The organism is Paenibacillus wenxiniae (genome assembly GCF_039822605.1).
In the GTDB taxonomy this organism is placed as follows: Bacteria; Bacillota; Bacilli; order Paenibacillales; family Paenibacillaceae; genus Saccharibacillus; species Saccharibacillus wenxiniae.
This window is the reverse complement of sequence record NZ_JBCGUH010000010.1, coordinates 57,672-115,342: the sequence shown is the minus strand read 5'-3', so window position 1 is coordinate 115,342 and position 57,671 is coordinate 57,672. Positions and strand designations below refer to the sequence as shown.

Genomic DNA, 57,671 nt, shown 5'->3' with positions numbered 1-57,671 from the left:
TCGTGAATGCGAACGATTATGGCGCGATTGCAGCCGGCATCAAAACCGCGCTGGATATGCCTGATCATGAAAAGATTGAGCGTAACAAAATGCTGCATCGCCGCATCTCCCGCTATAACGTCAAATTCTGGGCAGATGAGTTCCTCGAAGCGCTGAAAAATACAGCCGAATCCCATGTGGAAACGAAAGATCTGGTCGATATCAAATCTGAACCGTCCACCGTCGAAACGGCTTATATGAAAGGCAAAGACCGTGTATTGTTCCTCGATTATGATGGAACACTCGTAGGGTTCAAGCCAACACCGGATCAAGCGCGTCCAGATGAAGAATTGCGCGGCATCCTGCGCGAACTGTGCGCCGATCCACATAACACTGTCGTCATCATTACCGGTCGCGACCGCGATGTAATAGAGAACTGGTTAGGCGATCTTGATCTGTACATTATCGCATCTCACGGTCTATGGCTGCGTCAGCCACAGGGCGAGTGGAAGATGACGATGAGTGTCGATAACGACTGGAAAGATTCCGTGCGCCACGTACTGGAAATGTACACCGACCGTACACCAGGTTCATTGATCGAGGAAAAAGAATACTCGCTCGCATGGCATTACCGGCAATGCGAACCCGAAATCGGCGTGCAAAAGCGTAATGAACTGCGCGAAGCACTCATTTCGATCACCCAATCGATGAGTCTCGGTATTCTGGAAGGTAACAAAGTACTGGAAATCAAAGACACACGGATGAACAAAGGCCACGGCGCCCATCAAATGCTGCAAACGAAAGAGTTTGACTTCATTTTCGGCGTCGGCGACGATCATACCGATGAAGACCTGTTTATGGAGTTGCCAGACGATGCTTTCTCGATCAAAGTAGGCGCAGGCAATACCAACGCCAACTACCGTCTCAAATCGTTCCGCAACATCCGCCAACTGCTCAAACGTTTTATCGAGTTGAGCCGTAAAGAAGTAGGAGAAGCGAAAGAGGCAGAAGCGGGTAAATGATTGGTCGTTATGCTCGCACACTTATGTGGTGAGGCATACCGCACTTTATAAAGTGTATAATTAGGAAGAGCAGACAATATGGTTATGCATTTAATCATATTGTCTGCTCTTTGTTATTTAAAGATTCATCATGTCAGTTGAAATGAAAATGGATTTTTGCGAAGCAAAATATCTTACAGCTTTGGAGGGGCGAGAATGTACAACTCACTCCTAATCCGTAGATTCCCACGGCTCCACCGGAGTCCGTCCCCTTATTCCTTGCCGGAGTGGTGTACCTCCAAATCTCCAAATATCTCAATGACGATACACCTATGGAAACTCCCAACATCGTCAAACCTTCACATCCTACCCAAAATGTTCGCATTTTACCCTTTTCCAATCATGCTACTTACAGGTATGATAGAATAGAGAAATGCAGCTTAATATCGATTAAAGCGTATACATAGACGCTGGCAGGAGGAAAAGGATGAGTATAGTAACGACGCAAGCGACAGATTATTTGCAGCGTACCGAGGTACAGCAGCTTTTGGAGCGTTTATATGGAACAGAAGAGCTAACCGAACAGACAGCTCGATACGAGCAATTGATCTCGCAGTTTGGCAAGCATTTTGGCGAACCGGAAGTTCAGTTGTTTAGCGCATCCGGACGTGTAGAGATCGGTGGTAACCATACCGATCATAATCGGGGGAAAGTGCTCGCTGGCAGTATCCATCTGGATACGATTGCAGCTGCGGCACCGGTAGCGCAGCCGGAGATTGTGTTTTTCTCAGAAGGCTATGAAGGGGAGTTCCGCGTACAGTTGGACGATCTGTCTGCTGGCGAAAATGAAAACGCTACAGTATTGCTCGTTAAAGGGATCGTTGCTGGTTTACGTGAGCAGGGTTACCAGGCAGGTGGCTTCCATGCCTACCTTAGCACGAATGTGCTATCTGCATCAGGCCTTAGCTCATCCGCTTCGTTTGAAATGCTGATCGGCGCGATTTTGAATACGTTTTATAATGAAAGTAAGCTGGATGCGGTCACGCTCTCCAAAATTGGTCGTTTTGCAGAAAACCGTTATTGGAACAAGCCATCCGGTCTGCTCGATCAGATGTCGTGTGCATATGGCGGACTGGTCGCGATTGATTTTGCCGATCCACAGCAGCCCCAGATCGAAGCGGTATCGTATGATTTTTATGCAAAAGGCTATTCGCTACTCATTGTAAGCACAGGTGGTAACCATGCTGATCTGACAGACGATTATGCGAGCGTGCCGAATGAAATGTTTGCAGTTGCGAAGCAGCTTGGCGGCGAAGTATGCCGTGATATTACGCTGGAGCAGATGTATGCTAATCTGCCTGCATTGCGTGAACAAGCAGGCGATCGCGCAGTTCTGCGTGCGATGCATTTCTTGCAAGAGAATGATCGGGTCGATCAACAGGTGGCGGCATTGCGTGCAGACGATATGAACAGTTTCCTCGGTCTGTTGACCGCTTCCGGTAATTCGTCGTGGAAATGGTTGCAAAACTGCTACCGTGACTCCGATCATCATGATCAGAGTGTAGCGGTCGCACTGGCAATTACTGAAGTATTCCTGCAAAGCATTGGCGCTGGGGCATGCCGTTTGCATGGCGGCGGCTTCGCTGGTGTTATTCTCGCCGCTGTACCGAATGAGCACGCAGCAGCTTATGAGCAGCTTATAGCAGATACACTCGGCACCTCCGTATTCCGTGTACGTATTCGCGAACATGGCGCATTTTGCCTGAACGAACTGCTGTAGAACAAGCCAGCAGCCGTGTAAAAGCATATGAAAATAAGCCACCAAGAATGTCCTATATGCAGACATTCTTGGTGGCTTATTTCGTCATATACACCGGTTCATTCGTATAGAGCAAATCGACGAATCATAGACCAACCCACACCCTAATCATCAGGTGAGGATTCGCTATCATGTATAGGCGATCTTCAATCGACTATAGGATATCTTCAATCGACGATTTCGCCTGTTCCAGTTGCTGCTCATACAATGCCAGATTATCACCATCAAAGCAAACAAACCGAATTTGCTCCAGCGATCCATTACCGGTCTCGGCATATTGCTGAACGACGCTTACAGCAATTTCCGCAGCTTCTGGCTTAGGATAACCGTAAATCCCCGTACTAATATTTGGAAACGAAATGCTCGTCAACTTATGCTCATCGGCTAACTGTAAACAATGAATATAACAATGACGTAGCAAATCCGGTTCCAGTTGATCGCCGCCATTCCATACTGGCCCAACGGTATGAATTACATGCCGTGCTGGCAAATTACCAGCGGTCGTTATGACCGCTTCTCCGGTCGGACAGCCCCCCTGACGCTCCCGAATCCGATAACAATCTTCCAAAATAGCGGGGCCACCTGCACGATGAATCGCTCCATCCACACCACCACCGCCGAGTAGACTGGAATTGGCAGCATTCACGATAGCATCCACCTGCTCACGCGTAATATCTGCTTGAACTGCTTCAATAGTGACACCGTTGATCACAATCTTCATGACTGACACTCCTTTCTATATGAAGGACAGATCGATGATGGAAAATAGGACAGTGGAAGCTGATAAGTTAGGCGATAAAGTAGACTGACAACAAGTATATCTATATCGACTAGATACACAGTCTGTCTACTTTTTTAACCCGTGTTTCGTACATACCCCTGTAAATGAATATCGTAACAGTCATGTATATTTTATAGTTGGTAGCTATATGTTGGGTAGCTATATGTTGAATGTTGTAGAGGCAATGAGTGCTTTGATAAGCGAAGAGTAGAAGAAAGTACAAGCAACAAAGGCACATTGTACTACCAAAGTGAGGAAAAAGAGCAAGCAACAGGAGGATAGGTGTGCTATTCTCAAAACGATGAGTGGAAATAAGAGGAAAATGTAAAAGATGTTCGCAGAACGAAGAGGAAAAAAGAAAGTGATTCATGTCTGCAATATCCACATAACGGAAGGAAATAAGGGGAAAAGACGACTTTTGAGCACGGGAATCTACATGATGATCCTACTTCATAGATTCCTGTGCGAGACCGGAGTCTGTCCCCTTATTCCTTCCAGCAGTGGATGAGGCATCACCGTATCATGGTTGCTACATAGTTCCAAGCAAATAAATTAAATATTTTACCATATCAATGATACGCCGTCCTTAATACATCCTCACCAGTCCATCTGTACTAAGTTAATCTTGTGCTACCATTATCACTCAGCGCATTGGCGCAAAATCGCTAATTTTCTCCATCATACGATCTATTTGCCCCAGCGTTTCTTCACTCAATGTCATATTTACCGCTTCTACATTCTCATGAATCTGCTGCGGTTTGCTCGCTCCAATGATGGCAGAACTGACTCCCGGTTGACGCAATACCCATGCCAGTGCCAGCTGGGACAACGTCATATCCATACTTGCCGCCAGATCGTTCAATTCAGCGACAACGCCAAGCACATCATCACGGAAATAGCTGCGGATCACCTGATTTACCGAATCGTTCGCTGCACGTGTATCGGATGCTGGAGCCTGACCTGGCTTGTATTTGCCAGTCAATACGCCCTGAGCGAGTGGAGAGAAGACAACCTGACCGAGTCCGTATTGCTGTGATACCGGCAATACCTCTTGCTCGATGTAACGCTCAAATAGATTATAGATCGGCTGATTCGCTGCTAGTGGACGCAGACGCAGGCGTTCACCAATCGCCGCAGCTTCCGTAATTTGGGCAGCCGACCATTCGCTGACCGCAGCGTACAAAATTTTACCCTGTGCGGTCAGATCATCGAGTGCGCGTAGTGTTTCTTCGGTTGGGGTGTCTGTATCGAAGCGATGACAGAAATAAATATCGATATAATCGGTGCCCAGACGCTTCAAACTTGCTTCGCATTGCTCCATAATATGCTTGCGTGACAGACCGCGATCATTCGGTCCATCGCCCATCGGGAAAAATACTTTCGTGCTCAGCACATAACTGGAACGATCGTAGCTAGCGAGTGCAGCACCAATCGCTTTTTCACCTTCACCGCGATTGTAAGCGTTTGCGGTATCGAAAAAATTAATCCCTGTCTCAAAAGCAGTACGGATGCACAGATCGGCTGCCTGTTGCTCAGCGGCTGTTCCATAGGTGAGCCAGCTTCCAAGTGAAATTTCACTAACTTTGAGACCGGTGTTGCCCAGATTGCGGTATTTCATAAACACTCACACTCCTTCATATGTAGATCGATAAGGCAGTTCACGGTATATGAACCGCCTTAGTCATCATCCGCCAAAATGATCCATCCGTCAACTACTACGAGTTCTAATACGTTTTAGTACGTTCTAATTGGACATCCACAGGGTAGCAGGCAATACGGGATGTATCTTTCATAGGCAATATAGAATATGTGTTTCATAGGCGTGTCAGGTAGTAAAGCAGTTCGTAACGACAGCTGCTATACATTCTCATCGGCTTGCGCTTCGATGTTAAAATACGCACCCGTCTGCAATTGATCGACGAAATGCTGTAGCCATACATAATATTGCTGCGCATGCTGAAGCTTATGTAAATCACGCAGACAGCTTTCTCGTTCTTCGGTAGTCGTATCCTGCGCCAGAATCATCTCTGACAGCTGCGGTATCACCTGTTCCAGACTGGACGTCATCACATCAATCTCACGCTGTAATCGACTACCGAAGAAATTTTGGAAGGTTTTAAAATAGTCCGTTTCCGCCTGATACTGATCACGCCGATCACGCTTCTGTTCCAGCTTCGTAATCATACGAGATTGCACGAGTGAACGAACGGCATAGCTCATATTGCTTTTGCTCATATTCATGCTGTCTTTCATTTCTTCCAGTGTCATCGGTCGGTCTTCGAAATACATCACACCATACAATTCGCCAAATGAATGATTCACTCCATACAAATCCATCGTCCGTGCAATCGCGTCGATCACTTCTGCTCGGAGCTGTTGCTGTTCCCGTGCACGATCAGGTACATTTTTTTCCTTTTCCACCATAACACCTCGTATAGGATCTGAATATGTCAGAAATTCAATGCAAAATTTACACGATTCACCGATAGTTTAACACTGTCTTGACTCAAAGTTCTACAAACGAGTGTACAATAATTTTTGTACGGAAGGCTGAAATGAATACTGAACATGCCAAACGTAAAATGATTCAATTAAATTTGAACACAGGAGTGAACGAAGTGAAATTGAAATGGATGCGGGAGGGCGAGGCATTAGCGTTCACCTTGCCAGCGGTTATTCCGCTGTTGCTCTTCTGGCTTGGACCACTCGTCTACATAGTTTACCTGAGCTTCACCGATTGGGATTTTATGAGTCCGGAAAAGGAATTTGTCGGCTGGGGCAATTATACGTATTTGCTCGGCAATCCTGACTTTTATCAAGCGCTGCGTGTGACATTGCTGTTTGGGATCGGAAGTGTCATTCCAATTATGGTCGGTGGACTGCTGCTTGCCTTACTCCTAAATAGCAAGCTACGCGGATCAAGCATCTATCGCGCATTGATCTTCTCACCGTGGATCACACCGACTGTTGCTGTATCGATCGTCTGGTCGTGGATTTTCCAACCGGATGTAGGGTATGCAAACTACGTGTTGAAGCTGATCGGCATTACAGGTATCGGCTGGCTGCAAGATTCGCAATGGGCACTAGTCGCTGTATTGATCGTCACGTTATGGAAATCGATCGGTTGGGCGATGATCTTTTATCTGGTCGCGCTACGGAATCTACCGAGCGATCTGCTGGAAGCGGCTTCGATTGATGGGGCAGGTGCATGGAATAAATTCCGCCACATTACGATTCCGCTCATCTCGCCAACGACATTTTTCCTGGCTGTCATTTTAACGATTCAATCACTGCAAGCGTATGATCAGATTAATGTGATGACGCAAGGTGGTCCGGCAGGCTCCACGCGTACATTGCTGTACATGTATTATCAGGCGGCATTTGAAGCGTTTGATGTAGGTCAAGCGTCAGCGGTGGCTGTACTGTTGATCCTCCTCTGTGTACTACTATCCGCAGGCTCATTCTGGCTTGGAAGAAAGATGGTGCATTATTGATATGCGTACAATGAACAACAATAGCGTACCACAGCAAGAAAGTACGGCTTCGTCTACGATGGTGTATAGCTCCATACAGGGCCAATCTGCACCAGCGACAGGTAGAAGTGGCGGTAATGGCATGCTGTCAGCAAGACAGCGCTCCAACAGTCAACCTCATAAACGAAAGCAGCTTGGACCTGTCGCGCTCACAACGAATATGATTCGTTACGCTGTATTAACGCTGATCGCGCTGGTGATGGCATTTCCATTTTACTGGATGATTACGAGTGGATTGAAGACGAATGATGAAATCTTCCGTATGCCGCCAACCTTATGGCCGGAACATCTATTATGGAACAATTATGTGGATGCGTGGCATGCTGCACCATTTGCCCGCTATATGCTGAACAGTATGTTTGTCGGCGCGGCGATTGCGCTATTGCAGGTAATCAATTCTTCGATGATGGCGTATGCGCTCACCCATATGCAATTCCGCTTAAAAGGATTGTTTACCGGAGTCGTATTGCTCGGTTATATGATTCCGAGTACGGCTGTCTATTTGCCGAGCTATCTGGTGCTGAGCAAGCTGCATTTGCTTGATTCGTACAGCGGATTAATTTTGTCCAACTGTGTGAGTGTATTCTCGATTTTCTTAATTCGGCAGGCCTTTCTGCAAATTTCGCATGAGCTGGTGGAAGCAGGACAGCTTGACGGCGCATCTCATTTCCGCATTTTGTGGACGATGCTCGTACCGCTCGCCAGACCGACCTTTGCAGTGATGATACTCATTACCTTTATTGAGCAGTATAACAATTATTTCTGGCCGATGCTCATTACGAAAAGTCCGGATCTGCAACTTGTGTCCGCAGGCTTACGCAGCTTTTTCGTGGAAGGAGGAGCGTATGGACTGAAATGGCCGCAAATTATGGCGGCTAGCGCCTTTACGATTGCACCACTGCTCGTGTTGTTCTTATTCACCCAGAAGACGATTATGCAAAGTGTGAACATGTCTGCTGGCATCAGTAAATGAGCGCGTAGCGCACCCATACAGGCGTAAGTGATACGTGAGTACATGATGATGAGCTATTCCAATAGCGATCATTTGGCAGACTGTAAAGTCTGACCTATATCCCTTTATACAGGAGAGGATCAATCGTATGAATCTGTTCAGTATGTGGAAAAATAAAATCTCAAAACAACCAGTTAACACTTTAAATGGACTGGACGAACAACCAGTATTAACACGGAAGACTCGTACATTCGGCTGGAAATCCGGACTGTCGCTCATGATCATGTCCACATTCCTACTCACAACCGCATGTGGCTCACCATCTAGCGGCAGTACGCCTGCTGCGGCAAGCAGTTCTACAGCAACAGAAACAAGCACATCCAGCGGCCCAGTTGAAATCGAATTCTGGTACGGGCTGGGCGGCAAGCTGGGCGATAATATGAAAAAGATGATCGACAACTTCAACGCTTCACAGAAAGAGGTTATCGTCAAAGGTGTCGTACAGGCAGATTACGACGAAACGACACAAAAGCTGCAAGCCGCGATTGCCGCAGGTCAGGTTCCAGCCGCCGTACTCAGTTCTAATGTAGAATGGGCGAAAAAAGGCTATTACGCACCGATGGATCCATTCATTAGCGCCGATCCTGATTTTAAAAAGGATGATTTTGTCCAAACGTTTTTGCAGCAAGGACAGGTTGATGGAAAGCAATACTTCCTGCCGATGTACGGAACGACACAGATTATGTACTATCGCAAAGATGCACTCAAAGCAGCCGGTATCGACCCTTCCAGCCTGACGACATGGGAAGCACTGTCCGCAGCCGCCGCGAAAATGACCAAAAAATCCGGCGACAAAACAACGTTCTATGGCTGGGAACCGATGTGGGGCGCGGACAATATGATCGATGCTGTGCTGAGTAAAGGCGGAAACATCCTCAGTGCAGACGGCAAAACCGTAACGATTGATACACCGGAATGGACAAGCACATGGGAATCATTCCGCAAATGGATTCATGATGATGGCATTATGACGATTCATTCTGGCGGTCAGGGCTGGGAATACTGGTACAAAACGATCGATGATGTGATGAAGAACAAAGCAGCAGGGTATACCGGTTCGAGTGGTGACCAGGGCGATCTGGACTTCAACATCGTCGGCGCGATGGAGCAACCGGGCTGGCAAGGTGTAGGTCAGGGTAAACCTGTAGCGAGTGCGATTATGGCAGGTATTCCGGCACAGGCCAGTCCAGAGCAGCAACAAGCCGCATTCAAATGGCTGACATACTTCTCCAAAGCTTCCAATACAGCACAATGGTCGATGAATACAGGTTATATCGCTGTCCGTCAATCGGCATTGCAGGATGAGAAATTCAAAGCGTTCAGTGCGAAACATCCACAGATTGAAGTACCGCTTAAACAAGCATCTCATGCTTCACCTCCGTTCCAGGACCCAACGGGCGGTAAAATTACGGATGCACTGAAAGTAGCAGCAGATCAGGTTCAAATCAATAACGTACCGGCAGCGCAGGCACTGGCTGAAGCACAGAAAAAAGCACAGCAAGAACTGGATCGCGCGAATCGCTAAGCGTTATATAGGATCAACTGTGATGGAGTGATATGATGAAGTGTTCGTATATGTGTGCACCTACGTGTAGGCAGCAGTGGCATCTGCTCCAGCCAAATCGTTTGCCTACCTGCTCTAGTTTACAGTCGAAGAGCTTATCGTTCTCCTAAGTATAAACTAGGTATATAGCCGAAACGACAGTATGATTGATGATTGCATAAGGGCAAATGGTAGCCTGCCAATGACATGAGAATGCACAGCGCAGCAGTAGGCGCTGTGCATTCCTTTTTATCGATGAAAGAAAGGAAGTATAAAGATGACAGAGACTGTACACACAAGCAAAACATCGCCTATCCAGCATGAGATTTCAACGGATCATGCTGATCATGCCGATCACGCTATGACGACAGAGGAACAGCAGACCGAGATCGCACGCCGACAGGTTGAACAACAGCAACAACAAGTCGAGCAGCAACGACAGCAAATCGAACAGAAACAGATGGATAATCTGCAACCGCTAGACCGAATGGAACTGATGCGCTGTCTGCTTCGTCAGCCGAATGCAATACGGCGAATTGATGCGGTGCTGTTTGATAAGGATGGCACACTGCTTGATTTTATACACATGTGGGGCTACTGGGCAGATGAACTGTTACGCAGCTTCCGTGAAGCGCTGGAAGCGGATGGATTGCTATGGCCAGAGCAGGATCGCGCAGACATCTGGGGCACCATTCATGACCATACAGGACGTATTATCGATTATGATGTGAACGGTCCGCTTGCTATGGGCACGATGCATGATGTGTATGCCGTACTCGCCTGGCAAGGGTATCGCGCAGGCTGGTCATGGGGATATGCCAGTCGGATCGTTCGTGAACTGGCGGATGCTGCCGAGGAGCGATTAGAGCAAGTTCGTCCGGTACAGGAAGTGAAAGGGGCGACTGCTTTTATCGAGCAGTGTCAGCGTCATGGGCTGAAACTTGGCGTCGTTACCGCTGATGATACAGCCAATGCACATAAACATCTATCGTGGATGGGACTCGATTCGATGTTCGATATTATTATTGGCAGTGATCGGGTAGAGCGTGGCAAGCCATTTCCCGATATGGTACAGCTGGCATGTGAACAACTTGGGGTAGAGCCGCGACATACGATCGTGATCGGTGATACCAATGGCGATATGATGATGGCGCATGCTGCTGGTTGCGAGCTGGCGATTGGGATCGGACAACCGGAGGTGTTTGCCCTTTGCTCTATGACGATCACATCGTTTACCGAGCTGTGCAGGGAAGAGGAGGACACGCCATGAGTATGTATGCAGGCTGGTTATTGTTGAGCGGTGCGATCGTGCTGGAGCTTAGTGGAACGGTATTGATGAAAATATCAGATGGCTTCTCTCGTCCGCTTCCTTCGCTGTTCATGTTTATTTGTTATGCAGCAAGCTTCACCTTATTAAACTATGCGGTGCGTTATATGCCGATCAGCCTGGCGTATGCGATCTGGTCTGGCGTAGGGATTACGCTTATTAGCATAGCAGGTTATTATTTATTTGGAGAGCGGCTGCGTATGACTTCAGTATGCTGGTTAGCCGTCATTATCGTTGGCATTATTGGACTGAAATGGAGTGACGCAAGATGACAAAGCCTTTTTATTATCCTATAGCTACTGATCCCGAATTATCCGTACCATCGTTTAGGCCGGATCAGCATCAGCGCATCGCTTCTTTTCAGGTGATTACCGATACGCATCTAACGGCTGATCCGAATCATCTGTACAATCAGCATATGGAGCTGGCATGTACCGATATGAGCAAGCATGCTGTGGACAGTCTCGGCATGATGCATGTGGGCGATGTGACTGATCATGGCCTGCCTGCCGAATATGCAGAACTGCACCGTATTCAGTCTCAATATGGCGAGCATCTTCCACCGATGTATAGCACATCAGGTAATCATGATGTGGGTGATCTCGGTTGGAAAGAGGAGGTAGAGCAACTGGATGGACTCTTCTCTGTTCAAGGCCAGCCATTGCCGGAATTATGGGCACATTATCGCCAGACAGCGGCAGGTCTATATACAATTCCACCTGTAGCTGATGTCCCTGAAGCGGTTCATGAACTGTGGTTACATCGTCTGGGCAGTTTTAATGAAGCGACAGCAACAGAAGGAGCTTACTATCAGAAGCGTCTGGGCGGGTATGTGTTTATTTTCCTCGGTACAGAGCGTCCGCTCGCCAAAGATTGTCATCTGTCAACGATGCAGCTGGAATGGCTGCAAGAGCGGCTTCATGCGGCGGCAAGCGCATCGCCTGGGAAACCGATCTTTGTCTTTTTGCATCAGCCGCTGTTGAACACGGTAGCAGGTTCGCTGGAGCAGCAGGGATGGTACGGAGTGGAACAAGACGATGAATTAAAACAACTATTATTGCAATACCCGCAGGTGATGTTGTTTAGCGGACATACACACTGGCAGTTAAGTTCGCCACATACGATGTATTCGGCGGCTGGTGGCCCGGTCATGTTTAATGCGGCTTCGGTTGCGTATTTATGGACAGATGCAGATGAATATTTGGAAGGCAGTCAGGGGTATTATGTCGATATTTATGCTACTCATATCGTTATACGTGGTCGTGATTTTGCCGCTGGACGCTGGCTCAAGGAAGCAAGCTGGACGTTTGCGTATGGCAACGCAGAGTGAGCATCTGCGTGCCAAATATGGTATCCTTACTTCTGGTTCGTTACAATATCGAACATGAACGGTTTGCTTGTCATTTTTCGTTACCGATAAGCAAGCGACTGATCAGCAAGTGACAGACAGAAGTGGAGAGATGAACGATGAAGATGGTGGCACCGGAATCATTTACGTACACAGCAGGCAGGCGCGCTGTATTGCTGCTGCATGGTTATACAGGCAGTACGGTACATGTACGCCGTTTGGGCAAATATTTATATGAAAAGGGTTATACCTGTCATGCCCCTTTATATGCAGGACATGGCGATGTGCCAGAGCTATTGCTGCACACACGCCCATCTGCCTGGTGGCAAAGTGTAGTGGGCGGCTATGATTGGCTTCAGCAGCAAGGTTATGAGGAAATCGCTGTGGCTGGCGTATCGCTGGGCGGGGTGTTCACATTACGTATGGGCACTTTGTTTCCGGTAAAGGCGGTCGTTTCCATGAGCGCGCCTGTGCAGGAGAAACATACAACCGATATTTTGCAGCGTGTACTTGATTATGCGCGCTGGTATGTATCGTTACAAACGAAAGATCCGGCTATTATGGCTGAGCGATTGAATCACTTAGCGAACGAGCCGCTGCATGAGCTGGAACAGCTTCGTCAGCTCATTAGCTCTACCGCTAGCAGACTTAGCCGAATTACAGCGCCTGCATTGATCATGCAAGGTCAACAGGATGATCAATTGTACCAGGATAGCGCAAGGACGATCTATGAGCAGATTGGCTCTCCACATAAGGAGTTAAAATGGTATCCAAACTCCGGTCATATTTTGCCTATGGACACGGAGCAGACACAGGTATTTGCAGATATTTACCATTTTCTTGAGCAATTGGACTGGAAGGCGTAATGCGACATTACGCCTTTTTAGGTTGTTTTAACTGCATTTAACAACGAAATAGTTTATATATTTTCACAGTTACTTAAGTTATTTATTTAAATATTTTTGTCTAAACTATACCTTTTGACCTAGATCATCGTTTATAATAGGAGTGTAAGATCATCAGAAACAGGAGTGGTTCGGATGAACAAAGAGTTTCTGCTAGAACTTCGTAGCCTCGGATATGGGGATGAAGAGCGCTACAAGCTAATGATGAAGGGGATTCGTCATACATTAGCAACCCGCAAGTCGTATAGTGCATTACGGCGCTATCTACGCAGCACGAAAAGACCTACCGCATCGAGCTGGCATTAATGCCAGCTTCCCTGCGGTAGGTTTTTTCATAGGCGGCAACTATATGCCATCTCACGATAGGATCATCATAAGGTGTAGGTAGCATTAACTGATTCGTTTAAAGGCAGGCAAGTTCGGTAGAAAATGATGTCCGGCAAAATAGCCGATTGAAATGAACACAACCGTCCATAGTAGCGCAGCACTAATACAGATCATTAAGTACGGTCGCAATGACATATTGCTAATACCGGAAACATAACCTGCCATATGACGAACACCAGGAATAAAATAAGAGAAAAAGATCGTCCAGCGTCCATAACGATGGAACCATGACTGGATTTTTTCATATTTCTCCATAGACAGTCCGACCCATTTGCCATAGCGGACGATGAGCGTTGTACCGACTGACCGTCCAATCCAATAGCTGATCGTCATGCCGCATAGTGAACCGATATAGCTAAATAGCCACACCAGCGGCAAATGCAGTACATGTTTGGAAGAGAGATAGCCAACTAAAATCATTAACATCTCGTCCGGAACAGGTAGTCCAATAATACCAAATGCCAGCAAACCGGAAATCGCTACATAACCGTAACGACTAATATAGAGCAGAACAAGATCCATCCTCCATCACTTCCTGACCATTTTATTTTTAAAGGAAGGAAATGGAATGCGGCTGATCATTAAAAAGGACAGTAACGTAATAAATGCAATCAACAGCGTGGGCGGGATGGAGCTGACAAGCAGCGAAGAGAGCGCAAGCAATGTGCCCGCAGCTGTAATCGGCATGCCGGTAAATCCTACGCTCGTACCACTGACATTAAAACGTGCCAGCCGTAGCGCTCCACAGATGACAAATAACACCGCCGCGACCGGACCTGGCCCACCGGATGGGTCGAGTTTGTCAAACAGAACTAGAAATACAGGTGCCGCGCCAAACGAAATCAGGTCAGCAAGTGAATCGAGCTGCTTGCCAAATTCGCTTGGACAATGCAGCAGCCGTGCCAGTAAGCCATCCAATACATCGAATAAGGCGGCAAACAAAATCATTAACGCTGCCAGCCGGTAATGCTCATGCATCGTGAGTAATAACGACACGGTTCCAGCTGCCAGATTAAGTACAGTACATAATGAGGGGACAAAGCTCCATTTCATCACTATTCATTCCTTCCAGGCATCATCGTGCCAGATGTTGCATCCATTACGGCTCAAACTGATAACCGACACCGATCACGGTGCGGATATGTCCCGATTCAGGACCCAGCTTAGCGCGGAGCTTCTTAATATGAGAATCCACAACCCTTGATTCCCCTTCAAATTCAATACCCCAGATGCGACTAAGTAAAGTATCGCGTGGGATGACGCGATTTTTATTACGAACGAGTAATAGCAGCAGCTCATACTCTTTCGGTGTCAACTCCACAGGTTTACCATCTAGCTCCATGCGGCGTGTTAATGTATTCAGTACCACACTGCCGAAGCTGATACGATGCCCCTGTGGCTCATAATTTTCCGTCACTCGTTTCATAAGCGAATTCGCTCGAGCAAGCAGCACGCGCGGACTAAATGGTTTGGTCACATAATCATCAGCGCCAAGCTCAAACCCGAGCACTTTGTCACTATCCGCAGACTTGGCTGTGAGCAAAATAATCGGCACGCCAGAATGCTTGCGAATATGGCGGCATACATCCAGACCATCCATATGCGGCATCATAATATCAAGGATGATCAGGTCGGGATAATGAAGCTCAAACTGCTCCAGCGCCTGTTCACCATCTTCTGCCTCGACAATGATCCAGCCATCACTTTGAAAATAATCAGCGATCACTTCACGAATACGCTGTTCATCCTCGACTAGCAAAACTTTTCCAGCCATCCCTATACTCCTTCCCGAACTCCATCCGGGCGTACATGATCATCAAATCCAATCGAAAAGCGTACGCCATCTGTTAAATTGTGCACTGAGTAGCTACACCCGTGTAAATCCAAAATCTGGCTAGCAATCGGTAATCCAAGTCCGGTACCACCCGTCTGCCGGCTGCGGGAAGGTTCTGCACGGTAAAATCGCTCCCAAATATGTTCCAGATGCTCATCAGCAATCGGTTTGCCTTTATTATCGATATGCAGTGCTGTCATAAACGCGGTGCTTTCGATCACAATGCGTATATCACTGCCTGTCTCCGCATGTCGGATCGCATTGACGATCAAATTACGCAGTACCTGCTCGATCCAGTCGGGATCAGCGAATACAGTACGCTCATTGATCGGGGAGATCACGATCTGTAGCTGTCTCGGCTGTAGTGAATAGATCAGTTTATCGGCTACCTTTTCAGATAGTTCGCTTAACATAAAGGGACGCGGCTGTAAATGAATAGTACCTGATTCGAGCCGTGCCAGATCAAGCATATCTTTGATTAACATTTCCATCTTGTCCGCTTCTTCAATAATGACGCTCACATAATGACCGCTCTTATCTACATTCACACCGTCCTGCAAGCCTTCCGCAAAGCTTTTGACGATGCTAAGCGGCGTTTTCAGCTCATGCGAGGCATTGGTGAAAAAGCTTTGCTGGATTTGCTCCATCCGTTGCTTCTGCTCCATATCTTGCTGTAGCTGCGTATTCGCTTCCTGTAGCTCGCGTAGAGCGGTGTCCAGCTTGCGCGCCAGTGTATCCATGCTGCGTGCTAGCCCGCCCAGCTCATCTTGCTGCCGTAATGGTGGAGTGGTGCTGCTGAAGTCAAGCCGTACCATACGCTTCGCCATGCGATTTAGCGCAATGAGTGGCTTCGTGACCATACGTGAGAAGAAGAGGGACAGAATTAGAATAAGTGCAAAGCCACCAATACCGAGATAGACATAAAACCAGCGTAAGGCGGCATTCGTATCACTAATCTCCTGAATGGATGTAATGACAAATAATAATTGCTGCTGTCCATTTTTTTGCAGCGGATATAAGGTGATCAAATTGTTCGAGCCACTCCAGGAATCCGTCCAGCCATACTGGATCGGGTTCCTATTTTTAAGGTCGGTTTGCTGCTCCGTCGTAAGCGGAAATTGCTCGTATAACGCTTGTAGCAGCAAACCCTGGCTGATTTTCCAGTTGGACAGATCGGGTAAAACAAGTTCGCTTACGGTGCCTGTTAATTTGGCAGCATTCGGCTCGTAGCTGTCACCTACGGTTTTGATGCCATTTTTGCTAATCTGCTGTGGATCAAGCACGGTATACGGCTGTTTGCCGCTTGGTGCTCGTGTAGTGCCATAGATCGTTAATGTATCGCCCAGCTTAATTCGTGCTTTGCGAAACGGATCACCGTATTCACTGAGCATCAGCGCCAGCGGTACGAATATTTGCTTGCCATCAGGCTGCTTTAACAGCAAATGGTACGTTTCGTTCAGACTCAGCTGATACATATCGTTCAGCATCACTTCTCCTTGCGGATTAATGACCGCCAGCTGACTTTTATTCGTTTCCATGAATCGTATCGCCTGTCGGGATAATGTATTGCTATCCTCGGATTCAGTCACATAGCTATGCGCCAATTGCTCCAGATTATGCTCGACCTGACGCATTTTATACGTTTCATAAAATTGATTAAAAAAAAGCAATTGCGATAAGATGACCATCGCATAAAAGCAGGCAAAAACGATAACCGTAATAATAAACAATTTAAAAGTAATACTGCGGTTTTTCATAGGCACTCCTTTTGAACAACTGACCGAAATATACAGGATAACTACTGCATCATATCATATTCATCCCGGTGACGGATTGTCGCTTACTCGCTTTATCGACAAACGCACAAAATATTGTATAGGCTCGGTACATTTAGTATATGGAAACGATTTGTCCTCTATGTGTCCATATACCTATTTGAAACTGTGAACGATGGATAGGAGAGAGAAAAGGTGAGAAATGCGTTGATAGGTGATGGTGGGATGGTGAAGGGGAGGAGGTAAAAGAGGAGTAGATAAATAAGAGCAGAGGAGAAATTATACCTGATATACGATGTACGAAAATTGAAAAAAGCGATACAGAATGAACAAAATAGGTTCCATATCCTCGCTAAAACAACCCAGAATCTTCGTCGATCGTCGTTGGGCTAATTTTGATTCAAAGATTCCTTAACATCGCGATTAATTCACGGCGGCTTGACGTATCGGTTTTGGCGAAAATCGATTTGAGATGATCCTGCACGGTAAAAGTGGAAATATGCAGGGCAGCTGCAATCTGGCGTGTCGACTGACCTTTCATCACCTGCCGAATCAGCTGCTGTTCACGCGCCGTTAATGCAAATTGTTCGCATTGCAAACGAAATAGCTGCTCCGGTGGAGCGGATTGTAGCTCGATCATCACCTGTCGATTTCCATCATTTGTATATACTAGATTTGCACGCATCCATACATAGTAACCATGAGCTGGAATATAGCTTTGCACGCTTTCCTCATAGCCTGTTATGTTAGCAGACTGGTGTAATAGTTTGAGCGCAGCAGTATGAATAGGACGCGGCCATAACGCAACCGATTCATTTTCATGTTGCCGTAATCGGTCCAGCCATAATGTAGCAGCACGATTGGCAGACAATAATTCCAATTGCGCGGATAGAAGAACAATCCCTTTTTCCGCGGATGGGGAAGGGTCAGGCATGGAAACGAAGGAATCGTCGCGATGAATTTCCAGATTGCTACTTTCGCGGTGTATTTGTTGCAAAGCACTCAGGCTAAATATACGCAACTGTGCAGCCATCTCAGGTAATAATTGCGTTATCCATTGCTGTTCATCCGGGCTAAATAGCAGTTGATCATCAAGACGATACAGGGTGAGAAATCCCCAGCAGCGTTTATTGTATATCATCGCTACGCGAAGCTCGTCGCCAAAGCCAGCCGGTCGTAGTACCTCACGATAGCGTGGATGTGCGGATAACAGTTGACGCTGGTGCTGACTTAATACCGCGATAGGCGGCTCGCGCTGAACAAGATGAGGATACGCATCTGCCGCTTCGGGATAAGCGTGCTCGTAAGCAAGCAGTTCCGCATGAATACGTTCTAACTGCTGTTCCACCACTGCACCGACCGACAATAGGCTGTCTGGATCGACTAGTGTGCAGCAGGCTCCGTCAAACGGAACATATTGATTTAGCCACTGGAGTAACCGGACACGATACTGTACAGAAGCATGATCATTGTCATAATCGGCGGTTGCTTCTAGCAGGCGAGGGAGCTTATTGGGGAATGCATGTGTAGGATCCATAAAACAAAACCTCTTTTCCTTATTCAATCGGTAACTATGATAATAAATCCCAGCTTTGTGGGATAGGAGAAATGTAGTTTCTATTACATAATGAGTAGCAGCACGGAAGTGGAGTACGTGTGATCTGCTGACAGTATATGAACGCGAGATAAACAGGTCGAAGTTAGTATAGTCATAGTAATAATACAGGCAGTTTAATTTCAGACTGAATCTACAGTGTGTAGTCTACAAGGATTAATTGAGAATCATTCTTAATTGATTCGAAGTATATCAAAGCGCCCTACGTTATACAATAGATCCCATTCATGTCTAAGCATCATCCTCGTCATTTTATGTAAAGACCAGGACAGGCAGTCCATTTCTAAACAATAAATATAACCGTTTCATATTGAATAGGCATATTTACTTTAACAAGCATCTATTCATCAATCTATTTATCAGCCGTTACGAATAAAGGAGGTTATATCCATGCAGCAACTAGACAATGAAACATACCCGCAGCAGTCTATTTCTAATGATACGATTCAAGCTTCACATTCCATCTCAAACGAATCGGAAACGATAGGCTCATCAGCAGATGAACGATCCAATCGTGCTACTAATCCGTTAATGAGCTGGCATAGTGAGTCAGCCAGCGCCTATCATCAGACTATCGGTCACAAAATTCCTGCCTATCCTGTATTGTATGAGCTAAGTGGAATGATTCTGGAAACAGGGATGAATCGTCAACCTGCTCATCTCGCGAATACGGCAACTGAGCATAATACAAACCAGCCAACCCGTGGCAATCGCAATGCTTCTATGGACGAGTCTATAAACAGCTCCATCCATAGTGCAAAAAGTGAAGCAAATTCGCTCTTGGCTCATAAGCAGGCGGCATTACCTGCACCGTTTCAACCGTTAAGACATGTGGCAGTGATCGGCGCTGGTGGTGGACAGGAGCTGGTAGCCTGGTTGCCGCATTATCCACACTGGCTAGTGACAGGTGTAGATCCATCCGTACAGATGCTTAATCTAGCAAAACAGCGTACAGAGCAAGCTGATCTTGCTACACGTTGTCGTTTGCATATCGGAACGATCGATCAGTTGCCGGAACGAGTGGATCCTACCTGGGAAGGAGATGGGCTGTCCTTTGAAGCTACGCCTACAGCAGCTATTCCACCATGTAACTCCAAGTCTGATTCCAACTATGATCTACCTAATTCCCAATTCGCTGTAAAGTCTCAGAAGAACGCTGCGCCATTACGCTATGATGCAGCAGCCTGCTTGCTGGTGCTACACTTTCTACCCTATGAACAGCAACAAGATTTGCTAAACCAGCTTGTGGCAACAGTTGAACTTGGCGCGCCAGTCATTGTTGCCAGTTTATCGGCTACAACACACAGTTCGGTCAATGATTGGCAGATGCAGGCATGGCATAAACATATGCGGCAAAATGGAATTGCGGAGACGGATTGGCAACGCTTTGCCGATTCGTTTGGTGTGACTTCACATCCGCCACATGTAGAAAAGATGGAAGCGATGCTAGCTCAAGCTGGCTTGGTAGAGATAGGCACTTATTTTCAAACATTATCGATTCGTGCCTGGTGCGGAAGAAGAGCGATGGAAGGGGACAACATAGAGTGATACGCAATCAGATCATTATTGTTGGTGGGTATGGTACGGTAGGACAGCGTATTTGTCGACGTTTACTGCAATCAGATATAGACATGTCGTATGAAATTGTTATAGCCGGGCGCAATGAAGCGGCTGCACACGCATGTCGTGCATCAATGGAAGGGAGAGTACAATCATTACAATGGGATGTGATGACATCTTCTGAACAATGGCCGGATGTATCGGCTGCTCGTCTCATTATCATGTGTCTTGATCTGACAGAGACGACGCTCATTGCATATTGTTTGGAGCAAGGGATCGACTATATCGATATCACTGCAAACGGTGAATTTTTGCAGCGGCTTGAGCAGTTGAAAAGAGATGTTCTTGTTCCGTCTTCAACTGTACAGCATACTCCGACTATTTTACTTAGCGTTGGACTGGCCCCCGGTTTAACTAATCTACTCGCAGCCGAGCTGTGTCGACGGTTGGATGATACGGAGCAGTTAGATATTTCCATTATGCTCGGTCTGGGTGAACGACATGGACAAGCTGCGATTCGCTGGACCGTAGATCAACTGGCAATGAAGTTTACTATTATGGAAAAAGGCAAGTTGGTTGATGTGTATAGTTTGACCGATGGGCGATTAGTATCCATGCAGTGTGATGATCACAGCGAGCGAGCTACCGAATCCCGAAGAAAAAGTAGCAGCAAAACTCGTAGCAGAACACACAAGCATGTCTATCGCTTTCCTTTTTCAGATCAGCAAACACTCGCTCATACGCTGGCTGTACCGTCGGTATCGACTCGCCTCGGTTTCGATTCGGTAGCACTTACACGACTGCTGGCGATGATGCAGCGTCTAGGAATATTTCGTCTTATGCATCTTTCATTTGTCAAAAAAGCGATTATTGCATTATTTGGCAGCATTCATGCTGGAAGTGACCAGTATGCCATTCGGATCGATGCATCTGGAGTGCGTCGTGACGAGCCTGCTCAATTATATTGTGTACTCAATGGACATAGTCAATCCACTGCTACAGCTGAAATTGCAGCCTTATCAGCAGAGCGTTTATTACAACATAGCTCCGATGCGCCACATGGTATTTTGCATATTGAGGAATGGCTGGGCTGGGATACCGTTAAAGCGGATTTGAAAGAACGATTAGCATTTCAAATGAGTGGGCTGGACGGATAAAATTACGTATCATTTTACATATACGATTGCCAACGCTCACGATCTGGCTTACAATCACTATAATATTTAATTAACCTATGGTCAGTAGTGAGGCAGAGGAGAGATTATTGTGGATGATATGACATTAATGATGAAACAACTTACCGAAACAGATGGTGTATCTGGATTTGAACGTTCGGTACGCGATAAAATGGCTGATTATTTAAGTCCACTGTCCGACGAATTGATGAAAGATCGTCTGGGCAGCATTATCGGTAAAAAGGTCGGTCAGGAACAGGGACCACGTGTATTGATCGCAGGTCATCTGGACGAAATCGGCTTTCTCGTTACCAGCATTACGCCTAAAGGATTTCTCCGTTTTGAACAACTGGGTGGCTGGTGGCCACATTCCGTCATGTCCCAGCGTGTACGCGTAAAAACACGTAAAGGTGATTATGTCGGCATTGTCGGCTCCAAACCGCCGCACGGCATGGAAGCAGCTGAACGCGAAAAAGTCGTGAAGCTCAAACAAATGTACATCGATATCGGTGCACGCGATGCGGAAGATGCTAAAGCGATGGGCGTCCGTCCGGGCGACTGGATCGTACCGATCTCTGAGTTTACGACGATGCGCGATGATGAGTTATGGGTAGGAAAAGCGCTGGATAACCGTGCTGGCTGTGCACTTGCGGTTGAAGTATTGAAACGTCTGCAAGCAGAACAGCATCCGAATGTGCTATATGCAGGAGCAACAGTACAGGAAGAAGTCGGTCTACGTGGTGCGACAACCGTATCCAATCTCGTCCAACCGGATATCGCATTCGCACTGGACGTAGGGATCGCGACGGATATACCAGGCATCGAATCCGAATTTGTTTCCAATGTAGGTGGTGGACCGCTATTGCTGCTGCTCGATGCAACGATGATTCCACACACAGGTCTGCGCGATCTAGTGATGGATACAGCAGAAGAACTGGGCATGGACGTGCAGGTCGCTACGGTTATGGGCGGCGGTACCGACGCTGGTAAATTCCATTTGCATGGTATAGGTTGTCCAACGCTGTCGATGGGATTTGCCACACGTTATATTCATACTCATAATGCAATTATGGCGAAAAAGGATTTTGATGAAGCCGCTACATTGCTAGTGAATGTGATTAAGAAGTTGGATCAGGATAAAGTGAATGAACTGTTTGGTTAAGCAGATCAATGCGTATCTGTGTGATCCGCCAGAATGTGCAGGGTTAAAGAAAAATTATTAAGCTGTACATGCATCATTCGACAAGCAACATGACTTCAACAGTATAAAAATACTAAAATAATAAGCCCTCACTTTCCTGTCGATCATAACGTTCAGCAATACGCTGGATAGATCAACAAGTGAAGAGAGGGCTTATTTGCTACATTCACAGATAGGAGTATAGCGTATAGGATTATGCCTACTTACAAGACATTGAAATGATTTTTAGTGGTGCTTATTGATCTACTAGCATGTTTACGAAAATGAGTATGGACGCAACAAGCACTTTACTGCGGGAAGGAAATAAGGGAAAAAGGCGACTTGAAATGGTAGTGTTTTGCTAACACGCGGTTCAATAGAAATTGATGTTCATGAAAGCAAATATCTTATCCCTTCCACGCACAGGAATCCACATTTCACTCCCAGTTCGCAGATTCCTGTGCGAGACAGGAATTCGTCCCCTTATGCTTTGCCGAAGTGCTGTAATTCCAAACGCACCTATACGTAACTCCAAGCACAGACATACAATTACATACACGTAATGACTTACTTGTAGCTACTCGCAACCTCAACCGAATTGCTTCATAAACTCACCCATACGCTCCAATGCGACTTCCAGCTTAGCAGGAGAAGTGGCATAAGAACAACGGATAAATCCTTCACCACCCCGGCCAAAAGCAGTACCAGGTACGGTCAGAACACTCGTTTCTTCCAGCAGACGCTCAGCAAATTGCTCGGAACTCAGTCCAGTATGTGCGATAGAAGGGAATGCATAAAATGCCCCCTTTGGTTCGTGACAGGGCAACCCTACCTGGCATAAACCGTTGACAAACATCTGTCTGCGCGAATTGTACGAGTCCATCATCATATCTTTTGCTTCGATGCCATGCGGTTTGAGCGATTCTATTGCAGCGATCTGTCCGAGAATCGGTGCACACATAATCGTGTATTGATGGATTTTGAGCATCGGTGCGATCACTTCCTGCGGACCACATGCATAGCCGATACGCCAGCCTGTCATCGCAAATGCTTTAGAAAATCCACTGATTAGCAGTGTACGCTCTTTCATGCCGGGCATTGCCGCAAAGCTCACATGTTTACTACCATAGGTCAGTTCGCCATAAATTTCGTCAGACAGCACGAACAAATTATGCTTTTCTACCACTTTCGCGATCGGCAGCCAGTCCTCATACGTCATCACTGCGCCAGTCGGATTGCTTGGATAGTTCAAAATAAGCAGCTTGGAGCGTGGTGTAATGCTAGCTTCCAATTGTTCTGCTGTCAGCTTAAAGCTGTTTGCTGCGGTCGTCTCCACTTCAACCGTTGTACCTGTGCATAGTCCGGTGATTGGTGAATAGGATACATAACATGGAGCAGGCACGAGAATTTCATCGCCTTCTTCGATCAGTACACGCAGTGCCAGATCAAGTGCTTCGCTACTACCGATCGTGACCATCATTTCATGTACAGGATCGTAATTGATACGGAAATTGCCATCCAAATAAGTCGCGATACTTTCGCGTAGCTCCAGCAAGCCAGCATTCGGAGTGTACTCGGTACGACCTTGTTCCAGTGCACGGATACAAGCCTCTCGTACCGCACGCGGCGTTGTAAAGTCCGGCTCTCCGATTCCAAGCGAGATCACATCTTCACGTCCAGAAATATAATCAAAAAATTTGCGAATACCGGATTGTGGCATACTTTGTGCAAGGGGTGTAACCAGACTGCGCTTTGTCATTGAACTCATCATTGTTCCTCCTTAGGCTGTAGAACATTTGGTTATCGTGTATGGGATGTAGTTATCGTTAATTTGAGCGTGAGCTGCACGCTTTTGGGTACAAAAAAAGACCCGTCCCTGTAAAAGGGACGAGCCTCTGCCCGTGTTACCACCCTGGTTCCGCCTCCAATGGAAGCGGCACTCTGCAACGTATCTAGCAATACGTGTTCCCGTTAACGCTGGAAATGCGGCAGCACCTACTGTTAGTTCAGCCTGCTTCTCGGGGATGGCTTCGGTTATGTTCTGAACGTTGGCTTTCACCTGACCCAACTCTCTGAAGAACAGAATCGTAACGTACTCTTTCCCGTCATCGAATATAGTTATCATTGCCGTCATCACGGCTTGCTTTGCTTGACCATTACACATGGGTCCACATGATTGAATCAACTGGAACCATGTCGTTTGTTTTGAATTGTCATGACGATTCGTTTGACCGGTCAAATCGTAGGCTCATTGTAATACAGGAATTTGGGGATTGCAAGAGGGAGTTTTAAAAAAGATCGGCAGCTGATCAGCAAGTACATACGTTAACATAAATGTAGTTACAACAGAAATACAGCTTATATAAACGAATGTAAAATAACACGTATTTAAGTTTTTTTCAAGGGTGTTATGCTGGCATACTAAAGTAAGTTTTTAAGCGCTATGCTTTAACGTAGTGCACTTTTTATATTTATTTTCTGCCGTAGAAGTATTCGTTTACTAGATTTTGTCTAATTTTCTCCGCAACTTGGTATTCATGACTTTTAAGTGACTCATCCATTTCTTTTATAAGTGCATTGTTTGTAGGAGATAGTTCCAATTCACTACACATATCATCCCATGATTTACCAGAATCTTTATCAGCGTTGTTTGAATATTTTATTCTTAAGTTAGTATCTGAATATAAATTTTCATGCAAAATAATATTATGATACTCTAAAATTTTTATGTTTGTATTTGCTCCATTGGCTTGATTTTTTGAAATGTCTTGCTTAAAATGTCCTATTTCATGAAGTAAATCTCGATTATATTTGTTTTGGCTAAGCGGATCATCTTGTCTTTGCGTAATAGCAACTACCTTGTATAAGTAACTGTATGCTGCGTTTCCATGTAAAGATAAATGCAAAGAAAATGGTGAGTTCAGCCAATCTTTCGCTTCATTTTTTAATTCTTGTTGCTTCATTACTTTCTCTTTATTTTCCTCAGTGACGATATTGGGTATTTCCATATTTGCTTCGCTTTTAGACTTCTCATAAAGTTCACCGAACAAAATTTTTCCTATTTCTTCGTCTTCTAACCCTTCCATATTTAGTCTATGCTCTGCAGGTACCTTTTCAACTTTGTCTGTGATTTTTAAGTTGGAATCTAATGGACATTCAAGAATTTTTATCTTTTCGCCTATAGGAATGCCTAATTTTTGTTTGTGTTGATTAACTAAATCTGGATTAATTGCTCTTTGAATCACTGGTGGAGAAATATTTGGCTTTTTGGACAGCATAAACTGGGTTGTTGCTCTATTACCAAATGTATGCTGTAAATCCAAAACCATATTGTTCGGTTGCGAAAAACTCCGTTGTGTTTGTATAGGTTGATAGTTATGTAGATGAGTTTGTTTAGCGGAATACGATTTCATTATCATTCACCTTCTTTCAGAGAGTAAAATTCGCGTACACACATGAAATAAAATACGAATTGAAAGATTGTGTTTTTGTAACTAGGTACACATAATATACCACATATTTCTATCTGCATCTGCAATTACTCGTTTTATGAAGTCTTCCTAAATACACATACGTAATTAAAAATATATCCGTCGAAATTGCCGAAATTCCTCCTCATTCCTACATCGAAAGCGAATAATTCAAGTGAATCCTCATTTTGTTCAAGCGGATTGCATTTCAGCTACCGAGCAACCTTTTCATCTTCTGTATAAATTTCAATTAATTCTGTGATTTCTTCAATTTGTAAGCGCTATCTTTCGCCTATGATGAAAAGGCATCAACGGCTTTATCGTCTAGGAAGTTCCACCAATTTGCCTGTGAAAAGGAGAGGAAGCGATGAACAGACAAGCCAGAACGATGTGGCGCATGGTAGGCGTTCAGGTGATGACGCTTGCACTGATGCTACCTGCGTTTACGTGGGGGAGTGCGGATACGAATCGCGCGGAAGCGGCAACCGTATCACGGACGATCTCAGTGGATACGAGTCAGGTAGTGCAATCCGATTTTCTGGGGGTCGGTGTTAACATTATTCCGACCAATTTGATGCCGCTAGGTACACGCTATGGATACAACGATGCGTACTGGGCGATGGATGCGAATCGGATTGAGAAAATTCAGCCCAAAGTCGCTCGCGTCTGGTTCCAGATCGACTGGATGGAGCCGCAGAAAGGTACGTATACATTTAACAGCGACAAGATGAAAGCATTTTATAAATACATGGATGCCTTAAAAACAGCAGGTACGGAAGTGGAACTGAATTTTGGCTGGAAAGTCGGCAGTACGGTACAGAGCTGGTTTAACATTCCTGGCTTAAAAGATCCCTATGTGAGCGCTCCGGCTGATCTCGATGCGTATGCTGTATCAGCTTCTGCTGCACTGAATGAACTACTGAACCAGCGCGGATACAACAATATCAAATACTTAACGTTCTACAACGAGCCAAACGGAAGCTGGGACTTTGAAGGACCAGCCGATCAAAAGGCTTATTATGCGCAAATGGTACAGAAGGTACACAATCGCTTAACCGCTGACGGATTGCGGGATCGGATTGAAATCTGGGGACCAGAGGAAACAGGCGCTCTGGACTGGATGCAGTATATGAAAAACAATGCGGACAGCGCATTTGATGCGTACACCTTTCATGTGTATGGCACCAGCTACGACGGTTTGGGCAGTGTAATCTCCGATCGCCATGCAGCGGCAGGCTCCAAGCCCGTCGTAATGACCGAATTTGGCTGGGCAGATGATGATGCAAGCAACTGGAATGCCGGCTTTGCCAACTCGGTCATTCGTGCCGCCAATGATGGTTTGCGCGGTGCGCTAATGTGGCAGATGAACGGCGCATGGTCGAGTGATCCAGATGGCGATACGAACGGCACGTACACGATGTGGCATTCGTTGCCATTGGATCGTGATCCACGTAAAACGTACTACTCGGCTGGCTTCCTGAATCGCTATATTCCAGAGCACAGTCAGGTGCTTAAAACCAGCGCCGGCGGCGCAAGTGATGTGCGTGCATCGGCATTCCGTGGCGCGGATGGTAACTATACCGTACTGGTCGAGTCGAAGGGCGATAGTGCTCAGCAGCTTACGATCGACTTTGGTGGTACCAACGTGAACAAAACTTTTTACAAAATGACGTACCGGGATAGCGTACAGCCGAATGCACAGGCAACGTTGCCTGTAGTCGAAAACACATTCGCGGCACAAAAATCATTTACGGACAATAGCACCGATACCGGATATCATTTTTCCATTTATACGACAGCCAAGCCACAAACACAGGTTGAAGTGACACCAATCGAGAAAACCGTAACGGGTGGTCAGACGTTACAGCTGCAAGCGAATACGATTGATGCCACTTATGGAAACGCAAGTGTGGCGACGGTAACGGAAGATACGTATGGCACAGAGCCAGCATCGGATTCAGCAACTGGTGAGTCGAGCAAATCGTCGACAGACCAGGGCAATACGAGCAATAACGATGAACAGGCAGTAGCCGCTTCATCGGCAAACGGACAGGCGAAAAGTAATGCAGCAACATCGTCAGCTAGCCAGTCGGATGACTCTGCTTCACACGTAGTTACTGCTTCGACGGAGACAACAGCTACAGAGCAGGGATCGACAAAGCAAGCGTCAGTAAAGGCTCCAGCAACGGATGAATCCACTTCTGCGTCTGCTGCTAAAGCGGATACGAACAAAGATACAGAAGCAGCAACAGCAGATGAACCATCGACTACAGAGCCATCTGCTAATAGCGATGAAGCCTCTGCGACCGAAGCAGAAAGCGTGACTGAATCCACATATACACTGACTGCAACGAATGTAACGTGGACGGTACTTGGCAGCAACAACGGTACGATCACAAGCAATGGCTTGTATACTGCACCAGATGTATCGACCGAGCGCGTGGTCGCGATTCGTGCGGCAAGTGGAACAGACACCGGAGCGTATGGCATTGCGCTGATCAAAGTCATTCCACGCCATGTGGATACCCGCGTTGATGCACCAACGTTTAGCCTGACACCAGGCATTTACAACTCTGCCGAAGCGGTATTTATCGAAAGTGGAACGACTGGTGCGCAAATTCGCTATACGCTTGATGGTAGCACACCGACAGCATCTTCAACGCTGTACAGCAATTCAGTCATTTTACCGAATGGCGGTACACGCATGCTGAAGGCGATTGCGATCAAGTCAGGACTGACTAACTCTGGCGTCACTTCCGGTCTGTACAAAACGCTGGATCAATCGATTGGACCGGATGGCTATCAGTTCTGTGCGTATGAGAGCAAAACATGTGCCTTTAACGGACAGGCGATGGTCGCCTACGGGGCAGATGGCATTTTCAAATACAAAAAGTTAACCGACGGCACACTTTGTACGGATGACGTATTCGGCGGTGATCCTGCGCCAAATGTAGCGAAACGTTGCTTCTATACGACGACAATTCCGAATGAAGTACCAGTCGTGACGATCTTTAATACTGATTTTGAAAAGCCGGAGACGAGTTCGATCAAGCCAGGACCATTTACGAATGGCTGGGTGTTTGACTCCCGTTCCGGTGTTCAGCGCAACGGAAGTGCATTTGGAGCAGCTAATGCACCTTCCGGACAGCAAACCGCTTATTTAAAAACCGATGGTGGTATTAATGGCACGATTTCACAACAGCTAAACTTCCCAGCAGGTACGTACAAGCTGAGCTTCCAGGGCGCTACACGTAGCGGTTATGGCATTCAAACATTTGACGTATACGTGGATAGCCAGAAAGTAGGCAGTTTTGCACCACAGTCCAGCTCGTACACCACGCTGACAACGAATGCGTTTACGGTAACGGCAGGCAAGCATAACGTCAAATTCGTAGCGACTTCGAATACGGGTGACCATACCGCATTTTTGGATGGTATGATCATTCGCGAAGCATCCAGTACGCCTGATCCAGAACCTCCAGTGACAGGCGAGTTGAAAAATGGTGGCTTTGAAACGCCAGCAATCGCCTCCAGCAGCTCTACGAAAACACGAGTTGGCCCGTTCACAAGTGACTGGGTATTCGATAACCGCGCCGGTATTCAGGGCAATGGTAGCGTATTGGCTCCAGCAGCCAATGCACCGGAAGGAACGCAAACCGCTTATTTGAAAACAGATAATGGTGTGAATGGTACGATCCAGCAGCAGCTTACGATGGCGGCAGGCACGTATAAGCTGAGTTTTAAAGCAGCTAAACGTACCAATCTGGGTGGTACGCAAACATTCGATGTGTATGTAGACAGCAACAAGGTGGGCACATTTGCTCCGAATACAGGCACTTACACTAGCTATACAACGAGTGCGTTTACCGTAACGGCAGGTCAGCATACGATCCGCTTTGCAGCGACTTCAACGACAGGTGATAATACCGCCTTTATCGATGATGTGAAGCTGACTGCTCAATGAAGGAACGGTATTTTTCCTCTAGCTTGAATCATGTTTGATTGATGTGAAATGCAGCGATAGATTGCGATCGGTCATTTCGCATTGCTTCATAAACGTTGAGTATGAAGCGCAGACGATTCACATGATGGAGCGCCTATATTAATACGTTAACCGATCCAAATTCAAATGCTGATGTATTGTAGCTCGTGGAGGTCTTATCTGTATTACAACATCAACTGATCTCTGTTGTGCAACATCGTACGTTACAGTTAGTACAGTCTATAGTCTACCGTAGCCAACCAAGCATAGCATCAAGCTTGACTGAGTCATGTCACAACAGCAATACAAGCACATCGACACGTACAAATGATGCGCAGCATGAATAACAATAGGTACAGCATCAATAGGGATGGGCCAGGAGCAGACCGATACGACCAGCGTCGTGGAAAGTCATTCTGCTTCTGGCCTTCACCCATGAGGGAGGGGAAAGAGATGAACCGATACGTAGATCATCATGTATCAAGTAAAGACGACCAGGATCGGCAAGATTTTGCTCCACAGTTTACGCCATGGGAGCATGCAGTTACATCTGTAAATACGTGTAGTTTAAAAACAGGAGAAGTACAGCAGCAGCGCGAAAAACTGAACAGTACGAACGATTCCGCCTTACGGATGGAACTCGATGGCGTATGGCAGCTTGCAGAAGAAGGAAATGACGAGGACCGTTTGCAAGGCGAATGGCAGGACGCAATCGCTGCACAGGTGCCGGGCAGTATTCACCAGGCGCTGGTTGCCGCTGGCAAGCTGTCTGATCCATCATTTGGCAAAAATGCTGTACTGGCTAAGGAATATAGTCACCGCATCTGGTGGCATAAATATACATTTACACTGGATCATCCAGAGGCATGGACACGCAGTCGTCTTCTGTTTGACGGTGTATCGCCAAGCTGTGAAGTATGGCTGAACGGACAGAAGCTGGGCACGCATGAAGGTTCGTTTGGCGGTCCCGAATATGAGGTGGCAGCACAATTACAGCAGCATAATACATTGATTGTGAAAGTTCATCCTGCACCGCTCGGCAATGAATGGAATGTGTGGCATTCGGCGGTTGTGTTCAATTGCAACTATGGTTGGCACTATGTAAATCTGCCTGCGGTAGGCATCTGGCAAAGTGTGCGATTGGAAGCTTTACCAGAGCAACATGTACTGCATCCGTTCGTAGCTGTACATAGCGTAGAGGATGCACATGCAGGACAAGTTGAATTGACGTTTGAACTAGCTGAAGCGCCTATTATCGGCGATCGGGTATATGGCTGGATTGAACTGGAGCAGGGGGATAGTGTTGGCGATACGGAATCACAAGCAAGTGGGATGAAGACCAATAAGGGAGCAACAGAAGAAAAAGAACAACAAAAAGAAAATAGTGCTTCAAGAGATAATAGAGCAGGAAATGATGCAGAAGATGATTCTGTACATTCGCAAGCTATGAAAACACAGGCTCTCTTTTTTGAATGGAAGTTTACGGATGAGAGCGATGAAATGCAACATGGGAATACTGATCATGTTGCTATCAGTACAGCTGCTTCATATCATCGTTCAGACACAGACACAGACACAGACACAGACACAGACACAGACACAGACACAGACACAGACACAGACACGACAAAACAACTTAACAGCATTAGCAGTACAAGTAGCAGTGCAAGTCGTTTGACCGACAGCAGTAAATACACCGTAAGGCTAAAACTAAATATACCGCAACCACAGTTATGGTGGCCGCTTGATATGGGGGAGCAGTCATTATACCGCCTGACGCTCGTTTGTGTACGTGGTAATGAAAACAGCTCATCAGATATAGTACAGACGCGCATAGCAGATACTGTCAGTCGCACCGAAACGACGTTTGGTATTCGACATATTGAGATGCAGCCTTTTACAGGTGGGGCTAATCCTGAGGAATATAAATGGATATTTGCTATTAATGGTGTACCTGTGTTTGCGAAAGGAACAGGCTGGTGCACGCTTGATGCATTGATGGATTTTCGGCGTGAGCGGTATGAACATTTTCTTGGCCTTGCTGCCGAGCAGCACGTGAATTTTATGCGTGCCTGGGGTGGAGGGATTCCCGAGACGGATGATTTCTATGATCGATGTGATCGGCTCGGCATTATGATTATGCAAGAATGGCCAACTTGCTGGGGAAGTCATGCGAACCAGCCCCGTGCAGCATTAGAGGAGACAGTTCGACGTAATACGCTGCGTCTGCGCAATCGTCCATCGCTGGTGATGTGGTGTGGAGGGAATGAGACGAGCAGCGAATTGGATCATGAAGCGATGCGCATGATGGGTAGACTGGCGATTGAGCTGGATGATACACGTCCATTTCACCGTACTGATCCGCTTGGCGGCAGTACACATGATCATATCGTGTGGAATGGTTGGACACCGGCATATAGTTTTGACTATTATGCGGGCTTGGAAGATCGGCTGCTCAGTGAATTTGGTTTGGCTTCAGCGCCGGTGATGGAGTCGATGCAGCGATATATGCCAGCCGATGAGCAATCGATCTGGCCGCCGCCGGTAGATGAAAGCTTTTATGCGCATTTGCCCGCATTTGATACACGCGATGAAATGCGTATATTGTCTGAATTTGCCGATTCGTTTATACCTTGTGATTCGTTGGAAAGCTTCGCGATTGGCACACAGCTGGCGCAGGTCGTATCGCTACGGCATAAAATGGAGAGCGCACGTTGTCATTGGCCTCATCAGACAGGGGTAGTCACGTACAAGCTAAATGATGTGTATCCGGGGGTGTCATGGTCGACGATTGACTGGTATGGTGTGCCCAAGCCATCACATTATTTTACTGCTGATGCGTATGCTCCGCTGGCAGTGTATGTGCTATTCAAACAGCTCAATAGCCCCGAGCAGGCACAGCAGCTGCCTGTATATATCGTTGATGAGCAAAAAGCATTGAATGGAAAAGCATGGAAAGCGACTGTGCGTGTATATGATGCTGGACTACAGGAGATGATGCGCCGTGATTGGGACGGAGCGTCTGACCGAACTACGAATGATTCTATTGCGGCGCAAGCAGCTGCTCCACCTCGTAAGCTTGGTGAACTGGAGCTGATCGGTTACGAGCTGCATGATGCTCCTTTACTCATCGTATCTGAGTTATATCGCGAAAATGAGCTAATATATCGTACATTTTACTGGCTAAACTTTGATGCTCGTCCAGGTGTGTTGTTCAACTTGCCACCTACAGAGCTGCAATGGACACCGCTGACGGATGATCGTTCATCTATAGCTAGCGATAACGAGGGCATCGATACTAATGATGTCTATCCAACAACAAAGGATGTTGATCCAGCCGTTAACAATTCGGCGGCTGCACGTTATCCATATCATGTACGTGTATCCAATGTAGGCAGTCAGCCTGCTGTAGCGGTAGAGTTAGTACAAACTAGTAGTTCAACACAAAACTACGCTCTGGCAAAACAGCAATATTTCTGGCTGGATGCTGGCGAAGAACGGATTGTACCTGTGCGTTCTCTGGACCATTTGCATGTGCGTGCATGGAATGCAGAGTTATCCGCAACGTCTAATCAGGATAAACGAAGTAATAGTAAACAAAATAACACTAAACGAAATGATAATGAATGGAATCATAGTGAACGAAATAGTAGTGAACAGGATGCCAGTAATGAAATGACGAAACAGCAACCTGCTATAGCGCTACAAACAGATACTCATCAGCTGCATCATCAGAAGGAGGAGTAAAGATGGAACGCCGAACGACAACAGGCAATCTGCACATAGACCAAGTGCAATCGCTGAATCCTATTCATGACCGCGACACAGCTTCATTTACTGTCCATTCAGCCACTTCATCTGTTGATTATCTACAACCGCAGCAACGTCAACGTAGACTGGATACGGATCGTTTATATGCAGCAGAGCTATATGACCACTTACTCGACCCACCTGCTGAATATCGTGCGATTCCGTTCTGGTCGTGGAATGATCGGATGGAGCCAGAGGAGATCCGGCGACAGGTACGTGAGATGAAGCAGGCAGGGCTTGGCGGTTATATTATTCATGCTCGTGCCGGTCTGGAAACGCCCTATATGGGCGATGAATGGATGGAATGTATCGCTGCGGGCATTGATGAAGGGCATAAGCTGGGCATGAGAGTATGGTGCTATGACGAAAATGGCTGGCCGAGCGGATTTGCCGATGGTGTTGTACCTGCACTCGGACTGGATTATCAGCAGAAATGGCTCAAATTGGAACAGCTGCATAGAGAGCAATCCGATCACGAAAGTATAGATCCAAGCTCTACCGAGCATATAAACTACAATCCGGTTGAACATACACGTTCACACGAAAATGAACATACCCGGACAATTGCCTGGTATCGCTGGGAAGATGGACAATATGTTCAACTTGTAAATGAACAACGGCATTTAGCCGATCTGCGTCTGTATTATGATATCAATCCATACTATATCGATACACTGGATGCAAGCGTGGTGCGTGCTTTTATCGAATCGACGTATGAGCGTTATGCCGAGCGATTTGCCGAGCATTTCGGACAGGCCGTAGCCGGTATATTTACAGATGAGCCGCAATATGGACGCAATCAGGTGCCGTGGTCGTTTACATTACAGGAGCGCTATAAGGAAGCGTACAGTCGCGATTTGTTGCAGGATTTACCGTTATTGTTCCTAGAAGGGGCAGGGCATGAAGGGGTACGCTATCGGTTCTGGCAGTTAGCGACACGACTATTCTCGCAGTCGTTTATGGAGCAGATCGGTGACTGGTGCGAGCAGCACAATATTCGTCTGACCGGGCATGTTGTGTGTGAAGATCATCTGACAGCGCAGACAGGTGCGGTTGGGGATGCGATGGCTTCCTATGAATATATGCAGGTGCCCGGTATCGATTGGTTAGGACGGTTTATCGATAACCCGATCACACCAAAACAGGTTAGTTCGGTTGCCCATCAGCTAGGGCAAAAGTTCGTCTTATCCGAGACATTTGGCTGTAGTGGCTGGAATGTATCGTTTGCCGATCTAAAATGGATTGCCGAATGGCAGTATGTGCATGGCATTAATTTGATGTGTCAGCATTTGCAAGGTTATAGCTTGCGTGGCATTCGCAAACGGGATTATCCGCCTTCACTATATTATCAACAGCCGTGGTGGAGCGAATATCATCGTTTCAATGATTATTTTGGTCGATTATCGATGTTGCTGGCGGAAAGCACGGTAGAAGCGGACATTTTACTATTGCATCCGATTCGTTCGTCCTGGCTCGTGTACACTCATCCGGTACATGGTGCAGATGAGGCGACGAAGCAAGGGACAAAGCTTGGTGTAGAGCGTGGAGAGCGAATTAATGCGGATTTTGTGCAGGTGAGTGAATGGCTTGGTGCGCTTCATTATGGGCATGACTATGGCTCGGAAAGTATTATCGAGCATCATGGACGTATCGAAGGCAAGCAGCTTGTGATCGGACAGGCAGCGTATGGAACGATCATTTTGCCACCGATGTTAACGATCGGCTCGGCGACACTGGAATTGCTGCTGCGTTTTAGCGAGCAAGGAGGACGCATTCTTGCACTTGGTGCATTGCCGGATACAGTAGATGGCAAACATGATGAACGACTGAATGAGCTTGAGCTGCGAACGCCATGTTTGCCGCTGGAATTGTCTGCGTTACAGCACTATTTACAACAACATGTGCCTTCTGCTATTACATTACGTCAATTGGAGTGTAAGCCAGCAAAATTAAGTGTTGAGCAAGTCGAAGCAGAAGTAGCGGTAACAATGGATACTGTGACTGAATCGCCGCTACTGAGTCGTATTCATCTCGTTCAGTCTGCTCTGCTTGAAACAGCAGAATCAAAAGAGCAAACAGAACAACCACAACCTATAAAACAAGCAAAACAAGCAAAACAAACGGAACAACAACAAGCAATGCCCATAGATATCCGTTCTGCCGATGTCGAACAAGCCGATCATAATGGTGCATCCATGCACACAGCACGAATACGATCTGTAGAAACAGAAGAAGCACAAGAAGCACAAGAAACATGGAACACAGAGCCAGATCGATTGATCTATATTGTAAACACCGATCGAGAGCATAGATATCAGGCACAATTTGAACTTTCCTCCTTCGGATACGGTGAGTTGCTTCAAATTGATTATGTGAATTTGGAAAATGGCAGCATTCAGCCGTTGCATGCAGATACAACTGAGCAAGGGCGACTGAGCATCACACTGGATTTTGCACCAGCTCAATCGTATATGCTCCGCGTGCGTACAGCAGCTTCCGTTATGGCAACCGAAGCGGATGGTGCAACTATACTGACAAGCGGATGGAGACCCGAGCAGGCACCAGAACAGACAATAGCAAACACAACAGCGAACACAACCGAAACCAATGAAAACAGCATAACTGAAAATAAAATAACGGAAAGTAGCGTAACAGCAGTCACGATGCCTGCCCAACATTGGCGTGTTGAACTGAGCGATCTCAACAGCATCACACTGGATCGTTGTCGCTGGCGTATTGCAGGTGGAGACTGGTCAGAGCCGGAGCCAGTCATTTTTGTACAGCAGCATCTGATCAAACTGGGACATGCGGTAGAGGTTGAACTTGAGTTTACAGTGACTGCCGCTGCCGGCGAATATTTGCAGACAGCGATGTACCTTGCGCTGGAGGAGCCACAGCGGTATCGTATATCGATCAATGGGCATGCGCTGGAGCAGCAGGAGCAGGGTTGGTGGCGTGATATTGCTTTTCGAAAGCTGGACATTCGCGGTTTGCTGCATGCCGGTGACAATCGTATCGTACTGGCTGGACCGTTTGCTAATTCGGAAGAAACGTATGAGGCTGCGGCAAGAGCGGCGGCATTTGAATCGGAAGGTAACAAGCTATTTTATGATACAGAGCTGGAAAGCATTTATATTCTCGGTCACTTTGGCGTTCAGAGTAGAGCGGAATATACGTATGACGGTTATGATGCGATCTATACAGAGGGACCATTCCAGCTAATTGAGCCGCAGCATACGGCACGTACAGGAGATTTGACGACAGAAGGATTACTGTTTTATGCAGGTAATGTACGCTTGTTGCGTTCGCTGCTCGTAACGGAGCTGGTACCTGAGGAACGGGTGTGGATCGTATGTGAGCGTCCCCATGCTGTGCTGTCACGTCTATTCATTAATGGTCAAGAATGTTCCACATGGATGTGGGCACCTTATGAAGCCGATATAACGGACTTGCTGCAAAGTGGCGAAAATGAGCTTACGATCGAGCTGCTATCCAGCTGTCGTAATTTGCTAGGACCACATCATCATGTACGCGGTGAACTCGATATGGTCGGCCCGGATAGTTTTACCGATCAACCGAGCTGGACAGATGGTCATTTTGACGGTGATTCGATCTATGTGGATCGATATTGTATGGTTCGATTCGGCCTGGCAAGTGAGCCGCAACTGATCGTTCGTTCACGTTAACGCTTCATGTAAAATGTGGACGATCGCATTGGTAAATTTTTTTATATATTGGATAAAATTGTAAATTGATTGTATTAGAACGGCTTAACATCGTAACATGTACAGGTTGATTGGGACGCTTGGAAAGCTACAGTTTGAAGTTTCCGTGTTAGCATCTACCCTATAACGTCTGCATTTGAATGTAGCTGGATAGAAATGTATCTGGATAGAAAAAGACGTATAGATAAAAAAGAAACTCACATGCCGAACACTGTACGCTGGTGTTCGGCTAATGCCAAATATAGAGGGGCGATCCATCATGTTATCGCGATCAGCAAACACAACATTACTGCCGCTACAACTTCATGCCAGCGGGCGGCATCTGGCGACTGCGGATGGACAGCCTTTTTTCTGGCTCGCGGATACCGCATGGGAGCTATTGCATCGGCTGAATATGCAGGAAACGGAGCATTACTTACGTGTACGTGCAGAGCAAGGCTTCAATGTGATCCAGACGGTACTGCTTGCTGAACAAGACGGATTGTTCACACCAGCAGCGAATGGACGTCTGCCATTGCGACTCGATCAACCAGGACAGCCTGATCTGCTTCAGCCGGATCAGGCTGGTGCCGATTCATACTGGCATCATGTCGATCATGTACTGGAGCTAGCACAATCACTCGGGTTGTATATCGCTTTACTTCCAGCCTGGGGAGACAAATTCAATCTATCCGGCGGCATCGGCCCCCAGATACTGGAACCGGCAAATGCGTATGGCTATGGACATTGGCTGGCAGAGCGCTTTAGTCATCATCCCCACCTGATCTGGGTACTTGGCGGTGATCGTGCACTCGAAACCGAACGACATACTGCGATTATTCGTCAGCTGGCGGCAGGCATTACCGAAGGTAGCAGTGAGCAACGCTTGATGACGTTTCATCCCAAAGGCGGTGTTTCATCATCCCGATATGTACATGCGGAAACATGGCTTGATTTGCACATGATTCAGTCCAGTCATGGTGCTGGAGTACGAGATAATTATCGTCTCGTGGAACACGATTATGCGTTGGAACCTGTACGACCGACGCTGGATGCAGAGCCATGTTATGAAGATATTCCGATTGATTTTAATCCCTTTAATGGATACTTTGATGAAGCGGATGTGCGGCAAGCTGCCTATTATGCGGTATTTAGTGGAGCCTGTGGACATACATATGGACATCATTCGATCTGGTCGATGTATACGGGCAGAGACGATGCAGCCTGGGCAGATACAGCAGCTGGATATTTTATTATGTCTTGGCAACAGGCACTGAGGCGTCCGGGTGCAGAACAAATGCAGCATTTGCGTGCGTTAATGGAAAGTGTTCCATTTACGGAAGCCAAACCAGCACGTCATTTACTGGAACAGCCACTGGATGGAGCGAACACACCGGTAGCCTGTTATGGGAAAAGCTTCATGTTTATCTATTGTCCAACAGGACTGTATGTTACAGTAAGATTAGGACAAATCGAAGGCGTCACATTGGAAGCGGTATGGTACTGTCCGCGTACAGGACAATATCACGATGCTGGCACGGTCAGCAACACAGGTAGGCATGAATGGGAAGCGCCTTCAAGCGGAAGAGGACAGGATTGGGTGTTGTGTCTGTTCAGCGATGAAGAGTATCCACAGCAAGCGGATCGTGTTTCTCCTGTGTGACGGTGTGAGCACCCGCCATTATGTTTGCTGAAAGTGACTGGATGAGACTCCGGCAGATCCTGCCATGAACCTGAATCGAGGAGTGAGCGGAATGTACAATGTTATGATTGTCGAGGATGAGATGCTTGTGCGCATCGGCTTGAAAAACTCGGTCGATTGGAGCCGATTTGGCATGCAGGTGATTGCTGATATGCCAGATGGTCAGAGTGCACTGGAAACATACATGAAGGACAAGCCTGATGTGGTCATCACCGATATTCGTATGCCGCGTATGGATGGAATGGAACTCATCTCCCGCATTCGTGAGCAGGATCGGCAGACACGCATTGTCGTGCTGTCCTGTCTGGAAGAATTCGAACTCGCTCGGCGTGCGATGTCACTCGGCGTGTCTGGTTATATCCTCAAGCTCACCATGACCGAAGAGGAAATTGCGTCCACGCTGAGCAGCGTTCGTCACGAACTGGATGAACAGCGGCAGGATCGTCCAGCACGGGTGACTACGGATACGACCACTGTTCCGGCAGCCGGTTTAGAGCTAGTAAAGGAAAAGGTGCTGAAAGACTTCTTATTGTATGGCATCTATTCAGCAGGTGAATTTGAGCAATTTGTTCGTCAAAGCGGGATGCGTCTTGCCCCCGCCAGACTGGCAGTGTGTGTAGTCGAACTGGATCAGTATGCCCGGTTGCGCAACAAATTTCGTGATGAACATGGACATTTGATCAAAATGACGATCCTTAATATGCTGGACGAGATTACAACGACCTTCGAACGTGGAGAAGGCTTTTATATTGATCGGACCCATTATTTGCTGCTGCTCAGCTTTGAAGATATGCATTCCGAGCAACAGATTCGGCAACAGCTTCGCCTGATTGCGCGTCAAGTACAATCGGCGGTATACGGCTGCTTTGGCAGCTCCGTATCGGTTGGTATTAGCAAAATTGATAACGCATACAAAAATCTATCTTCCCTCTATCAAGAAGCACAGCAGATGCTGCGTCATAAACTGCTGACAGGCGGTGGTTTGCTGCACGAGCCAGATGAACAGCTCGATCTGGCACCGCTGGAACAGGGATTACAGCAGCTTCGTGATCATTCTCCGGTCAAAGGATTATTGTCGCCGCTCAAACAGGAGCGCTATGGCGACTATATTCGCCTATTAACAGAGCGTTTGCATGAAGATCCGGCGACGATGCAGCCGCTGCTGTTCCAATTTGTACAGTGGATCAGTACGAATCTATATGAGCAGCATCAGAATGAGAAACTGCTGCTGCTCGATATTACGACCGAGCTGGAACAATGTGATACATTGCCGGATATGCTGGAGCAGGTTAGTGAATATTTTGTCCGTGTGGCGGAATATGCCCATAGCTTGCTGCATATGAGTCATGAGATTGCGCGCGCAATCCAGTATATTAAGCAAAACTATGCGCAGAACATTAGTCTACAGCAGGTCGCCGAACATGTATCACTCAGCTTCGGCTATTTGAGCAATCTGTTCAAAAAAGAGCTGCAAATTACATTTGTCGATTACTTGAATCGCTACCGAATTGAACGGGCGAAAGAGCTATTGATCGGTACGAATATGAAATCATATGATATTGCGGTACAGGTGGGCTTTTCGCCTGAATATACGTATTTTAGTAAAGTGTTCAAAAAAGTAACCGGACTCAATCCGAACGAATATCGCCGTCAATCGCTCAAAGGTGGGGCAGCCTTTGACATTACGGGGGCGAAACGCGAATGAAGCGATGGATACGATCTGGCAAAAGCGGCAATATTCAGCATCTAGGTACTCAGCTAATTGTCTATTTTATGGCGGTCAGCATCATCGTGTTTTCACTGGCGACGTATTTTTTGTATACCTTCATGCTGGGGCTGATCAAGGAGCAAAATGAAAAATTACTCTACCAGCAATTCCAGCAAAATGATCATAATATCCATAGTCTGATCAGTGACGTGGATCGCTTGTCCAAGCTATTTTTGCTGGATGGCAATGTACAGAGCTATCTACAAAGCGGTGATCATCGTACCGAGCTTGAAAATATTGATTTGAAAAAAGACATCTACGCACGTATCGCTAACTTTATTAGCAACTACAACTATATCCATTCCATTTATATGATTACCGACGATAACGGTGCTCTTGGTGGGGACGCGACGCGTACGCTTGTGCATGAAGAAGCGGCATGGACGGCTAACTTTTTCCGCTCACAAGGTTATGAGCAGGCGAAGCAAAATTTTCCTAATCTGACCGTGACGGGCGGAATGACCGAATCGTATTATAATCCATACGTTAGCGGCGACAAAGATGATCGGCTCATTAGCCTCATTCGCGGCGTGCGACCATTTTATGAGCCAGATACGAATGCTACCGTTATTTTCAATCTGGATGAGCATTATTTAGCCTCCACCTACTCAGCCTCGCTCGATATGGCTGAAGGCAATGCCTATATTGTCAATGGGCAAGGGACGATTATCTCGGGCAGCAGCATCGATGAAGTGGGGAAACAGAGTCCATATTTGCCGCCAGCCGGTAGCAATGCAAGCTTTGGCAGCTATGATACGGTCAAAAACGGTGATCCGATTCAAATTGTGTATTATAAGCTGCAAGATGGAGACTGGTATATGCTGCGTGAAGTACCGCTTGGACTCTTTTCACAGCAGATCTTTTCTGTCCAGCGGATTATGGTGATCGTCTTTTGTGTGAGCATTTTGCTGATATTTGGCATATCGTACTTTTTCCTGAAACGAATGATCCGGCCACTCAAGCTGCTGGCGCATAAGTTACGCGATATGAGTCAGGGGGAGTTGGGAGTGACGTTTACCGATATTCCGAACAATGAGTTTGGGACCGTAATGAGGCGCTTCAATGAAATGTCGCTGAGTATCGTTCAGCTATTACGGCGCAATAACGAGATTCAAGAGCAGCGGCGAGAGCTGGAAATTGAGGCGCTGCAATACCAGATCAATCCGCATTTTCTGTACAATACACTTAATATGATTCGCTGGATGGCGACGATGATCAAGGCGGAACAGATTGTGACCAGTGTAGTGGCACTCGGCAATATGCTTAGACCGATCTTCGCCAGCAAAGATAGTATGTGTACATTGCGTGATGAACTGAGCTATCTGGAAAACTATATCAAAATTATTAGTTTACGCTTCAATAGTTCGATCGAATTTACTTTCGACATTGAGCCAGAATTATTAGACTGTCGCATCCCGCGCTTTATTTTACAGCCACTTGTGGAAAATTCAATTCAATCCGGTCGTCAGGATGGCGAAGGTATTGAGATTAGCATCGAAGCGTATGAGGATGGGCGAGATCTGTGGTTATCTGTCGTCGATTCAGGCAATGGGTTTACGAATGAATTGCGTGAACAATTGAATCGGCAGCTTGCGGTAGGAGGTAAAGCAGACCGTCATTCCAGCGTACAAGCAGGAGAGACAGACGGAAGTCAACAACGTTTTGATGCTGCACCCCATTCAGTACCAGCGGATGATGATTTTACTCGCCCTATGTCCAGTGCCAGTCAGTCTACTGGAACGACTGAACATGCAAGTAGCAGCGGTGGTAGCGGGGTCGGGTTGTACAATATTAATAAGCGCATTCAACTGTATTTTGGTGAACCTTATGGTGTGACGATTCCGCAGGTGCCCTATGGTGCAGAGGTGACGATCCGTTTGCCAAGATTGGTGGATGAAACGACAGCTTCATTCCGTAAAACTGGCGGTGTAAGCTAATAGGTGTACGCAAACTTGTATACGTGTAAGCATTGCGTAAAGGAAATAAGGGAGAGAATGACTTCCAGTGTTAGCGACCTTCTAACACGAGGTACAATGAAAAAGTGATTTTTGTGATAGCAAAATATCTTACTGCTTCCAGTGTTAGCGACCTTCTAACACGAGGTACAATGAAAAATAATTTTCGCGAAAGCAAAATAGTTTACTTTTTTCAGTATTAGCGATCTCCTCCTACTCCGTAGATTCCGATGAAAGATCAAGTTGCGTCCCTTATTCCGTGCCAGAATGATGTCTGCCCTTGTAAAACCGTTTGCTTAAACATCCGAGCAGGTTGACGTTAATCCATTGAAGTTTTGCTGAGCAAACACAGCGGATTTCAGTTATAGCATGATCTGTTCTATCTCCGAACGTCCTGTACATTTTCGGAACCGCCCTGGCGTGTTACAATGCAACCATGCAATAAGCTGGACAGATGGCTTTAACTAATCTGTCTGCCTACTACGACAAATGGGGGTCATTTCTATGCTACTGTGGAACGGAAAGCTGGTCGAAGAAGAACAGGTACGTGTCTCGTATCGAGATCGGGGCTATTATTTTGGCGATGGCATCTATGAAGTGTTCCGTTTGTACCAGGGGAATTTGTTTGAAAAAGAAGCCCATCTGGATCGTCTGTATAACAGTTTGCGCGAGATTAAGATCGAGCTAAAGTGGAACCGTGAGCAGCTTAGCGAGATGTTGGATGAGCTGGCGGCTACATTAGGTCAACAGGATGGGATGCTGTATATCCAGTTCACCCGTGGTGAGGCGAAGCGCGCGCACATTTTCCCAGAAGTATGTGAAGCTGTGATGCTCGGTTATTGCGAGCCGCTAGCACGTCCTGCTGATTTGATCGAAAATGGGATTGAAGCGATTACGCTGGAAGATATTCGCTGGTTACGTTGCCACATCAAGTCGCTTAATTTACTGGCGAATACGCTTGCCAAGCAGGAAGCGGTAGAAGCAGGAGCGAAAGAAGCGATTCTGATTCGTAGTGATGATACGGTGACCGAATGTACCGCATCGAATCTATTGATCGTGAAGGACGGTGTGATCTACACGCATCCGAACGGGAATTTGATACTGGATGGCATTACGAAGCAGGTGGTGAAGCGTCTGGCTGGTGAGCTGGACATTCCGTATGTAGAGCAAGCCTTTGGTAAGCAACAGTTGGTAGATGCGGACGAGGTGTTCCTGACGAATACAACGATGGAAGCTACACCAATTATCGCCATCGATGGTCGTCCAGTAGGTACGGGTACGCCAGGTGCGGTGACGCGGCGTTTGCAGGTGGCGTATGTGGAGATGGTGGAGCAGGTAGTACAGAAGGGAAGTTCATCAGTTATTTAGAATTGAGATAGAACAAGGATCATTCATTATCGAATGATCCTTTTTTTGTGGCGTCAGCTTATTAAGTGGCATCAGTTTATCAAAAAGGCAGAGTTATACCGAGAATTGAGCGGAATTGCTATTCAAATGATGAAATAGTTGGCTATTGTTAGTTGTACTATTTTTACTATTTAAACGGCACAAAGTTGTTTTTTCTACATCGTCTTTAGTTTTGTTCAACCTCATCTGTAGATCGTTCAACTCTCCCACCCATTTTTCCGTCCTCACCACAGCATCTGTAGATTGTTCAGCTTTTTTGGAAGATCGTTCATTCAGTACAGATCGACAGCATATTACACTAAATACAAGCTTAAACGACAAGCAACAAGCAATATCTCGCATCATCACTTCAAGCGTAAGCATTACCACTCACGTAGGAAGTAACAGGGAACTGCACCACTAGGCAAAATATTAACTCTCTCCAATGATGATTGCTCGATTACCGCTTCGTTGTCCAACATCAACAGGTCAAAGTACCCTGTATATTCAAAGGAGGTTCCGCTGTGGAGATCACGTACAAGAAAGGGGAAGTTGCCCGAACCCGTAAGCGCAAGCTGAATGCAGACGGAATCAAGCTGCTGCTGATGACGTTACCCTTTGTTATTTTTGTAATCGCTTTCAGTTATGTGCCGCTATTCGGCTGGGTCTATGCTTTCTTTGATTATCGTCCTGGTATTCCGCTCAGTCAGACGGCATTTGTAGGGATGGAGCATTTCAGAGAAATGATGCATGACCGCGATATGCTTCGTGTCATGATCAATACACTGGCGCTCAGCGTGCTCTCCATTGTGGCAGCACCGCTACCTTTGCTGCTGGCGATTATGATCTCAGAAGTGCGCAGTGGATTTTTCAAACGACTCATTCAAACGACGACCACATTGCCTAACTACATTAGCTGGATTATCGTATTCTCACTTGCATTCAGTATGTTTAGCTCAGAAGGAGCGATCAATACGATTATTGCCCGTCTCGGACTAAGCGATACGCCGCTTAACGTACTCGGCAATGCAGATCATGTATGGCTTGTGCAAACCCTTTTACTAATCTGGAAAACGATCGGTTGGAACGCGATCATCTATCTGGCTGCGATCGTTGGCATTGATGGAGAACAATATGATGCTGCCAAAATCGACGGAGCAGGTCGGATTCGCAGCATCTGGTATATTACGATTCCGAATATTATGCCTACGTTTATCGTCTTATTGCTGCTTGCTGTAAGTAATTTGCTGTCAGCAGGTTTTGAGCAATATCTCGTCTTCAACAACATTATGGTTGCTGACAAGATTGAAGTGCTTGATCTGTACGTATATCGTCTCGGTCTCGTTACGAATGACTATCCGTATTCCACCGCAGTCGGTATGTTCAAATCGGTCATTAGTATCGCACTGTTGTTTATGATTAATAGCCTGTCCAAGAAAGTACGCGGCGAGAGCATCATCTAATGGATGCTCTGCCAGATAAGGAGGAAGAATGCTATGGGCAAAGCACTAAGCATGCAAGGAGAACGTACACGCAAGCCGATTCTATGGTCAGATGTGTTGTTTAACATCGTGAACTATACATTACTGTCATTATTGCTCGTGGTGACGATCTATCCGTTTTACTACATTTTCATCTATTCCATCAGTGATTCATTCCGCGCACAAAGTGGCGTATTTCTGTGGCCGGCAGGGTTCTCACTGGAAAGTTATCGAGCAACGTTACAGCTAAATGGACTACAGGAAGCCGCCATTGTCTCGGTGCTGCGGACGGTTGTTGGTACGCTATTAACGGTGCTATGCTGCTCATTTTTTGCCTATCTGATTACAAAAAGAGAAATGCCGATGCGGCGCCTTATTTATCGCTTTGTGCTCGTCACGATGTACTTCAATGCTGGATTCATTCCGTGGTACTTAACGATGAAAGCATACGGGCTGCAAAATAATTTTCTACTCTATGTATTGCCAACCGCGCTCAGTGGCTTTAACATCATTTTGATTAAGACGTTTATCGAGCAGCTGCCGCCAGCATTGGAAGAATCGGCGCGGATCGATGGCGCGGGCTACTGGACGACCTTTACACGGATTATCTTCCCATTGTCCACGCCGATCATTGCGACCATTGCGGTCTTCTCCGCAGTTGGACAGTGGAACACCTGGTTCGATAACTTCTTCCTCGTCGAGAATCCGAATCTGCAAACGTTACAACTTGTGCTGTACAATTTCTTAAATCAGTCCAATAGCATCTCCAGTATGAGTGCAGCAGAGATGACCAATTCTGCTGAAGTGCGCACAATGACACCACAATCGATCCAGATGACGATCACGATGCTCGTGACGCTACCGATCGTCGTTGTTTATCCGATGTTACAGCGCTTCTTTGTTAAAGGGATTATGATGGGTGCAGTCAAAGGATAAACGATGTTGGAAAAAGTATACGTGGATCATTATTTCATAGCGTACTTCTAATATCCCTGTACATCGTATTTGTTCCAACGTTCAAATAGGGTGAGGATCAACAACGGTAGTACAGTCACGCGCAGCTACATCTCATGTCCATTACTATTTATATCCAGGGAGGTTATTCTATGCAAAAACGAAGCAAAGCCCGTGTCGCAGCCGGACTCCTGCTCTCATTTATGATAACGCTTACAGCTTGTTCTGGTGGTGCAACAGGTACAGATAGTGGAACAAGTCAGGCAGGAACGAAAGATGCGAACGGTATCGTGACGCTGCGTGTACTTGTAAATGAAACCGGAACAAGCTGGAATACGTACCCGGATAGCAAAATCGCCAAAGCGATTGAAGACAAAATCGGCGTCAAAATCGAATACGTAGAAGCCGATGCGAACAAAATGAACGTATTGCTCGCCGGTGGCGACCTGCCGGATATCGTGCGCGCCGATCCGACGCAATACGGCAAACAGTTAATCGACGGTAAGCTGATTATTCCGATGGACGACATGATGGACAAGTACGGTAAAGATGTTGAGAAGACGATCCCGACCGTCGTGGAGTATAGCCGTAAAAACTGGAGCGAAGGCCAGAATAAGCTGTATTTCCTGCCACCACAGGTGCAGGCTGATCCAAGCCCGGTTTATCCGAATCTGACGATTGGTCCAACGATCCGTTGGGATTACTACAAAGAAATTGGCACACCGCCGATCCAAAATCCGGACGATCTGCTGAACGTATTGCAACAGATTAGCGCCAAACACCCAACGACCGAAGAAGGCAAAAAAATATACGGCGTATCGATGTGGCAGGATTGGGGTCTATGGCCATACATCATTCCGTTCACCTGGGCGACCGGACAGACCGCGAGCGGAAGCTCTGACCTATTTTCCAAACCGCTCGGTGAGCACCGTCTCATCAATGTACTTACCGACGAGAACTCCAACTACTGGGTAGCGATGGATTTCTACAACAAAGCATATCGCATGGGCTTGCTTGACCCAGATGCGTTAACGATGAAAAATAACGATTACATGGCTAAAGCAACAGCCGGTCAATTTATCCTCGGCCCGGCAACATGGGCAATGGGTGATTTTAATGCGAAATATGCGAAAGATGGCAAAGGCTTTATGGTCGTGCCAGCAGGCAAACAGGCATGGAGCGGCGGCGTGCGCCCTGTAGGCTGGTCCGATAAAAGTTATGCAATCTCCAAAAGCTCCAAATATCCAGAAAAAGCGATGGAATTCCTGAACTATATTCATTCCTATGAAGGTGCCCGCACCATGTATAGCGGCATTGAAGGCGAAAACTGGAAAGAAGAGAAGGGCAAGCCACAGCTGACCAAAGAAACGATTGATATGAAAGTAAATGGTGGGGATGCATGGGAACGTACCGGTATCGCACTGGATCAGAACTTGATCGGTCTGGGCGGTAGCGTCATCGATCCAAGCAATGATACACCGATCAATCTGTTCTCGACCGAAGAAGCGATGGCAGCCAGTTCGACTACACTGGAAAAAGATTTCAGCAAGCATTACAATGCCACGTATCCAGGCGAAGTGTTCTCCAAGCTTGTGCAGGAAGGTAAACTGCAAGATGATAATACACCGCTGAAAAATATGTCACCCGAGCAGATCATCAAGGAGAACACTGTCGTACTACCAGTATTGCCAGACGATCTGTTAAAGCTGGAAACACAGCTGAAAGAACTGGCTGCACGTACCGCCGCAACGATGATCCTGTCCAAGTCGGATGAAGATTTTGCAGCAGCGAAAGCGAAAGCAATTGATTCGTTCAAGCAAGCAGGGGCGGATAAATTGACCGAGTATATGACCAGTGCCTATGCGAAGTCATTGCAAGATGCGGGGCTGTAGTAAGATAAAGTATCATTTATCTTTCACGCTTATTTAATAAAATGATAAACAGTAAAAGTTATGATCATACGAGATATACGAAAACCCCTCTTCCGAAAGATACGCGGAAGAGGGGTTTTTCATATGTTGGTAATACTCTTGTAGGCGTGTTTTGTATCCACAATTTTCAATACCATAGCAGATCTGATTTTGTATATCTGGTTTTGTATATATTGTAGCATCACTTTATAGTAAAAATACATGATTGTAGCAGTGTATCAGCATAATACGAAGTAAGCTATTGATGCAAAGGTAATGCTCTAAAGGTATTCTTCTAAAAGATAGCCCTCTAAAAATACTGTTCTAAAGATACTACTTTAAAAGTAACACTCTACACATCTTGTCCCAAAACACGGCTGCTCCAGAAGAGCGATACGATCAATGACGTTAATTCACTTAACGCCGACTGCCTGGACGCGACGTATACAACACTTTATGACTCGCTTTACCACCATTGGTACGTGTTGCTGGTTGAGCTGCCGCTGCTGGAACAGGGAAGGCTTCACGGAATGTGCCGAGGCATCCGTCACAGAGGCGACCCTGGCGAATTGGTTTTTGACAGCATTCGCACGGGAACGTCAGATTCACATAGCTGTGCGAGAATTTACCTGCCTGTATAAACTGATACAGTTCTTGCATACCGATCCCAGAAGCTGCACTCAGCTCTTCCGTTGTACTTTTCGGATAGCGCCACAGGTGATCCAAACAGCGATGCATTGCACCGTCCAGTTCATCCCGGCATCCATTACACATATTACGTAGATTTTTTTGATATACAGAACCGCAACGCGGACAATAATCGACCATTAAACTCATCAGGATCACCTCTTTCAATGATGTTACGAATAATTGCTGTAGACTTAAATATTATCAATTAAAACAAAGTATACATAGCGAAATACTAGAGTTAATGAAAGTACAGATCGTGTATCCTACTCTTTCTTTATTCGAAAATCATCATATGTGGTACATACAATATGATTCCATATAAAGAATATAGAGGAAGATAGGAAGGATATTACTCTTCAGTTATGACTACTTATTTGGGTATATAATACTACTTTAGGACTAATGACGCAAGTGATATTACCTGTAACATTCATATTATTTATAAATATTTATTTTTATGAACATTTACGACAAAAATCGGTCTTTTTCTAATGATTACATAGTTCTATCAACCCTATAAGTTAACATAAGATAGGCTTAAAGGAACGTTTCTTATTCTGAAAATATATCGTTATTTCGAGATATTTGTAGCAAATTTCATTAAATAGGGTACTTATTCACTTATATATCACGTATAAAAGCTTGCTGTATAAATGAGAAAGTTCCTTGCCATTATATAAACAGCTGGTCTGTAATTAATCATCCTTTTATTTCCAAATGTCAATACATTAAAAGCGTCGTCTCTTTATCTTCTTTATAGCAATATATCAAGCAATGTAGCCATTCGATCCTAATGAACAGCTGCAAACGTATCAAAAAGATCGCAAACAAGCTATATCTATCGATATAACTGTTCACGATCTGATTTATCATTTTCAATTAACAAGTGCTTTTAGAATGCGTATATCAACCTACAGCTGTACAAATCTCTACAAAGTGACCATCCGGATCAGTCACATAGGCAACGGTTTGTCCCCACGGTTTAGTCTCTGGCTCACGTACTACGCGCACACCTTGCTGGCGAAGCTGTTCCAGTGTCCCCGGCACATCTTCTGTAACAAAGCCGATCTCAAACGTACTTGCTGTAGGTACAGCTGATGTCAATCCAAGATCGAGCAACTCATTGACCGACTGACGTGTATTGACGGCTAATGTCGTTGCCCCTGTCTCAAATTCTACATACGTATCCACCTGCATTTTAATCGATAAGCCCAGTAGATCCCGGTAAAAGTGCAACGAAGCTTCCAGATTATTCACATACAAAATGATATATTTCATATTCAAATTCATGTTGATCCACTCCTGCTAACTGAATTTTAACTGCCTTGCCTTTCAGTTGCCCTGTATCCAATCGTCTAGCTCAATCGATCAGTTATACAACATTGCTGACGATCGCTTGCTTACATATGACTATGCAGACGATGTTCCACAATGATGCAACGATTGAACATCGTGTTGTATACGCACCCTACGTAATATAGTCGAAACGCTAACATCACTGAACTATAGTAGAACATCCTGTTATACCAGCACCGTACTCTGTGTGAACCGATCGCTACCACGATAACAACTGTTGGGCAAATGGTTGTACAACGCTGTTTAATCGTAAGATGAAATGACTCGGTATCTCTTGGAAAAATCGGACAATATTTGTTCTGAGATATCTGATCCTGTAATTACATTCATAATCAGCCACTATCGCTGAAGCAGTTGTCCTGGCGGTAAACCATAATAGCGATTAAAAGCGAGATTAAGATGCGACTGATCATAATAACCGAAACGAACCGCCAGCTCACGAAGCGATATTTCTTCTGGAGCACGGTATGCATAGGAATTGGATTCAAAAGCGATGGATTCAACAGCATCAGATGGCGGAGAAGCAGCAAACGCACGCATCTGCATACGACAAGCATACGTATTTCTAAGCTGTAAATGACGCAAAACCCCCTGAAACCGCATCATATCCGACCACTCTTTAGGCGAAACGCCCAGCTCCTGTTGAAATAATCGTCGTAATGTACGGTCGCTGTAGTGTGTCTGCTGAGCCAGTTCACGAATCGTCAAACGACCTCGCTTCCCATGAATATAGTGCACAAGCTGACGTAACCGCGTCGTATCACCATCATCCTGTTCCCGTAACAATATCCCAAGCCAGCGCTCTGTGCGTTCGATCCGTTGCGGCATAGGAGCAGCTGTAACGATATCCTCAGTCATAGGGGCAGCCTGTGCTCCAAGCCACTGCTCCAGCGTTACATGGGCGTCAGCGAGTGAGGAACCAGCATAACCGAGCAATCTCCTTACTTCACTGGCATACAGACGAATACCGAAAAACGCCATCGATTCCGTAAGCTCCATCACTTCATAGGAGCACATAAGCGAGGATAAAAAAGCACTGCGATGATCGGTTGCATACAGATCGAAAATCAGATCGATACAGCCATCCGGCACAATTCGGTGCAATTGGCTTCTTTACTGCGGCTGTATGGCTGAACTCCAATAACAGCATACGATGTCGCGTAACCATGGAGCAGGAGCATATTCAGCATACTGATAATGTTTATGCAGCAGTCCACGCTCGATCATCGGCGGCTGCACTGGTTGAAATCGATGCATGGATATCGCACTCCTTTTATGTAAGTGATTTTCTATTTCAACATACCATAAATAAAAGTTAAATCATCATATAAATAATTTGTTAATATCATATTGATTATATCAATAAATAGTGCTATGATAATGCCACTAAAGATATTATCAAAACGTTAATAACATAAAAGAGAGGATGAATACATCATGTTCGGATTACGCTTTGCCAAATTCCAGCCGAGTGATTATGTGATGAAGATTAAAAATGGGAAAATTGTAAAAGAGGGCGTCGGCCTTTCATTTTACTATTACGAGCCAACCACTTCGGTTGTCGTTGTACCGGTATCGTCGATTGATGTGCCCTTTATGTTTGAAGAGATTACGAGCGATTATCAGACCGTCACCGTACAGGGACAGGTGACATACCGGATTACCGATTACCATCAGACGACTCGTATTTTGAACTACACTTACAATTTGAAAAAAAATCGCTACCTATCCGATGATCCCGAAAAACTATCGCAGCGCGTCATTCACATCGTTCAGGTACTAATGAAGCAGCGCATTGAGCAGTTACCCCTACGTGAGGCTATCCAATCCGGTGAATCGCTTGTACGTCAGATCACTGCACAGATTCAGAGCAACCCTGAACTACAAAAGCTGGGCATTGAAATTATGGGCTTATCGATCCTCGCTATCCTCCCTAATAAGGAAACGATGCGAGCGCTCGAAGCGCAGGCGCGCGAACAAATATTGCGCAGTGCAGACGAAGCATTGTATGAGCGCCGCAATGCCTCGATTGAGCAAGAACGCAAAGTGCGCGAAAACGAACTGAACACCGAGATTGCCGTCGAAACGAAAAAGCGTCAAATTCGCGAAACCCAGCTTGAAGCCGAACGTTCGGTCAAAATCAAACAAAATGAAATGGAAGAAGAGCAGTTACGCTTTGATACCGAGCTGGAGGAACGCAAAAGTCAGCTGATCGAGCTAACCGTTACGAACGACAAAGCACAGGCAGATGCGCGCGCTTACGAAATGTCGGCAGTGATGCAGTCGCTTGAAGGCGTACAGCCACATGTACTGCAAGCGATGGCAAGCATGGGCATGAAGCCGGATCAATTGATCGCGATGGCATTCCAGGGTATTGCTGAAAATGCAGGCCGTATCGGTCAACTCAACATTTCGCCGGATCTGTTGCAAGGACTGCTGCACGAGCAAAACAATCCGACTGGACGAGGGGGCAGAGAGCGATGAGCCGCCGACTAACCGAGAACAAGCTCATTCTCGTCAAGCGTAGAACACGTCTACAGGAACTGGTCGTTCGATATAATACCGTGCAGCAGGCGCAATTTTATATCGAACGGATGGGGGCTGATTTTAGCGATTATGTACAGGAAGATCAGCAGTATCAGCAAGCGCTGGAGCTGACATTATTTCAGCTTCAGCAGCTGGGACGTGTGCAGTTGCTGGATCGAGAGCATGTGCCTAGCTTTATTTTCGGACCGAGTGATGTGGTCGTGGTGCTGGGGCAGGACGGTCTAGTTGCAAATACGATGAAGTATGCGACAGGATTGCCCTTAATCGGTGTGAACCCGGACCCAAGACGGTGGGATGGCGTACTGCTACCGTTTGAGGCTAAAGACTTGAGTCAGCTCATACCGGATGTGTTTGCACGTAAACGGCAAATGCGCGATGTGCGGCTAGCTTGTGCTACACTCAGTGACGGTCAGGTGCTATATGGAGTCAATGATCTGTTTATCGGTCGCAAAACGCATGTGTCGGCTCGTTATGAGCTGAGCTACAGCGGAAGAATAGAACAACAGTCTTCCAGTGGTATTATCGTATCGACCGGTATGGGGGCGACCGGCTGGTTCAAAAGTGTATTAACCGGAGCCGCTGGCATTATGAGTCTGGCGCAAGGATATGAGACAAGACAGACATTACCGCAGCTGAACACTTCCTTTGACTGGAATGCACCATATTTGTACTACAGTGTGCGTGAGCCATTCCCTAGTCGCACCACATCGGCTGAGCTGGTGTTTGGGCGGATCGCTGGAGAGCCATTGCGTATTGTATCGCAAATGCCGGAAGAAGGGGTGATTTTCAGCGATGGGATAGAGAGTGACTATTTGGAATTTAATTCGGGCATTAGCGCCACGATTGGCATTGCAGAGCAAAGAGCGCATCTGGTGATTTGATGCGCTCTTTGTGCTGTATGTCTTATCTATATCGTTGTATCTATTTTACTGTATCTACTTTGTTAGGATGATATAACAAGCGGTTTATTTAATCCGAATGATGCGCACGTCTTCATACGCTGAAGCGTCGCGCGGCTTCACGACCAGCTGGAGTGAATCGGGATTATCCAGCAGATTACTATAAAATATATGCTCAAACGTATACGGATTCTCACTAATAAGCCGGCTACCGATCGGGCGTAGTGTGACCGATTGTTCTCCTTTTTCCGAAATGATGCCCTGCGGAATCAGCCAGAGTTGTTTGGCAAGATCACCACTTACTTTCTCATCCGTAGTGAAGCGCACGCGCATCTCTAATGGCGAAATTTCTACCCGGGAGAGTGTAATCGTATGCGCACTCCAAGATATCGTTCGATTCGGGTAAATAATCTCCGTTTGTTGACTTTGAAAATGGGGTGCCAGCGAAATATGCAGCAGCAGCGTAGGCGAGTAATGGATTTCACTTGCATTTGCAGTAGCGCTTCCGCCTGCTGATCGATCGGTAGAAGACATGATCTGGAATTGCGCTGCAATTTCACGTGGAAATGGCTGTTTTTGGTTTAATCTAACTGTAGCTGTACCGTAATATTGCTTCGGGTTTCCATCATCTGGAGCGCCATTCAAACGAGCAGGTGAGGTACTGAGCAGCTTCCCAGTCGCTACATTGCGAAGCTTAACGCTGCTTAGTCCGGGAATCGTAGCATCCCGATCCGTATGAGCAGTGTATAGCAGAATGAGTCGATTTTCATCAGCGGTGACGGCATTGATAGTTAATCGATAACCGTTTTGTTCCGCGGTTTTGTCAATCTTTTGGATGTAATGATGTTCGATCGCAGAGCTTAGGCTTTGATTACCAAGCTGCTCACTCTGATAAACACGAAACGGTTCTAATTCGCCCCAGCTTGCTTGCGTAGAATGCGTACTCATCAGCGGCTTAAGCCAGGTAGTCGCCAGCAAAATGCAGATGACGATGAATGTGGAGACGACGACGACGAGCAGTCGGGTATCGAATAAATTACGCAATCCTGTCCAGAAGGAGCGGCCAGTCGTAGGGACGGCTGATGCTTCCGTAGCTACAGGCAGGGTGGAGGGGGAAGACTGTGGTAGATGCATCGGCGTGGCATCTGGCTTTATCGGCTGCTTGTCAGGCTCGTTCATCTACAGTCCTCCTTTCAGATGGGCGATCATCATGGTGTTTATGGATTAGCTTACTCATTTATTTATTGTACAGGGGTAGTGTATCTACATACAAATAGCAGTCCGGAGACGGATGATTACGGAGACGTAACAACGGTCAATCCCATGCGTTTATCCTTATTGTACCTTGTTTTGCATAATAAATTCCAGCCAATATTGACAAATGTATAGATTTGTTAATCCATAGCAAAAGGCGTTCATCTGCGTAATTGAAATACGCAAATGAACGCCCTAGCGGATCATGCTAATGAGATGAAGATTACAATTATACTTTAAACTGGCTCACCTGTGCTTGAAGTTGCTCTGCTGTTTTGGCCAGTGCAGTAGAGGAAGTGGTAATTTCTTCCATAGAAGCTAGCTGTTCTTCTGTGGCGGCAGACACATTCATCGTACCCGCCGATGTTTCTTCCGTGATGCGAGCAATCTCATTAGCAAAACGCATTAGTTCCTCAGTGCTGGCAGACATTTGCTCTGCACCAGCGGATACTTCTTCAATATCACCGGCTACTTGATTAACCGCAGTCAGTATATTTTCAAACGCTGTTCCAGCTACCGATACGGATTCGATCCCTTTACTTACTTCTTGTGTGTTCACTTCAACCGCCTGTATAGCGCGGTACGTTTCTTTTTGAATCGTCGTTACTAGATCGGTAATTTGACGGGCGGAATCTGCGGATTGCTCAGCCAGCTTGCGTACTTCATCAGCAACGACGGCAAAGCCGCGTCCTGCATCGCCAGCACGTGCTGCTTCAATCGCTGCATTGAGTGCGAGCAGATTCGTTTGGGAGGAAATACCTGTAATCACATCGGTAATGTTACCAATCGTCTGTGAACGCTCACCCAGCTCCTGTACAATCTGTGACAGAGAGAGCATAGAGCCTTGAATCGAATCCATCTGCGCAACAGCCGTCCGAATCGCCTCGTTACCGTCGGATGATTTGGAAGCAGCTTCTGCGGCAGAACCGGATACCGTCTGTGCGCGAACAGCAATTTGCTCTACACCGAGCGACATTTCTTTCATCGCTTGCGAAGAACGATTCGTCAATTCAACCTGACGGTTGCTGCCTTCCGCTACTTCTTGAATCGTCTCTGCAATTTGACGGGAAGCATCGGTATTCTGTTCACTGCTCGCTGTCAATTGTTCGGAGGAGGCAGCGATCGTCTCCGATGTGGTCGCTACCGATTCAATCAGGCTACGCAAATTCAAAGTCATTTTATTAAATGCACTGGCGAGTAAACCGACCTCATCCCGATTTTTGATCTGAATCGTTTCACCCGTCAGGTCGCCACCCGCAATGCGTTCAGCAGAGGCTTGCAGACGTTTCACCGGTCTGGAGATTAAGGCAGAAATGAACAGGGCAATAGCAAGACCAGCCAAAACAGCGATAATCGAAATTACGATGACATTAAAAATCGTTTTCTGGCTAAGTTCAGTGGCAGCGTCAGTAGAAGCGGCGGCATTTTTATTTTCCAGATCCACTAATTGGGTAAGCGTAGTATTCGCAGTATTCCAGAGTGGATACGCTTTACTATGCAGATTGCTAAGCTCAATAAGTTGATTTTCTTGCCCAGCCGTAATCATATCAGGAAGTAATGGAATATATTCGTTATAGCTATTATCGAATGTTTCATACAATGCCAGTTCTTCTTGCGTTTGCATTAATTGCTTGAGCTGTAGACGTTCACTATCGATTTTTTTGAGTAGTGTATCCAGACTTTCCTGGAAAACTTTCACCTGCGAGGGATTACGTTCTACCCCTACATTTAACATTAATCGTTCGACATCGGATAAATCCCCGTTCATGATCCCGAGCAGTGTTACAGTGGGCATTGCTTTCTTATCAATAATACCGATTTGCTTACCCATACCGTTAATACCGAATATGCTAAGCGCCGAAATCGCAATCAATAAGAAGATCACCGCTGCAAATCCAGAGATTAATTTCATCTGAATAGTAAGTTTCATACGTTCACACTCCAACAATTAGTAGGTTACTTGTCGCGTTATATGTATTATATCGACCAGTTTGTCAAAAAATTTACAGTGTAAGTCCGCCTTTTCAGT

The 57,671-nt window shown here is 46.3% G+C and carries 41 protein-coding genes and 1 other annotated feature (1 of these 42 only partly in view); of the genes, 25 read left to right on the top strand and 16 right to left on the bottom strand.

Annotation, left to right across the window (positions count from 1 at the left end; all coding sequences use genetic code 11):
* Nucleotides 1–1,001, top strand: partial view of a bifunctional alpha,alpha-trehalose-phosphate synthase (UDP-forming)/trehalose-phosphatase gene (locus AAHF22_RS17335; RefSeq protein WP_347326285.1) — the 3' end only. Its footprint begins 1,231 nt before the window's first position; 1,001 of the gene's 2,232 nt are visible here — the last part of the coding sequence; its start codon lies off the left edge, out of view; its stop codon occupies nucleotides 999–1,001.
* Nucleotides 1,002–1,467: 466 nt separating this feature from the next.
* On the top strand, nucleotides 1,468–2,760 hold the full coding sequence (locus AAHF22_RS17330; RefSeq protein WP_347326284.1) for a galactokinase: 1,293 nt from the start codon (nucleotides 1,468–1,470) through the stop codon (nucleotides 2,758–2,760).
* Between the two features lie 193 nt (nucleotides 2,761–2,953).
* Here AAHF22_RS17330 and AAHF22_RS17325 read toward each other — a convergent pair whose 3' ends face one another.
* From AAHF22_RS17325 to AAHF22_RS17315, 3 genes are all read right to left on the bottom strand, one after another.
* Nucleotides 2,954–3,520 carry an O-acetyl-ADP-ribose deacetylase gene (locus AAHF22_RS17325; protein WP_347326283.1) on the bottom strand — a complete coding sequence of 189 codons (567 nt, stop codon included), beginning with the start codon at nucleotides 3,518–3,520 and terminating at the stop codon, nucleotides 2,954–2,956.
* A gap of 703 nt (nucleotides 3,521–4,223) precedes the next feature.
* The gene (locus AAHF22_RS17320) at nucleotides 4,224–5,198 is read right to left on the bottom strand and encodes an aldo/keto reductase family protein (RefSeq protein WP_347326282.1); all 975 of its coding nucleotides are present in this window, start codon (nucleotides 5,196–5,198) and stop codon (nucleotides 4,224–4,226) included.
* Between the two features lie 239 nt (nucleotides 5,199–5,437).
* Nucleotides 5,438–6,004, bottom strand: coding sequence for a GbsR/MarR family transcriptional regulator (locus tag AAHF22_RS17315; RefSeq protein WP_347326281.1), 567 nt, complete (start codon nucleotides 6,002–6,004; stop codon nucleotides 5,438–5,440).
* A 209-nt stretch (nucleotides 6,005–6,213) separates the two neighbouring features.
* Here AAHF22_RS17315 and AAHF22_RS17310 point away from each other — a divergent pair, with 209 nt between their 5' ends.
* From AAHF22_RS17310 to AAHF22_RS17275, 8 genes are all read left to right on the top strand, one after another.
* Nucleotides 6,214–7,074 carry a carbohydrate ABC transporter permease gene (locus AAHF22_RS17310; protein ID WP_347326334.1) on the top strand — a complete coding sequence of 287 codons (861 nt, stop codon included), beginning with the start codon at nucleotides 6,214–6,216 and terminating at the stop codon, nucleotides 7,072–7,074.
* 199 nt (nucleotides 7,075–7,273) lie between these two features.
* Complete coding sequence (locus AAHF22_RS17305; protein ID WP_347326333.1) at nucleotides 7,274–8,086, top strand: carbohydrate ABC transporter permease; 813 nt, start codon at nucleotides 7,274–7,276, stop codon at nucleotides 8,084–8,086.
* A gap of 256 nt (nucleotides 8,087–8,342) precedes the next feature.
* The gene (locus AAHF22_RS17300; protein ID WP_371834084.1) at nucleotides 8,343–9,650 is read left to right on the top strand and encodes an ABC transporter substrate-binding protein; all 1,308 of its coding nucleotides are present in this window, start codon (nucleotides 8,343–8,345) and stop codon (nucleotides 9,648–9,650) included.
* Nucleotides 9,651–9,945: 295 nt separating this feature from the next.
* Nucleotides 9,946–10,938, top strand: a complete 993-nt coding sequence (locus tag AAHF22_RS17295; protein ID WP_347326280.1) for an HAD family hydrolase — start codon at nucleotides 9,946–9,948, stop codon at nucleotides 10,936–10,938.
* Nucleotides 10,935–11,267, top strand: a complete 333-nt coding sequence (locus tag AAHF22_RS17290; protein WP_347326279.1) for a DMT family transporter — start codon at nucleotides 10,935–10,937, stop codon at nucleotides 11,265–11,267. Before AAHF22_RS17295 ends, AAHF22_RS17290 begins: the two co-directional genes overlap by 4 nt.
* On the top strand, nucleotides 11,264–12,325 hold the full coding sequence (locus tag AAHF22_RS17285) for a metallophosphoesterase family protein (RefSeq protein WP_347326278.1): 1,062 nt from the start codon (nucleotides 11,264–11,266) through the stop codon (nucleotides 12,323–12,325). Before AAHF22_RS17290 ends, AAHF22_RS17285 begins: the two co-directional genes overlap by 4 nt.
* Before the next feature lie 137 nt (nucleotides 12,326–12,462).
* Nucleotides 12,463–13,209 (top strand): alpha/beta hydrolase, encoded by a 747-nt coding sequence (locus tag AAHF22_RS17280; RefSeq protein ID WP_347326277.1) that lies wholly within the window; start codon nucleotides 12,463–12,465, stop codon nucleotides 13,207–13,209.
* A gap of 174 nt (nucleotides 13,210–13,383) precedes the next feature.
* On the top strand, nucleotides 13,384–13,554 hold the full coding sequence (locus AAHF22_RS17275) for a hypothetical protein (protein WP_347326276.1): 171 nt from the start codon (nucleotides 13,384–13,386) through the stop codon (nucleotides 13,552–13,554).
* An 84-nt stretch (nucleotides 13,555–13,638) separates the two neighbouring features.
* Here the strand turns inward: AAHF22_RS17275 and AAHF22_RS17270 are convergent, their stop codons facing one another.
* From AAHF22_RS17270 to AAHF22_RS17250, 5 genes are all read right to left on the bottom strand, one after another.
* Nucleotides 13,639–14,157 carry a DedA family protein gene (locus tag AAHF22_RS17270; protein WP_347326275.1) on the bottom strand — a complete coding sequence of 173 codons (519 nt, stop codon included), beginning with the start codon at nucleotides 14,155–14,157 and terminating at the stop codon, nucleotides 13,639–13,641.
* Between the two features lie 6 nt (nucleotides 14,158–14,163).
* The gene (gene pssA, locus AAHF22_RS17265) at nucleotides 14,164–14,688 is read right to left on the bottom strand and encodes a CDP-diacylglycerol--serine O-phosphatidyltransferase (protein ID WP_347326274.1); all 525 of its coding nucleotides are present in this window, start codon (nucleotides 14,686–14,688) and stop codon (nucleotides 14,164–14,166) included.
* A gap of 46 nt (nucleotides 14,689–14,734) precedes the next feature.
* The gene (locus tag AAHF22_RS17260) at nucleotides 14,735–15,409 is read right to left on the bottom strand and encodes a response regulator transcription factor (RefSeq protein ID WP_347326273.1); all 675 of its coding nucleotides are present in this window, start codon (nucleotides 15,407–15,409) and stop codon (nucleotides 14,735–14,737) included.
* 2 nt (nucleotides 15,410–15,411) lie between these two features.
* A complete protein-coding gene (locus AAHF22_RS17255) occupies nucleotides 15,412–17,226 on the bottom strand; it encodes a sensor histidine kinase (protein ID WP_347326272.1) in 1,815 nt (604 codons plus the stop codon).
* A 418-nt stretch (nucleotides 17,227–17,644) separates the two neighbouring features.
* The gene (locus AAHF22_RS17250) at nucleotides 17,645–18,781 is read right to left on the bottom strand and encodes a helix-turn-helix transcriptional regulator (protein ID WP_347326271.1); all 1,137 of its coding nucleotides are present in this window, start codon (nucleotides 18,779–18,781) and stop codon (nucleotides 17,645–17,647) included.
* A gap of 468 nt (nucleotides 18,782–19,249) precedes the next feature.
* Here AAHF22_RS17250 and AAHF22_RS17245 point away from each other — a divergent pair, with 468 nt between their 5' ends.
* The 3 genes from AAHF22_RS17245 to AAHF22_RS17235 all read left to right on the top strand — a co-directional run bounded on the left by AAHF22_RS17245 (nucleotide 19,250) and on the right by AAHF22_RS17235 (nucleotide 22,756).
* Nucleotides 19,250–20,407: a class I SAM-dependent methyltransferase gene (locus AAHF22_RS17245; RefSeq protein ID WP_347326270.1), complete on the top strand. Its 1,158-nt coding sequence runs from the start codon at nucleotides 19,250–19,252 to the stop codon at nucleotides 20,405–20,407.
* Complete coding sequence (locus AAHF22_RS17240) at nucleotides 20,404–21,576, top strand: saccharopine dehydrogenase family protein (protein ID WP_347326269.1); 1,173 nt, start codon at nucleotides 20,404–20,406, stop codon at nucleotides 21,574–21,576. The genes AAHF22_RS17245 and AAHF22_RS17240 overlap by 4 nt, the downstream gene beginning before the upstream one ends.
* 118 nt (nucleotides 21,577–21,694) lie before the next feature.
* Nucleotides 21,695–22,756: a M42 family metallopeptidase gene (locus AAHF22_RS17235; protein ID WP_347326331.1), complete on the top strand. Its 1,062-nt coding sequence runs from the start codon at nucleotides 21,695–21,697 to the stop codon at nucleotides 22,754–22,756.
* Between the two features lie 607 nt (nucleotides 22,757–23,363).
* Here the strand turns inward: AAHF22_RS17235 and AAHF22_RS17230 are convergent.
* Together AAHF22_RS17230 and AAHF22_RS17225 are read right to left on the bottom strand one after the other, a co-directional pair.
* Nucleotides 23,364–24,542, bottom strand: coding sequence for an aminotransferase class I/II-fold pyridoxal phosphate-dependent enzyme (locus tag AAHF22_RS17230; RefSeq protein ID WP_347326268.1), 1,179 nt, complete (start codon nucleotides 24,540–24,542; stop codon nucleotides 23,364–23,366).
* 112 nt (nucleotides 24,543–24,654) lie between these two features.
* Nucleotides 24,655–24,892, bottom strand: a binding site (T-box leader).
* 353 nt (nucleotides 24,893–25,245) lie between these two features.
* The gene (locus tag AAHF22_RS17225; RefSeq protein WP_347326267.1) at nucleotides 25,246–26,187 is read right to left on the bottom strand and encodes a hypothetical protein; all 942 of its coding nucleotides are present in this window, start codon (nucleotides 26,185–26,187) and stop codon (nucleotides 25,246–25,248) included.
* 424 nt (nucleotides 26,188–26,611) lie between these two features.
* Between AAHF22_RS17225 and AAHF22_RS17220 the strand changes: the two genes are divergently transcribed.
* The 10 genes from AAHF22_RS17220 to AAHF22_RS17175 all read left to right on the top strand — a co-directional run bounded on the left by AAHF22_RS17220 (nucleotide 26,612) and on the right by AAHF22_RS17175 (nucleotide 48,878).
* Nucleotides 26,612–30,208: a chitobiase/beta-hexosaminidase C-terminal domain-containing protein gene (locus tag AAHF22_RS17220; RefSeq protein WP_347326266.1), complete on the top strand. Its 3,597-nt coding sequence runs from the start codon at nucleotides 26,612–26,614 to the stop codon at nucleotides 30,206–30,208.
* A 471-nt stretch (nucleotides 30,209–30,679) separates the two neighbouring features.
* Nucleotides 30,680–33,973: a glycosyl hydrolase 2 galactose-binding domain-containing protein gene (locus AAHF22_RS17215; protein WP_347326265.1), complete on the top strand. Its 3,294-nt coding sequence runs from the start codon at nucleotides 30,680–30,682 to the stop codon at nucleotides 33,971–33,973.
* Nucleotides 33,974–33,975: 2 nt separating this feature from the next.
* Nucleotides 33,976–37,722 (top strand): glycosyl hydrolase family 2 protein, encoded by a 3,747-nt coding sequence (locus AAHF22_RS17210; RefSeq protein ID WP_347326264.1) that lies wholly within the window; start codon nucleotides 33,976–33,978, stop codon nucleotides 37,720–37,722.
* Between the two features lie 298 nt (nucleotides 37,723–38,020).
* The gene (locus AAHF22_RS17205) at nucleotides 38,021–39,403 is read left to right on the top strand and encodes a glycoside hydrolase family 140 protein (protein WP_347326263.1); all 1,383 of its coding nucleotides are present in this window, start codon (nucleotides 38,021–38,023) and stop codon (nucleotides 39,401–39,403) included.
* Nucleotides 39,404–39,494: 91 nt separating this feature from the next.
* Nucleotides 39,495–41,147: a response regulator gene (locus tag AAHF22_RS17200; protein ID WP_347326262.1), complete on the top strand. Its 1,653-nt coding sequence runs from the start codon at nucleotides 39,495–39,497 to the stop codon at nucleotides 41,145–41,147.
* Entirely contained in the window at nucleotides 41,144–43,147 is a 2,004-nt protein-coding gene (locus AAHF22_RS17195; protein WP_347326261.1) for a cache domain-containing sensor histidine kinase, read from the top strand. The genes AAHF22_RS17200 and AAHF22_RS17195 overlap by 4 nt, the downstream gene beginning before the upstream one ends.
* A gap of 522 nt (nucleotides 43,148–43,669) precedes the next feature.
* A complete protein-coding gene (gene dat, locus AAHF22_RS17190; protein WP_347326260.1) occupies nucleotides 43,670–44,533 on the top strand; it encodes a D-amino-acid transaminase in 864 nt (287 codons plus the stop codon).
* 542 nt (nucleotides 44,534–45,075) lie between these two features.
* Nucleotides 45,076–46,014, top strand: a complete 939-nt coding sequence (locus AAHF22_RS17185) for an ABC transporter permease (protein ID WP_347326259.1) — start codon at nucleotides 45,076–45,078, stop codon at nucleotides 46,012–46,014.
* Nucleotides 46,015–46,047: 33 nt separating this feature from the next.
* On the top strand, nucleotides 46,048–46,968 hold the full coding sequence (locus AAHF22_RS17180; protein ID WP_347326258.1) for a carbohydrate ABC transporter permease: 921 nt from the start codon (nucleotides 46,048–46,050) through the stop codon (nucleotides 46,966–46,968).
* A 170-nt stretch (nucleotides 46,969–47,138) separates the two neighbouring features.
* Nucleotides 47,139–48,878 carry a type 2 periplasmic-binding domain-containing protein gene (locus AAHF22_RS17175; RefSeq protein WP_347326257.1) on the top strand — a complete coding sequence of 580 codons (1,740 nt, stop codon included), beginning with the start codon at nucleotides 47,139–47,141 and terminating at the stop codon, nucleotides 48,876–48,878.
* 435 nt (nucleotides 48,879–49,313) lie between these two features.
* Here AAHF22_RS17175 and AAHF22_RS17170 read toward each other — a convergent pair whose 3' ends face one another.
* From AAHF22_RS17170 to AAHF22_RS17155, 4 genes are all read right to left on the bottom strand, one after another.
* Nucleotides 49,314–49,733, bottom strand: coding sequence for a hypothetical protein (locus AAHF22_RS17170; protein WP_347326256.1), 420 nt, complete (start codon nucleotides 49,731–49,733; stop codon nucleotides 49,314–49,316).
* Between the two features lie 759 nt (nucleotides 49,734–50,492).
* The gene (locus AAHF22_RS17165) at nucleotides 50,493–50,876 is read right to left on the bottom strand and encodes a VOC family protein (RefSeq protein ID WP_347326255.1); all 384 of its coding nucleotides are present in this window, start codon (nucleotides 50,874–50,876) and stop codon (nucleotides 50,493–50,495) included.
* Between the two features lie 405 nt (nucleotides 50,877–51,281).
* The gene (locus tag AAHF22_RS17160) at nucleotides 51,282–52,046 is read right to left on the bottom strand and encodes an AraC family transcriptional regulator (RefSeq protein ID WP_347326254.1); all 765 of its coding nucleotides are present in this window, start codon (nucleotides 52,044–52,046) and stop codon (nucleotides 51,282–51,284) included.
* 9 nt (nucleotides 52,047–52,055) lie between these two features.
* Nucleotides 52,056–52,199: a hypothetical protein gene (locus AAHF22_RS17155; RefSeq protein WP_347326253.1), complete on the bottom strand. Its 144-nt coding sequence runs from the start codon at nucleotides 52,197–52,199 to the stop codon at nucleotides 52,056–52,058.
* 180 nt (nucleotides 52,200–52,379) lie between these two features.
* Between AAHF22_RS17155 and AAHF22_RS17150 the strand changes: the two genes are divergently transcribed.
* Complete coding sequence (locus tag AAHF22_RS17150; RefSeq protein ID WP_347326252.1) at nucleotides 52,380–53,426, top strand: SPFH domain-containing protein; 1,047 nt, start codon at nucleotides 52,380–52,382, stop codon at nucleotides 53,424–53,426.
* On the top strand, nucleotides 53,423–54,370 hold the full coding sequence (locus tag AAHF22_RS17145) for an NAD(+)/NADH kinase (protein ID WP_347326251.1): 948 nt from the start codon (nucleotides 53,423–53,425) through the stop codon (nucleotides 54,368–54,370). The genes AAHF22_RS17150 and AAHF22_RS17145 overlap by 4 nt, the downstream gene beginning before the upstream one ends.
* A gap of 84 nt (nucleotides 54,371–54,454) precedes the next feature.
* Here AAHF22_RS17145 and AAHF22_RS17140 read toward each other — a convergent pair whose 3' ends face one another.
* Nucleotides 54,455–55,567 (bottom strand): DUF4179 domain-containing protein, encoded by a 1,113-nt coding sequence (locus AAHF22_RS17140; RefSeq protein WP_347326250.1) that lies wholly within the window; start codon nucleotides 55,565–55,567, stop codon nucleotides 54,455–54,457.
* Between the two features lie 304 nt (nucleotides 55,568–55,871).
* The gene (locus tag AAHF22_RS17135) at nucleotides 55,872–57,572 is read right to left on the bottom strand and encodes a methyl-accepting chemotaxis protein (protein ID WP_347326249.1); all 1,701 of its coding nucleotides are present in this window, start codon (nucleotides 57,570–57,572) and stop codon (nucleotides 55,872–55,874) included.
* Nucleotides 57,573–57,671: the final 99 nt, after the last annotated feature.

Bases quoted from the DNA above. Each gene is read 5' to 3' on its own strand.
- AAHF22_RS17330 (WP_347326284.1), top strand. From the start codon at position 1,468: ATGAGTATAGTAACGACGCAAGCGACAGATTATTTGCAGCGTACCGAG.
- AAHF22_RS17325 (WP_347326283.1), bottom strand. From the start codon at position 3,520: ATGAAGATTGTGATCAACGGTGTCACTATTGAAGCAGTTCAAGCAGAT.
- AAHF22_RS17320 (WP_347326282.1), bottom strand. From the start codon at position 5,198: ATGAAATACCGCAATCTGGGCAACACCGGTCTCAAAGTTAGTGAAATT.
- AAHF22_RS17315 (WP_347326281.1), bottom strand. From the start codon at position 6,004: ATGGTGGAAAAGGAAAAAAATGTACCTGATCGTGCACGGGAACAGCAA.
- AAHF22_RS17310 (WP_347326334.1), top strand. From the start codon at position 6,214: ATGCGGGAGGGCGAGGCATTAGCGTTCACCTTGCCAGCGGTTATTCCG.
- AAHF22_RS17305 (WP_347326333.1), top strand. From the start codon at position 7,274: ATGATTCGTTACGCTGTATTAACGCTGATCGCGCTGGTGATGGCATTT.
- AAHF22_RS17300 (WP_371834084.1), top strand. From the start codon at position 8,343: ATGATCATGTCCACATTCCTACTCACAACCGCATGTGGCTCACCATCT.
- AAHF22_RS17295 (WP_347326280.1), top strand. From the start codon at position 9,946: ATGACAGAGACTGTACACACAAGCAAAACATCGCCTATCCAGCATGAG.
- AAHF22_RS17290 (WP_347326279.1), top strand. From the start codon at position 10,935: ATGAGTATGTATGCAGGCTGGTTATTGTTGAGCGGTGCGATCGTGCTG.
- AAHF22_RS17285 (WP_347326278.1), top strand. From the start codon at position 11,264: ATGACAAAGCCTTTTTATTATCCTATAGCTACTGATCCCGAATTATCC.
- AAHF22_RS17280 (WP_347326277.1), top strand. From the start codon at position 12,463: ATGAAGATGGTGGCACCGGAATCATTTACGTACACAGCAGGCAGGCGC.
- AAHF22_RS17275 (WP_347326276.1), top strand. From the start codon at position 13,384: ATGAACAAAGAGTTTCTGCTAGAACTTCGTAGCCTCGGATATGGGGAT.
- AAHF22_RS17270 (WP_347326275.1), bottom strand. From the start codon at position 14,157: ATGGATCTTGTTCTGCTCTATATTAGTCGTTACGGTTATGTAGCGATT.
- pssA (WP_347326274.1), bottom strand. From the start codon at position 14,688: ATGAAATGGAGCTTTGTCCCCTCATTATGTACTGTACTTAATCTGGCA.
- AAHF22_RS17260 (WP_347326273.1), bottom strand. From the start codon at position 15,409: ATGGCTGGAAAAGTTTTGCTAGTCGAGGATGAACAGCGTATTCGTGAA.
- AAHF22_RS17255 (WP_347326272.1), bottom strand. From the start codon at position 17,226: ATGAAAAACCGCAGTATTACTTTTAAATTGTTTATTATTACGGTTATC.
- AAHF22_RS17250 (WP_347326271.1), bottom strand. From the start codon at position 18,781: ATGGATCCTACACATGCATTCCCCAATAAGCTCCCTCGCCTGCTAGAA.
- AAHF22_RS17245 (WP_347326270.1), top strand. From the start codon at position 19,250: ATGCAGCAACTAGACAATGAAACATACCCGCAGCAGTCTATTTCTAAT.
- AAHF22_RS17235 (WP_347326331.1), top strand. From the start codon at position 21,695: ATGACATTAATGATGAAACAACTTACCGAAACAGATGGTGTATCTGGA.
- AAHF22_RS17230 (WP_347326268.1), bottom strand. From the start codon at position 24,542: ATGAGTTCAATGACAAAGCGCAGTCTGGTTACACCCCTTGCACAAAGT.
- AAHF22_RS17225 (WP_347326267.1), bottom strand. From the start codon at position 26,187: ATGAAATCGTATTCCGCTAAACAAACTCATCTACATAACTATCAACCT.
- AAHF22_RS17220 (WP_347326266.1), top strand. From the start codon at position 26,612: ATGAACAGACAAGCCAGAACGATGTGGCGCATGGTAGGCGTTCAGGTG.
- AAHF22_RS17215 (WP_347326265.1), top strand. From the start codon at position 30,680: ATGAACCGATACGTAGATCATCATGTATCAAGTAAAGACGACCAGGAT.
- AAHF22_RS17210 (WP_347326264.1), top strand. From the start codon at position 33,976: ATGGAACGCCGAACGACAACAGGCAATCTGCACATAGACCAAGTGCAA.
- AAHF22_RS17205 (WP_347326263.1), top strand. From the start codon at position 38,021: ATGTTATCGCGATCAGCAAACACAACATTACTGCCGCTACAACTTCAT.
- AAHF22_RS17200 (WP_347326262.1), top strand. From the start codon at position 39,495: ATGTACAATGTTATGATTGTCGAGGATGAGATGCTTGTGCGCATCGGC.
- AAHF22_RS17195 (WP_347326261.1), top strand. From the start codon at position 41,144: ATGAAGCGATGGATACGATCTGGCAAAAGCGGCAATATTCAGCATCTA.
- dat (WP_347326260.1), top strand. From the start codon at position 43,670: ATGCTACTGTGGAACGGAAAGCTGGTCGAAGAAGAACAGGTACGTGTC.
- AAHF22_RS17180 (WP_347326258.1), top strand. From the start codon at position 46,048: ATGGGCAAAGCACTAAGCATGCAAGGAGAACGTACACGCAAGCCGATT.
- AAHF22_RS17175 (WP_347326257.1), top strand. From the start codon at position 47,139: ATGCAAAAACGAAGCAAAGCCCGTGTCGCAGCCGGACTCCTGCTCTCA.
- AAHF22_RS17170 (WP_347326256.1), bottom strand. From the start codon at position 49,733: ATGAGTTTAATGGTCGATTATTGTCCGCGTTGCGGTTCTGTATATCAA.
- AAHF22_RS17165 (WP_347326255.1), bottom strand. From the start codon at position 50,876: ATGAATTTGAATATGAAATATATCATTTTGTATGTGAATAATCTGGAA.
- AAHF22_RS17155 (WP_347326253.1), bottom strand. From the start codon at position 52,199: ATGCATCGATTTCAACCAGTGCAGCCGCCGATGATCGAGCGTGGACTG.
- AAHF22_RS17150 (WP_347326252.1), top strand. From the start codon at position 52,380: ATGTTCGGATTACGCTTTGCCAAATTCCAGCCGAGTGATTATGTGATG.
- AAHF22_RS17145 (WP_347326251.1), top strand. From the start codon at position 53,423: ATGAGCCGCCGACTAACCGAGAACAAGCTCATTCTCGTCAAGCGTAGA.
- AAHF22_RS17140 (WP_347326250.1), bottom strand. From the start codon at position 55,567: ATGAACGAGCCTGACAAGCAGCCGATAAAGCCAGATGCCACGCCGATG.
- AAHF22_RS17135 (WP_347326249.1), bottom strand. From the start codon at position 57,572: ATGAAACTTACTATTCAGATGAAATTAATCTCTGGATTTGCAGCGGTG.